The 57,671-nt window shown below is 34.8% G+C and carries 53 protein-coding genes, 3 tRNA genes and 3 pseudogenes (2 of these 59 cut by a window edge); 40 read left to right on the forward strand and 19 right to left on the reverse strand.

Features of this window, described 5'->3' with window-relative positions:
• The 7 genes from cydB to ABWU72_RS07920 form a co-directional block, all read left to right on the forward strand.
• Nucleotides 1-365, forward strand: the final stretch of a protein-coding gene (gene cydB, locus ABWU72_RS07890; RefSeq protein ID WP_010962802.1) for a cytochrome d ubiquinol oxidase subunit II. 658 nt of this gene lie to the left of the window's left edge; 365 of the gene's 1,023 nt are visible here — the last part of the coding sequence; its start codon lies off the left edge, out of view; it ends in the stop codon at nucleotides 363-365.
• Between the two features lie 250 nt (nucleotides 366-615).
• Entirely contained in the window at nucleotides 616-1,500 is an 885-nt protein-coding gene (gene era, locus ABWU72_RS07895; protein ID WP_155969004.1) for a GTPase Era, read from the forward strand.
• The gene (locus ABWU72_RS07900; RefSeq protein WP_051955838.1) at nucleotides 1,493-2,341 is read left to right on the forward strand and encodes a 3'-5' exonuclease; all 849 of its coding nucleotides are present in this window, start codon (nucleotides 1,493-1,495) and stop codon (nucleotides 2,339-2,341) included. Before era ends, ABWU72_RS07900 begins: the two co-directional genes overlap by 8 nt.
• Nucleotides 2,342-2,520: 179 nt before the next feature.
• Nucleotides 2,521-4,512, forward strand: coding sequence for a porin (locus ABWU72_RS07905; RefSeq protein WP_353284038.1), 1,992 nt, complete (start codon nucleotides 2,521-2,523; stop codon nucleotides 4,510-4,512).
• A gap of 100 nt (nucleotides 4,513-4,612) precedes the next feature.
• Nucleotides 4,613-4,825, forward strand: a complete 213-nt coding sequence (locus ABWU72_RS07910) for a hypothetical protein (protein ID WP_353284039.1) — start codon at nucleotides 4,613-4,615, stop codon at nucleotides 4,823-4,825.
• A gap of 259 nt (nucleotides 4,826-5,084) precedes the next feature.
• Nucleotides 5,085-5,891: a DUF2163 domain-containing protein gene (locus ABWU72_RS07915; RefSeq protein WP_353284040.1), complete on the forward strand. Its 807-nt coding sequence runs from the start codon at nucleotides 5,085-5,087 to the stop codon at nucleotides 5,889-5,891.
• 31 nt (nucleotides 5,892-5,922) lie between these two features.
• Nucleotides 5,923-6,009 (forward strand) — tRNA-Ser (locus tag ABWU72_RS07920).
• A 106-nt stretch (nucleotides 6,010-6,115) separates the two neighbouring features.
• On the opposite strand, the gene ABWU72_RS07925 is transcribed toward ABWU72_RS07920, so the two are convergent.
• The 3 genes from ABWU72_RS07925 to ABWU72_RS07935 form a co-directional block, all read right to left on the reverse strand.
• Nucleotides 6,116-6,388, reverse strand: a complete 273-nt coding sequence (locus tag ABWU72_RS07925) for a hypothetical protein (RefSeq protein ID WP_227738602.1) — start codon at nucleotides 6,386-6,388, stop codon at nucleotides 6,116-6,118.
• Complete coding sequence (locus ABWU72_RS07930; protein ID WP_285520262.1) at nucleotides 6,337-6,486, reverse strand: hypothetical protein; 150 nt, start codon at nucleotides 6,484-6,486, stop codon at nucleotides 6,337-6,339. The genes ABWU72_RS07925 and ABWU72_RS07930 overlap by 52 nt, the downstream gene beginning before the upstream one ends.
• Before the next feature lie 262 nt (nucleotides 6,487-6,748).
• Nucleotides 6,749-7,042, reverse strand: a complete 294-nt coding sequence (locus tag ABWU72_RS07935) for a transposase (protein WP_080717625.1) — start codon at nucleotides 7,040-7,042, stop codon at nucleotides 6,749-6,751.
• A gap of 357 nt (nucleotides 7,043-7,399) precedes the next feature.
• Here ABWU72_RS07935 and ABWU72_RS07940 point away from each other — a divergent pair, with 357 nt between their 5' ends.
• The 3 genes from ABWU72_RS07940 to ABWU72_RS07950 are packed head-to-tail and all read left to right on the forward strand — an operon-like array spanning nucleotide 7,400 to nucleotide 10,813.
• On the forward strand, nucleotides 7,400-8,509 hold the full coding sequence (locus ABWU72_RS07940; protein WP_155969055.1) for a PQQ-binding-like beta-propeller repeat protein: 1,110 nt from the start codon (nucleotides 7,400-7,402) through the stop codon (nucleotides 8,507-8,509).
• A complete protein-coding gene (gene lpdA / locus ABWU72_RS07945) occupies nucleotides 8,502-9,881 on the forward strand; it encodes a dihydrolipoyl dehydrogenase (RefSeq protein ID WP_353284041.1) in 1,380 nt (459 codons plus the stop codon). Before ABWU72_RS07940 ends, lpdA begins: the two co-directional genes overlap by 8 nt.
• A 2-nt stretch (nucleotides 9,882-9,883) precedes the next feature.
• Complete coding sequence (locus ABWU72_RS07950) at nucleotides 9,884-10,813, forward strand: tyrosine recombinase XerC (RefSeq protein WP_155969059.1); 930 nt, start codon at nucleotides 9,884-9,886, stop codon at nucleotides 10,811-10,813.
• Here the strand turns inward: ABWU72_RS07950 and ABWU72_RS07955 are convergent.
• The 5 genes from ABWU72_RS07955 to grxC form a co-directional block, all read right to left on the reverse strand.
• Nucleotides 10,810-12,723 carry an ankyrin repeat domain-containing protein gene (locus ABWU72_RS07955; RefSeq protein ID WP_265024446.1) on the reverse strand — a complete coding sequence of 638 codons (1,914 nt, stop codon included), beginning with the start codon at nucleotides 12,721-12,723 and terminating at the stop codon, nucleotides 10,810-10,812. The genes ABWU72_RS07950 and ABWU72_RS07955 overlap by 4 nt on opposite strands.
• Nucleotides 12,724-12,930: 207 nt before the next feature.
• Nucleotides 12,931-13,869, reverse strand: coding sequence for a thioredoxin-disulfide reductase (trxB, locus tag ABWU72_RS07960; RefSeq protein WP_155969061.1), 939 nt, complete (start codon nucleotides 13,867-13,869; stop codon nucleotides 12,931-12,933).
• Nucleotides 13,856-14,455: a peroxiredoxin gene (locus ABWU72_RS07965; protein WP_155969063.1), complete on the reverse strand. Its 600-nt coding sequence runs from the start codon at nucleotides 14,453-14,455 to the stop codon at nucleotides 13,856-13,858. The genes trxB and ABWU72_RS07965 overlap by 14 nt, the downstream gene beginning before the upstream one ends.
• A 968-nt stretch (nucleotides 14,456-15,423) precedes the next feature.
• On the reverse strand, nucleotides 15,424-16,296 hold the full coding sequence (locus ABWU72_RS07970) for a hypothetical protein (RefSeq protein WP_353284042.1): 873 nt from the start codon (nucleotides 16,294-16,296) through the stop codon (nucleotides 15,424-15,426).
• Between the two features lie 115 nt (nucleotides 16,297-16,411).
• On the reverse strand, nucleotides 16,412-16,750 hold the full coding sequence (gene grxC / locus ABWU72_RS07975) for a glutaredoxin 3 (protein ID WP_007550037.1): 339 nt from the start codon (nucleotides 16,748-16,750) through the stop codon (nucleotides 16,412-16,414).
• Nucleotides 16,751-16,818: 68 nt separating this feature from the next.
• On the opposite strand from grxC, the gene ribF reads away from it, so the two are divergent.
• From ribF to ABWU72_RS07995, 4 genes are read left to right on the forward strand one after another with little or no spacing between them, the layout of a single operon-like run.
• Entirely contained in the window at nucleotides 16,819-17,751 is a 933-nt protein-coding gene (ribF, locus tag ABWU72_RS07980; RefSeq protein WP_353284043.1) for a riboflavin biosynthesis protein RibF, read from the forward strand.
• Nucleotides 17,748-18,224 (forward strand): signal peptidase II, encoded by a 477-nt coding sequence (gene lspA, locus ABWU72_RS07985; RefSeq protein WP_006279329.1) that lies wholly within the window; start codon nucleotides 17,748-17,750, stop codon nucleotides 18,222-18,224. Before ribF ends, lspA begins: the two co-directional genes overlap by 4 nt.
• A gap of 29 nt (nucleotides 18,225-18,253) precedes the next feature.
• Nucleotides 18,254-19,594, forward strand: a complete 1,341-nt coding sequence (locus tag ABWU72_RS07990; protein WP_353284044.1) for a M16 family metallopeptidase — start codon at nucleotides 18,254-18,256, stop codon at nucleotides 19,592-19,594.
• On the forward strand, nucleotides 19,581-20,900 hold the full coding sequence (locus ABWU72_RS07995) for a M16 family metallopeptidase (protein WP_353284045.1): 1,320 nt from the start codon (nucleotides 19,581-19,583) through the stop codon (nucleotides 20,898-20,900). The genes ABWU72_RS07990 and ABWU72_RS07995 overlap by 14 nt, the downstream gene beginning before the upstream one ends.
• A gap of 9 nt (nucleotides 20,901-20,909) precedes the next feature.
• Here the strand turns inward: ABWU72_RS07995 and purN are convergent, their stop codons facing one another.
• Nucleotides 20,910-21,470, reverse strand: a complete 561-nt coding sequence (gene purN, locus ABWU72_RS08000; protein WP_010082490.1) for a phosphoribosylglycinamide formyltransferase — start codon at nucleotides 21,468-21,470, stop codon at nucleotides 20,910-20,912.
• A gap of 304 nt (nucleotides 21,471-21,774) precedes the next feature.
• Here purN and ABWU72_RS08005 point away from each other — a divergent pair, with 304 nt between their 5' ends.
• Nucleotides 21,775-22,191, forward strand: coding sequence for a hypothetical protein (locus tag ABWU72_RS08005; RefSeq protein WP_010082489.1), 417 nt, complete (start codon nucleotides 21,775-21,777; stop codon nucleotides 22,189-22,191).
• Here ABWU72_RS08005 and ABWU72_RS08010 read toward each other — a convergent pair.
• On the reverse strand, nucleotides 22,184-22,714 hold the full coding sequence (locus ABWU72_RS08010; RefSeq protein WP_155969067.1) for a Na+/H+ antiporter subunit E: 531 nt from the start codon (nucleotides 22,712-22,714) through the stop codon (nucleotides 22,184-22,186). The two genes, ABWU72_RS08005 and ABWU72_RS08010, sit on opposite strands and share 8 nt — an antisense overlap.
• A 68-nt stretch (nucleotides 22,715-22,782) precedes the next feature.
• On the opposite strand from ABWU72_RS08010, the gene ABWU72_RS08015 reads away from it, so the two are divergent.
• The 6 genes from ABWU72_RS08015 (at nucleotide 22,783) to ABWU72_RS08040 (ending at nucleotide 29,448) form a co-directional block, all read left to right on the forward strand.
• Complete coding sequence (locus ABWU72_RS08015; protein WP_353284046.1) at nucleotides 22,783-24,630, forward strand: ankyrin repeat domain-containing protein; 1,848 nt, start codon at nucleotides 22,783-22,785, stop codon at nucleotides 24,628-24,630.
• A gap of 120 nt (nucleotides 24,631-24,750) precedes the next feature.
• The gene (gene smpB / locus ABWU72_RS08020; protein WP_007548863.1) at nucleotides 24,751-25,200 is read left to right on the forward strand and encodes an SsrA-binding protein SmpB; all 450 of its coding nucleotides are present in this window, start codon (nucleotides 24,751-24,753) and stop codon (nucleotides 25,198-25,200) included.
• 6 nt (nucleotides 25,201-25,206) lie between these two features.
• Nucleotides 25,207-25,998, forward strand: coding sequence for a prolipoprotein diacylglyceryl transferase (lgt, locus tag ABWU72_RS08025; protein WP_155969071.1), 792 nt, complete (start codon nucleotides 25,207-25,209; stop codon nucleotides 25,996-25,998).
• A gap of 690 nt (nucleotides 25,999-26,688) precedes the next feature.
• Nucleotides 26,689-28,434 carry a type I secretion system permease/ATPase gene (locus ABWU72_RS08030; RefSeq protein WP_015589192.1) on the forward strand — a complete coding sequence of 582 codons (1,746 nt, stop codon included), beginning with the start codon at nucleotides 26,689-26,691 and terminating at the stop codon, nucleotides 28,432-28,434.
• A 155-nt stretch (nucleotides 28,435-28,589) separates the two neighbouring features.
• Entirely contained in the window at nucleotides 28,590-28,937 is a 348-nt protein-coding gene (locus ABWU72_RS08035) for an IS630 transposase-related protein (protein ID WP_353284047.1), read from the forward strand.
• Between the two features lie 28 nt (nucleotides 28,938-28,965).
• Nucleotides 28,966-29,448 carry an IS630 family transposase gene (locus ABWU72_RS08040; RefSeq protein ID WP_231115908.1) on the forward strand — a complete coding sequence of 161 codons (483 nt, stop codon included), beginning with the start codon at nucleotides 28,966-28,968 and terminating at the stop codon, nucleotides 29,446-29,448.
• A gap of 36 nt (nucleotides 29,449-29,484) precedes the next feature.
• Here the strand turns inward: ABWU72_RS08040 and ABWU72_RS08045 are convergent.
• Nucleotides 29,485-30,317, reverse strand: a protein-coding gene (locus ABWU72_RS08045) for an IS5-like element ISWpi1 family transposase (RefSeq protein ID WP_094189578.1) whose coding sequence is annotated in 2 segments (ribosomal slippage) — nucleotides 29,485-29,948 and nucleotides 29,948-30,317 — 834 coding nt in all. Because the reading frame shifts where the segments join, the coding sequence is not laid out codon by codon here.
• Between the two features lie 86 nt (nucleotides 30,318-30,403).
• Nucleotides 30,404-31,236, reverse strand: a protein-coding gene (locus ABWU72_RS08050) for an IS5-like element ISWpi1 family transposase (protein WP_094189578.1) whose coding sequence is annotated in 2 segments (ribosomal slippage) — nucleotides 30,404-30,867 and nucleotides 30,867-31,236 — 834 coding nt in all. Because the reading frame shifts where the segments join, the coding sequence is not laid out codon by codon here.
• Nucleotides 31,237-31,554: 318 nt separating this feature from the next.
• Between ABWU72_RS08050 and ABWU72_RS08055 the strand changes: the two genes are divergently transcribed.
• The 6 genes from ABWU72_RS08055 (at nucleotide 31,555) to dapA (ending at nucleotide 35,955) form a co-directional block, all read left to right on the forward strand.
• Nucleotides 31,555-32,994, forward strand: a complete 1,440-nt coding sequence (locus ABWU72_RS08055) for a hypothetical protein (RefSeq protein WP_353284048.1) — start codon at nucleotides 31,555-31,557, stop codon at nucleotides 32,992-32,994.
• A gap of 4 nt (nucleotides 32,995-32,998) precedes the next feature.
• Entirely contained in the window at nucleotides 32,999-33,607 is a 609-nt protein-coding gene (locus ABWU72_RS08060) for a hypothetical protein (RefSeq protein WP_015589194.1), read from the forward strand.
• A gap of 4 nt (nucleotides 33,608-33,611) precedes the next feature.
• Nucleotides 33,612-34,427 (forward strand): hypothetical protein, encoded by an 816-nt coding sequence (locus tag ABWU72_RS08065; RefSeq protein ID WP_010082449.1) that lies wholly within the window; start codon nucleotides 33,612-33,614, stop codon nucleotides 34,425-34,427.
• A gap of 13 nt (nucleotides 34,428-34,440) precedes the next feature.
• A tRNA-Arg gene (locus tag ABWU72_RS08070) sits at nucleotides 34,441-34,514 on the forward strand.
• 67 nt (nucleotides 34,515-34,581) lie between these two features.
• The gene (gene ssb / locus ABWU72_RS08075) at nucleotides 34,582-35,064 is read left to right on the forward strand and encodes a single-stranded DNA-binding protein (protein ID WP_155969077.1); all 483 of its coding nucleotides are present in this window, start codon (nucleotides 34,582-34,584) and stop codon (nucleotides 35,062-35,064) included.
• Nucleotides 35,065-35,073: 9 nt separating this feature from the next.
• Nucleotides 35,074-35,955, forward strand: a complete 882-nt coding sequence (dapA, locus tag ABWU72_RS08080) for a 4-hydroxy-tetrahydrodipicolinate synthase (RefSeq protein ID WP_155969079.1) — start codon at nucleotides 35,074-35,076, stop codon at nucleotides 35,953-35,955.
• Between the two features lie 38 nt (nucleotides 35,956-35,993).
• Here the strand turns inward: dapA and ligA are convergent, their stop codons facing one another.
• Complete coding sequence (ligA, locus tag ABWU72_RS08085) at nucleotides 35,994-37,982, reverse strand: NAD-dependent DNA ligase LigA (RefSeq protein ID WP_155969081.1); 1,989 nt, start codon at nucleotides 37,980-37,982, stop codon at nucleotides 35,994-35,996.
• A gap of 206 nt (nucleotides 37,983-38,188) precedes the next feature.
• Here ligA and gltX point away from each other — a divergent pair, with 206 nt between their 5' ends.
• From gltX to ABWU72_RS08135, 10 genes are all read left to right on the forward strand, one after another.
• Complete coding sequence (gene gltX / locus ABWU72_RS08090) at nucleotides 38,189-39,511, forward strand: glutamate--tRNA ligase (RefSeq protein WP_155969083.1); 1,323 nt, start codon at nucleotides 38,189-38,191, stop codon at nucleotides 39,509-39,511.
• A 20-nt stretch (nucleotides 39,512-39,531) separates the two neighbouring features.
• Nucleotides 39,532-39,687 (forward strand): hypothetical protein, encoded by a 156-nt coding sequence (locus ABWU72_RS08095; RefSeq protein ID WP_265041105.1) that lies wholly within the window; start codon nucleotides 39,532-39,534, stop codon nucleotides 39,685-39,687.
• 112 nt (nucleotides 39,688-39,799) lie between these two features.
• The gene (locus ABWU72_RS08100; protein ID WP_155968519.1) at nucleotides 39,800-39,976 is read left to right on the forward strand and encodes a hypothetical protein; all 177 of its coding nucleotides are present in this window, start codon (nucleotides 39,800-39,802) and stop codon (nucleotides 39,974-39,976) included.
• Nucleotides 39,977-40,340: 364 nt separating this feature from the next.
• Nucleotides 40,341-43,670 carry a DNA polymerase III subunit alpha gene (dnaE, locus tag ABWU72_RS08105; RefSeq protein ID WP_155969603.1) on the forward strand — a complete coding sequence of 1,110 codons (3,330 nt, stop codon included), beginning with the start codon at nucleotides 40,341-40,343 and terminating at the stop codon, nucleotides 43,668-43,670.
• Between the two features lie 48 nt (nucleotides 43,671-43,718).
• The gene (locus ABWU72_RS08110) at nucleotides 43,719-44,492 is read left to right on the forward strand and encodes a 30S ribosomal protein S6 (RefSeq protein WP_155969085.1); all 774 of its coding nucleotides are present in this window, start codon (nucleotides 43,719-43,721) and stop codon (nucleotides 44,490-44,492) included.
• Nucleotides 44,492-44,767, forward strand: coding sequence for a 30S ribosomal protein S18 (rpsR, locus tag ABWU72_RS08115; RefSeq protein WP_007548890.1), 276 nt, complete (start codon nucleotides 44,492-44,494; stop codon nucleotides 44,765-44,767). Before ABWU72_RS08110 ends, rpsR begins: the two co-directional genes overlap by 1 nt.
• Before the next feature lie 7 nt (nucleotides 44,768-44,774).
• Nucleotides 44,775-45,329 (forward strand): 50S ribosomal protein L9, encoded by a 555-nt coding sequence (rplI, locus tag ABWU72_RS08120; RefSeq protein ID WP_007548891.1) that lies wholly within the window; start codon nucleotides 44,775-44,777, stop codon nucleotides 45,327-45,329.
• A gap of 32 nt (nucleotides 45,330-45,361) precedes the next feature.
• Nucleotides 45,362-45,559 carry a hypothetical protein gene (locus ABWU72_RS08125; RefSeq protein WP_246484351.1) on the forward strand — a complete coding sequence of 66 codons (198 nt, stop codon included), beginning with the start codon at nucleotides 45,362-45,364 and terminating at the stop codon, nucleotides 45,557-45,559.
• The gene (gene purB, locus ABWU72_RS08130) at nucleotides 45,556-46,848 is read left to right on the forward strand and encodes an adenylosuccinate lyase (RefSeq protein ID WP_155969087.1); all 1,293 of its coding nucleotides are present in this window, start codon (nucleotides 45,556-45,558) and stop codon (nucleotides 46,846-46,848) included. The genes ABWU72_RS08125 and purB overlap by 4 nt, the downstream gene beginning before the upstream one ends.
• A tRNA-Met gene (locus ABWU72_RS08135) sits at nucleotides 46,848-46,920 on the forward strand. Before purB ends, ABWU72_RS08135 begins: the two co-directional genes overlap by 1 nt.
• A 170-nt stretch (nucleotides 46,921-47,090) precedes the next feature.
• On the opposite strand, the gene ABWU72_RS08140 is transcribed toward ABWU72_RS08135, so the two are convergent.
• Nucleotides 47,091-48,347 (reverse strand): iron-containing alcohol dehydrogenase, encoded by a 1,257-nt coding sequence (locus ABWU72_RS08140; RefSeq protein ID WP_155969089.1) that lies wholly within the window; start codon nucleotides 48,345-48,347, stop codon nucleotides 47,091-47,093.
• A 42-nt stretch (nucleotides 48,348-48,389) separates the two neighbouring features.
• Between ABWU72_RS08140 and dapE the strand changes: the two genes are divergently transcribed.
• Nucleotides 48,390-49,586, forward strand: coding sequence for a succinyl-diaminopimelate desuccinylase (gene dapE / locus ABWU72_RS08145; RefSeq protein ID WP_155969091.1), 1,197 nt, complete (start codon nucleotides 48,390-48,392; stop codon nucleotides 49,584-49,586).
• Between the two features lie 265 nt (nucleotides 49,587-49,851).
• Nucleotides 49,852-50,655, forward strand: a pseudogene (locus tag ABWU72_RS08150) (IS110 family transposase); the annotation flags it as partial.
• 21 nt (nucleotides 50,656-50,676) lie between these two features.
• On the opposite strand, the gene ABWU72_RS08155 reads toward ABWU72_RS08150, so the two are convergent.
• Nucleotides 50,677-52,722: a recombinase family protein gene (locus ABWU72_RS08155; RefSeq protein ID WP_236514263.1), complete on the reverse strand. Its 2,046-nt coding sequence runs from the start codon at nucleotides 52,720-52,722 to the stop codon at nucleotides 50,677-50,679.
• A 373-nt stretch (nucleotides 52,723-53,095) separates the two neighbouring features.
• Between ABWU72_RS08155 and ABWU72_RS08160 the strand changes: the two are divergent.
• A pseudogene (locus tag ABWU72_RS08160) lies at nucleotides 53,096-53,308 on the forward strand (IS110 family transposase); the annotation flags it as partial.
• Between the two features lie 45 nt (nucleotides 53,309-53,353).
• Here ABWU72_RS08160 and ABWU72_RS08165 read toward each other — a convergent pair.
• The 4 genes and pseudogenes from ABWU72_RS08165 to icd all read right to left on the reverse strand — a co-directional run.
• On the reverse strand, nucleotides 53,354-54,283 hold the full coding sequence (locus ABWU72_RS08165; protein WP_264735396.1) for a patatin-like phospholipase family protein: 930 nt from the start codon (nucleotides 54,281-54,283) through the stop codon (nucleotides 53,354-53,356).
• Nucleotides 54,284-54,693: 410 nt separating this feature from the next.
• Entirely contained in the window at nucleotides 54,694-55,332 is a 639-nt protein-coding gene (gene nth, locus ABWU72_RS08170; protein WP_006279797.1) for an endonuclease III, read from the reverse strand.
• A 39-nt stretch (nucleotides 55,333-55,371) separates the two neighbouring features.
• Complete coding sequence (locus ABWU72_RS08175) at nucleotides 55,372-56,703, reverse strand: DnaJ domain-containing protein (RefSeq protein WP_353283753.1); 1,332 nt, start codon at nucleotides 56,701-56,703, stop codon at nucleotides 55,372-55,374.
• 83 nt (nucleotides 56,704-56,786) lie between these two features.
• Nucleotides 56,787-57,671, reverse strand: a pseudogene (icd, locus tag ABWU72_RS08180) (isocitrate dehydrogenase); its annotated part runs 354 nt beyond the window's last position; the annotation flags it as partial.

Consider the following 57,671-nt stretch of genomic DNA (forward strand, 5'->3'; position numbering starts at 1 on the left):
TTTTAAATGAACGTATTAAAAACTTTTGGTTTAGCATGCCAAATTTTTATTATTTATTTTCTATTCCATTACTCACATCTTGGCTATTTTTCATGCTGTGGTTTGATCTTCAGAATACTAAACGGGAGTACCGTCCATTCTTTCTCAGTATTGCTATTTTTTTTATGGGATATTTAGGTTTAGGAATTAGTATCTACCCATGGATTATACCTTTTCAATATACCATTCTGGATGCAGCCGCTTCTGGGCCAAGTTTATCTTTAATGCTCATTGTTATAATACCGCTTTTACCAATCATTTTAACTTACACTGGTTATTGCTATTATGTCTTTCGTGGAAAATCAAATTATGAACACACATATTAAGGAGTTAGTGACCTTATGGTTAAAACGTTACCCTTAAATCAAGCAGTCGTTCAGGCAATGGCGTCAACTCAAGAACCTTCATTAGCAAACCCTCCTATGGATTTTCTGAAAAGTTTTTGAGTATATTGTATTTTTAATTTGTAGAATAAGTTTTTTTCCTTTTTGCATGCTAACCAAAAAGGGTTCTGTCATCCTTCTTGTCATATAAGTAGCTTGACGCGGGCATTCAGTTTTCTTTATAATTTTCTTTGTGAAAGAACAAAAATGCTTATTTGTAACCATAGCTGGCTTACCAAATGCTGGGAAGTCTACATTAATTAACAGCATCATAGGCAAGAAAATTGCAATTGTCACCCCTAAAGTGCAAACAACAAGGACGCAAATAAGGGGTGTTGCAACATGCAACAACACACAAATTGTCTTTACTGACTCCCCAGGAATTTTCTCAGCAGAAACAAAACTTGAAAAAGCTTTAGTCAAATCTGCATGGTCGGCAGTTAAGGATAGTGACATCACTTTGTTGCTTGTTGATGTAAGCAATTATTTGAAAAATATAGAAAGAATTAAGACTATATTTATGCGGCTGCAGCGCACAAAAGGCAGATGCATTTTGGTTATCAATAAAACTGATTTGGTAAAAAGGCCTGAATTAAAGATGGCGCATGAGCATCTGAATTTGCTTTATAAATTTGAAAAGGTTTTTATGATATCAGCATTAAAGAATGATGGACTTTCTGATTTGATGAATTACTTGTCTGAAGTTGCATCGGTGAGCCCCTGGTTTTATGAAGAAGATCAAATAACCGATTCCTCGACAAATTTTTTATCAGCAGAAATTACGAGAGAAAAATTATTCTTGAACTTGCGTGAAGAATTGCCATACTCTACAGCTATTATAACTGAACAATTTGAGGAAAAAAAAGATAAGAGTTTAGTCATCAAACAGATCATATTTGTGTTGAAAGATAGTCATAAAAAAATAGTGCTAGGGAAAGATGGCAGTAATATTAAAAAAATTAATATCGAAGCGCGTGCTGAACTAGAAAAATTATTTGAGTGCAAGGTACACCTCTTTTTATTTGTGAAAGTGCGACCTTGGATCGACCGTCCGGAGGAGTATATAGGCAATGCTTAATTCTTTATTGGTATTTGATATTGAAACTATACCAGATGTAAATTCCTGCAAAAATTTACTCAATATTAGTGATGATAGTAGTGTAGAAGAGAAGAGGGATGCATTAACAAAATATCATCTCGAAATAACAAATGGGCAAAACTCTTTTCTGCGTCAGCCTTTTCACCTTGTTGTAGTTATTAGTTTTTTACTTTGCAATATAAGCTACCAGAGTGGTTATGAGGTGTTCACACTGCAAGAAATAAGATCTGGAGGCACACTAAATTCCAGTGAAAAGGAGCTAGTGAAAGGATTTTTTAACTACATATCAGAGAAAAAGCCAAGATTAGTTTCGTTCAACGGACGCACTTTTGATATACCAGTGCTGAAGTATCGTGCTATGGTCCATGGCATTCAAGCAGAATATTTTCATAAAGCTGGCGATAAGTGGAATAGTTACAATCAGAGATATAGCAGTGATTGGCATTGTGATTTGCTTGAATCCCTCTCTGATTTTGGAGCTTCTGCGAGAGTAAAAATGAACGAAGTTTGTGCAGCATTTAATCTTCCTGGTAAGATTGGAGTTGATGGGTCACAAGTTATGGACTTATACGATAGCGGCAAGATACAAGAGATTCGAGATTATTGTGAAACAGATGTAATTAACACTTATTTGATTTACTTAAGGTTCATGCATCATCAGGGAAGGATTACTACTGAAAGCTACAACAAAAGTGTGGAAGAGCTGCTTTTAGAGTGCGAAAAAAAAGAATACCTAAAGAAATTTAAAGAAGAATGGCAAATAACTTGTGGTGGAAAATTTTACTTCCATAGAATAAATAGTCGAGTTATAATGCACTAACAAGCGAACCTCTGTACTAAATTTTGGTTAATATACACGTTGAGCATATTAAGAAAGTTGCTTTTAAGGTATTGCATTTTACTTTTATTTTCGTTATAAGGTTGCTTTAAGTTGAATTTTCAACATTTTTATACTATTTACATTTAAGATATGATTTCGAAATTTTTTGGGGGCACTTCATGAAAAAGTCTATGTATACTAGAACTGCTCTAGTTTCTTTATTAACTTTATGTTCTTTCAGCAGTTTTGCAGCTGACTTTCCTGATGAGAGTATGAAGGAAATAAAAAAGCAAGAGAGCACAAAAACTTCTGGAAAAGTGGAAGTTATGAAAACATCAAATAAAAAACTGAAAGAAAAGATGGACAGAATATGTAATGCTGATCCAAGAAAAAAAGCTGAAGAGCTTAAGAAAAAAGAGGAGCTAAGATTAGCAGCCGAGCAGAAGAAAAAAGAGGAGATCAGGCTAGCAAATGAGAAAAAAGCAAAGCTTATAGAGGATTCAAAAGCGAAAGCTCTAAACGCTAAGAATTCTAATATAGAAAAAGGTAAAGTTTCAAAAACTAAGCGTTCTAAAACTAAGAATGCTAAAGTTGAAGCTAAAGATGTAAAGAAGGATATAAAAGTTGTTAACAAAAATACAGAGGAAAAAGGTAAGGCAAGTCCTGTTGTTTCAGTTGGTGGAGTTGATATTATCGATACCAATCAAGGGCAAAGTAATTTAAGAATAACTTTTGGTGGTGTTGTTGATGCTCAAGGTTATGGCAAAGCTGGACCAAGTGGCGCAGATTATAAACGTTATAACGTTATGCCAAACAGATCTACAGAGTATTATAATGCCACTCCAGATATAACAAAAGGAGCAAATCCAATATTCTATGAAGGAATAGGAAATATTGGTGATTACAGCAACGATATGGGTATGATTGCTGATGCAATATTGCACCTCAGAGCAGAAAATAAGAATGAAGATTTAGGTCTTCTTTATGGTGCTGACGTGCAGTTTCATGTCCCAGTGACCGAAGGTAAGGGAGCTTCACAGGGTGTTTATGCTGCAAAAGGCAGAAGTGCGCATGTGTTTGTTAACTCAAAATATGGTGACGTGAAGCTTGGTTACCAATTTGGTCCTGAGGCTCTGATGAGGCTTGATGCAACAAGAATTGCGACTGTTGACGGAGCTGCAGATAGTGACTGGTTCAGAAAAGTGAACTTAGAAGGAAGCGCTGCTAGCTTTCCATTTTATGTAACACCACGTCTTTACACTGAAAGTTTTTCGAGTGAAAGTGAAAAATTCTCTTTCCGTATGGCAGGGAAATATAACAAAGGCGTTATGACTACACTGCCATTTAGAGTTGCTTACTACTCACCAAATTATATGGGCGCAAGATTTGGTATCAGCTACTCACCTCGTTATGATAGTAGTTTGTTTATTGTAAAAGAAACAGTTCCTTTTAAGGAGACTATAAGTGGTGCCGAGGTGATAAAGCATAAAGAAGAGATAAAGCATGTCGGTCCAGACTATGAGCACATAGTAAGCGCTGGCGTATCATATGAATATGACTTTGATAAACATAAGGTGAAAGTTAAAACTTCTGCAGTTGGTGAGTATGGTCAAGCGAAAAAACTAAGTAAAGATAAGCATCTTTATAAGGAATTTGTAGAGTATAATGACCTGATGGGTGTTAATTTGGGTGTAAGCGCTGATTATAAGATTAATGAAGATCAAGGCGTAAAATTTGCCGCTTCTTTTGCATACTTGGGCAAATCTGGTCAACCGAAGGGTATTAAAAAATTAATTGGTGATACCTATACGGAAATTGATAGTAAAGATGCTACTGATGGCAAAAGAGTGGAAGGGCTGAAAGCTCAATTTGGTAAAGATAGTATAGATACCATGTATTGGACTGTAGGAGCTGGGTATCAACATGAGAATATCTACACAAGTTTGACGTATTTTGGCAGCAGAATGAATGACAAAGATATGCTTCATGATGGTGCACTTGGCGTTCAATATGATCTGTCTCCTGCATGCAGTAAGAACAAATTTGTTCCTTACGCAGCTCTCCATTATTTTATGACTAACAAAACAGGTAAGCTGAAAGATGAGTCTGATGCTGATGTACCTTCTAACCAAGGAATTCTCCTTCTTACTGGTGTGAAGTTTTCTTTCTAACCAGCCAGTACACACCACAGTTAACTGTGGTGTATTCTTGTCTGTTAGTGTTTATTTGTCGATCAAATAAACATATGGTGTCCTCTCTCCTGTCATCCCAGTGCGTGACACACAACTGTACGAACATTGTGATTTGAGGACACTCCACCAAGAAAGCTGGATCCCAGTGCCCAGACACTGGGATCCAGCTTTCCATGCAACTTCATCAAAAGCGTTTATTCAGCATAAGATCAGCCACTTTTTATGCTCACCAAATCAGTTTGCTTACTTACAAGCAAAATTTCCTGGATTCCAGTGTCAAGCACTGGAATGACACCCTATGGTCACCGGAATAACGCTTTATGGCTACTTATACCAATTCTCATTATTAGTGAATCAAATAAGCGATATTGTAGAGTTATTTAATTGTGGAGTGAGAAAGAAAGGCAATAGTATGGCTTTTTTTCCATTGTTATCTATCCGTTTATTGTGCAGTGGGAATTGGTATTAGATGATGAGAAAAGAACACACTGCCCTTATTCTACTGGCCGTATAGCTACTTTCAAATTTAATCAATTAAGCAGGAGGCCCCTATGCAAACCACACTAAAAAATCATTTAGCTGGAGAATTACTTACCACTGCTACGTGCTGGAAATTAAAGCTCGCAGGTGGAGAAGTAATGGGATTCACTGACTATGATAAAGATTTAAATATTGATAATATACTCTATAAATCTTCAAGTGGATTTACAGCCAGTAGTATAATATTAAACAGCGATTTAAAAACTGATAATCTAGAAATTGAAGGGATATTAAATAGTGCTGATATTAAAGAAGAAGATGTTTTATCAGGAAAGTACGACTTTGCAAATATTGAAATATTTCTTGTGAATTATAAAGACTTGACCCAGGGAACAATGAATCTACATTCAGGAATTTTTGGTAAAGTGACATTAAGTAGTGGAAGATTTATTGTTGAAATTAGAGGGCTTTCAGCAAAGCTTGAGAGAAGCATAGCAGAATTATACTCTCCTGCATGCAGAGCACAATTTTGCGATGATAAATGTAAAGCCGATACTAAAAAATTTAGTAAAATAAGTACAATCACTAAAGTAATAGACGAAAGAAGATTTGAAGACACGAATTTAACTGAGAGTGATGAATATTATAAGCACGGAGTAGTAAAATTCTTTGGCTCAATAGCGTTTGAAGGTGTAGTAAAAGAATATAAAAATAAAGTAGTTACGTTGTTTACTTCGCCTCCATACCAAATTTTTGCTGGAGATAAATATTCAATACTCGCAGGTTGCGATAAAACATTTCCAACTTGCAGAAGCAAGTTTAACAATACTGTGAATTTTCGTGGTGAACCCTATATACCAGGTTTTTATATTGTTTAGCAGTACAATTTTCAATATTATGAATAAGCATGGAAAGGTGGCTGAGTGGTCTAAAGCACACGCTTGGAAAGCGTGCACATATGAAAATATGTCGGGGGTTCGAATCCCCCCTTTTCCGTATGTTACTTCTAGAATAGTATAAAACCCCCGGTCGCGCACACAACTGTACGAACATTGTAATATGGTACAATGTTACAACTATGCGGTGGTAATTTACGATAAATTCATGTAGCCATTTCAAATTTAGCCATACCAATGTCAGTAAATTGATTAAGCAAATAACACTTGAGTAGCAGTTCCTTCCCACGATTAATTTCAGATTTGTTCCGAAAATTAAACCCGAATGTTTGTTTCAGTCGCGAGAAAAAACTTTCTACATAAGATCTTTTTCCGTAGTTTGTTTGCCTTTTCCACCTCTTCATTCCATCTTCGCTGTATGACTTTATTAGTCTAATTGCAGCATTTCTCTCTGCCATACTTTGGATGCTCTGCTGCATTGTTTTTTTGGAGGAATTTTTGTCTTTATGCCGCATTCATCACACAATTTATAGAGTTTATGTCTGTCATATGCTCTGTCTGCATATAGTGCTTTTATGGCATGCTGAAAATTAACTCCTTTAAGTAAATCGCAAGCTCCATAGTGATCAGACCGTTACTGTATTTTGCAGCTATGGCTTTTTTGCTGTTTATATTCAACATTACATGCAATTTTCTTGTCTGTTCATAGCCACGATATTTTCTATCAGCGCTATTTTCCTTGCTGTGTGTTGTTATAAATGCTGATGCTTGTGCTATCTATGGCAATTTCGATATCTTCCATATTATTTTTATCAATTCTGCAATCATTGATCTTAATATTAAGTTTTTTTTGAAGCTTGCGAATAGCTGATAACTGCCAAATCTCTTCCTATTTGTTGCAAATATCCTTTTATAAACCCGACTGTTTGTCTTAAGCCAATTCTAAAAAGATTAACGATTATATGCACTAAAATCACAACTTTATCACTATAAATATAGTTGCCGCCCTGCATTTTTGGACTATTTTCATACCAATTTTCGATAGCTTTATCGATGTAACGAAAAATATTTCCTCTTTTTTCTAGAAATTTGTTATATTCATGGCAGTTACTAACTCTCATTTTTTGTGGCATATTTTTTCTTCAACAGTTAAATAGCTATTTATAATGAATTTTGTCAGTAGCCACCAGATTTTTTCAGTTGCTATGCAACAAAGCTATCCCAGTGTCAAGCACTGGGATGACAGGAAAAGAGGCTATTTGGATGACATCTTTCTTCTTGTTATAAATTATTTTATATCTCAATGTTCATACAGCTATGCACGTTGCTGCATAGTGGATGAGGTGTACTACCTCTAAGAATATACATTATCTCACATAATAATATAATATTTCGTTCATAAATCAACGTTTTTAACATGCAGCAAGAACATTTCCGTTGTAATTAAGGTTCTTAAGATGTATATTAATGAATCTTGTTTTCAATAAATAATGAAAGTAATAATTGTCATGATAATGTTATTGTGTAGCAGTTACACAATGGCAAGCGAGAGAATAAGTCTAGTGGATAAAAAACTATCTCAAGGATATGTAGCTCCAGTGCTTATAGAAAATAGCGTTATTTTATCAGACAAGCACGGCGCTTTATATTCCTTTGATATTGATAACTCAAAGGCTATGAATTGGAAATTACACCTCTCACATAGGAAAAAAATTGGTAACATGAGCCTATCACATTATGAAAAAAATGTTTTCTTTATAGTGGATAACACTTTACACGCAATAGGCGCAAAAACTGGCAAGATTGAGTGGGAAAAAGAATTGAGAGCTCCAGTAAGAGGAAAAGCAGCAGTAATAAATAATAAATTGGTAGTATTGACTATTGATAATTATCTGTACGTGTTTGATATAAAAGATGGCAGCTCCGCTTGGGCTTATCAAAACGGTATCAATGAGGTTCGAGGTTTGTATTCCATATCGCCAACAATTTCTAACGATAAAATAATAGCACCATTTTCAAATGGTGAGTTAATAGCTTTTAATGAAGATGGTAAAAAATTGTGGAGCCAAAAATTGGCTACAAACCTTTTGGATACACAGCTCACAGATGTAACTACTACACCGAGAGTGCTTGGCGATACTTTAATAGCTACAAATAATTCTTATATTTATGGTATTGACGTAAAATCAGGAAATATTTTATGGTCAAAGTCACTGCAAGTAAAAAGTGTATCAGACATTGAGTCATATTATAGTCCTCTTATTCCTGCAGAGAAACAAAAAGAAGGCGGCAGAATTTTTATAGTTACTAAAGACGATAAAATAATTGGCCTGGATATAAAAAATGGAGAAACAGTCTGGGCATCTGATTTAATAGAAAATACGCAATTGTTTGCTCCAATTATGCATGCCCATACACTGTGGGTGACAAGCAATAAAGGTTCAATGTTTGCTTTTCCGGGATCTGAAAGTGCAGGAAAGGTAGTCAAAGTACCTGGTAATGTGTTTCACACTCCAGTGTTTACTCGCAATAAGATATATGTAACAACTGAGGGAAAAGGTGTTTATTCTTTAGAAAATAGGTTTGTTTTTTATGACTGATTATGATTTAATTGTTATAGGTGGTGGCCCAGGAGGCTATAAGTGTGCTATCGCTGCTGCAAAACTTGGATTGAAAGTTGCCTGCATAGATAAAAATAGCATTTTTGGTGGTACGTGCCTGCGGGTTGGGTGCATACCCTCCAAAGCATTGCTCCATTCTTCCTATCAGTATGCTCACACGAAAAATGATCTGTCGAAGCTTGGCATAAAAATTAAGGACGCAAGTTTCGATTTAAAAGAAATGCTAGGCTATAAGGACGCCAGAGTTCAGGAACTTGGAAAAGGTATAGAATATCTGTTTAACCTTCACAAAATCACTAAAATCAATGGGCTTGCTTCTTTTGACCAAGGTAATCTTGAAGTTTCAGTTGAAGGTAAGGTGCTGAAGACAAAAAATATAGTAATTGCAACCGGTTCTGACGTTATTTCTTTGCCAGGAATTAATATCGATGAGAAAGACATTATTTCTTCCACCGGTGCACTATCTTTAACTGAAGTACCAAAAAAACTTGTCGTAATCGGAGCTGGGGCAATAGGGCTTGAAATGTCTTCTGTATGGAGGAGGCTAGGGTCTGAAGTCACTGTAGTAGAATTTTTTGATAGAATCGCTGCAGCAATGGATGGAGAATTAAGTAAGTCTCTACTTTCTAGTCTACAAAAACAAGGAATAAAATTTTTACTTAGCACTAAAGTTGAGGAGATAAAACAAAGTAGTAATTCTTTGAGTGTGAAAGTTTGCTCTGTAAAAGATAATCAAACAAACACTATAGAGGCGGATAAGGTATTGGTGGCAGCAGGACGCAAACCATGCACTGAGAATCTTGGTATTGATGAAAAAGTAGAAAAAGATAATCGCGGTTTCGTTCAAGTTAACAACAGATATGAAACTAATGTGAAAGGAATATTTGCTATTGGTGATGTGATTGGTGGAGCAATGCTTGCTCATAAAGCAGAGGAAGAAGGAGTGGCAGTTGCAGAGATAATAGCAGGACAGTCACCTCACGTTGATTATGGAATCATACCATCTGTCATTTACACTCACCCTGCGGTTTCTTCGATTGGTAAAACCGAAGAGGAACTCAAAAATGCTGGCCGTAAGTACAAAGTTGGTAAATGTCAATTTGCTGCAAACGGCAGAGCAAAAATCACTGATGATGCTGAAGGATTCGTGAAAGTGCTGACTTGTAGCAGAGCAGATACAATACTAGGTGTGCATATCATAGGAGCATACGCTGATACGCTAATCAACGAAGCAGCGGTTGCAATGGCATATGGTGCAGCAGCAGAGGATATATACAGAATTTGTCACTCTCATCCTGATATAAATGAAGCCTTTCGAGATGCGTGCATCGATGCTTTCTTTAAAAAATAATTGTGGACCTCGGTTCAATCATTGAAAAATGGTATGAGTGGCTGAGGTGCAACAGATCTTATTCACCAAACACTTTAGAGTCATACATGAGGGACTTGAAGGATCTTATAAGTTTCCTAAATACTCACATTGGTGGAGAAGTAAATGTCGGCACTTTGGAAAAATTGAGCGTACCTGAGTTAAGAAGTTGGCTTACCTCTCGTTACGCAAGAGGTGTAAACGCAAGATCCAACACTCGAGCACTCTCAGTAATCAGAAATTTCTTCAAGTACATAAAAAATAACCACAATATAGACAATGAAGCTGTATTTTCCTTATCAAGGCCAATTCAGAGAAGAACTCTGCCCAAAGCATTATCAATACCTAATATAAAAACTTTATTGAAAGAAATGAAACTATCCGATCTGGGCGAATCTTGGGTGGTAAAAAGAGAAATTGCGATTATCGTCCTGCTATATAGTACAGGCTTAAGAATCAGTGAAGCGTTGAACCTTAGGGTTAGTGATATTAACAATGAAAGTTTAATAGTAACAGGTAAGGGAGATAAACAAAGGCAGGTATTCATTCTTCCGGTAGTAAAAAAATGTATACAGGAATATGTAAAAGCCTGTCCTTATCTTGGCATTAATGATGAAGCACAATATCTTTTTTTGGGAGTAAGAGGAAAAAAATTGGGAAGAACTTATGTGGCCAATCGTTTGCAAAAAATAAGGAGAATGTTAAATTTACCAGAAATTTTATCTCCACATGCATTTCGCCATAGTTTTGCTACTCATTTGCTTCAGGAAGATATTGACATAAGATCAATACAACAACTGCTTGGTCACTCAAGCCTGGAAACTACTCAAATTTACACTCACCTCAATTATCAAGATGTTTTTAACATGTACAAAAATTTTCAGCAGGGCCTGGAGAAGAAATCAAAACTTTAACTTCGTTCTAAACCACCAAGCTGAGTGCTTTCAACATCACTAAGTATTGTGTTTGCTTTATATAAATTACAACATCCTAATAAAAAAAAAGCCAGTGCAACTGCTGTAAAGAAAGCACTTATTATCCCTGGATAATCTTCTATTACTAAACATGCAACAACAGTATATACTCCAAGCAATATAAAACATGCAGAAGCGTAGTTGCTTAGTTTTCTACCAGAAGAAATTGCTTGCGAGGATTTTTCGTTTTTATTACTACGGAGCAGTCTATTTTCTGATAAAAGCCTATCTCTTTCTTCCCTTACTTGTTTCAAATCTCTTTTTAATCGTGAAATTTCGACAGTGTCGCTTGCTCTTCCACACACAATTCTATTAAGTCGAGTTACTTCACTATTTAGATCATTGATTTTTGTTTTTTGAGCCGATTTTTCCTGCCTTAAATCTTCTTCTAACTGTGAAATTTTGTCAATGCCTCTCGTTCTTTCGCGTACGACCCTATCCAGCTCTCGTTCTTTTTCTATGAGTTGAGCTTTCGTTCTTTCAAGTTCACCTTTAAGTTCTTGTATAACTTGCTCAGAACCTACCGGTATATCATTCGTACTTGCCAAAGGTTGTAATGTATTTGCAGGAAATTTTTCATTTAGATAATTTACAATAGACTCGATTGGATTATTAACATTTCTCCATGCAGCAATAATAATTGCATAATTCATGAAGTCATTATCTTCTACTAATTTTTTTACATCATCTAAATCTTTTTTATTAATAGTACCGGTTAATCGCTCTGTAATAGCTTGTTCAATTGTTTGCTTTAATTGTGCATACTGCTCGTAACTAAAATCTAGGTCTTTATGTTTTAAAAGTTTTGTCAATACTTCTTTTTCATCTTCTGTTATCGTTCGTAAACATAATCGAATAATTAAGCTAAGTGGTGTTTTTATTCTTCCATCTTGGGTTCTTCTCCAGCAATTAGGATGAAGCTCTTGATTCAATAGTGTTTTCGCTTGGCAAATATTTCCGCTAGAAAGAGCAGCTAATAATTCTTTTCCTTTCTGTGCTTTTTGTATTTCTATTATCAAATGCCCAGCACGATTTTGTCTAGCACATTCCTCAGGATTTTGATGGTTTTTATTGGTTAGATAAGTGTTTATGTTTGGATGACTTAGTAAGAGTTGTAAAGTTTTCTTTTGTTGAAAGCACATTGCTAGATGCAAAACTGTATTGTTATTATTTTGTTCAGAAATATTAACATCTATGCTCCGGTGCAGTAGGAGCAACCTAATCATATTCTGATATTCTTTTTCTGTTTCAGAGCCTGCAGACAAATTAGTAACTATGGACATCAAAGGTGTCATGCCTTCTTTATCAAACGCATTAACATCCGCACCCTCTGCCAGAGCTTCTTTAAAATCTTCTAGGTTTCCATCATCAATAGCCTTAAATAACAGCAATGTAACCATTTCCTTTAGCACAGGTTGCTGCCTATCATAGACACGGGCCCTAGCAATAATCATTAAAGGTGTCATGCCCTTCTCATCACGTGCATAAACATCCGCACCTTCTTTTATAGCTTGTTTAAAATTTTCTAGGTTTTTATCACCAATAGCTTTAAATAACTGTTTTGTAGTGAGCAATTTAGTCATTTCCTTTAACGTAGTTTTTTGCTTATCACTGCTAACAGCACAGGCACTCTTATTAGATAAAACATTCACTAACTTATCCTTTATAGACTCCAAAGGTCTCATGTTCTTCTCATCACGTGCATAAACATCCGCACCTTCTTCTATAGCCTGTCTAAAATCTTCTAGATTTTCATCATCAATAGCTTTAAATAACTTTTGTGTCGGTGCATCTAGAGTTCTCTGATATCTGTAACCATTAGTATTTGTCCTATTCTCTCCATAAAGCATATTAAACCCATCTAATAATTTACTAACATAATTATGTAAAAAAAAAGGAAAATTGCAAGCAATTTATCTATAGCTAACCCAAGAAAGGTGTCATACCGCCGCGGTATCTCAGCATAGATTCCGCTAACAAGTAGCGGAATGACGAATTTTTGTTTTTAAAATTATCGGTAAACTTAAGTCACTTTAGCTATAAAATCCTAGAATTAACTACGACTCCAAAAACTTTTCTGCATCAAGCGCAGCCATGCATCCTGTTCCTGCTGCAACTACTGCTTGACGATATACCTTATCTTGAACATCACCTGCAGCAAACACTCCTGCCCTACTAGTTAAAGTTGTTCCAGGTTTTGTAATGATGTAACCCTGCTCATCCATTTCAACAAAGCCTTTAAAAATACCCGTATTTGGTGCATGCCCAATTGCAATGAACACTCCATCGACTTTCAATTCTTGAGCTTCCGTTGATTTCACTATAATACCAGTAACTTTCTTCGGATTTTCTTCTCCAAGAATCTGCTCTACGGTATGGTTCCACATTACTTTTATTTTATCATTTTTAAAGAGTCTATCTTGCATTACTTTTTCCGCTCTTAATTTATCACGCCTGTGTATTAATATCACTTCTTTGGCAAATCGAGTTAAAAATATTGCTTCTTCAACAGCAGTGTTTCCACCACCAATCACAGCTACAACTTTATTCCTAAAAAATGCACCATCGCAAGTCGCACAAGCTGAAACCCCATAACCCTGAAATTTCTTTTCACTTTCTAAACCAAGCCACTTCGCTTGCGCACCGGATGCAATTATAATTGCATCTGAATAGTAGTCATTAGTATTACCAGAAGATCTAAATCTATACTCATTAAAATCCTCAAGTTGTTCAACGCTTTTTATCTCATCATCTATTATTTTTGCTCCAACCTTTTCTGCATGCAACCTCATTTGCTCCATTAGTTCTGGACCCTGTATTGAAACAAAACCAGGATAGTTTTCAACATCTGTAGTAATTGTAAGCTGACCACCAGGCTGCATTCCCGTTACTACAATTGGCTCTAAGTTTGCACGTGCTGCATATATAGCGGCAGCATAACCCGCTGCCCCAGATCCAATAATAAGAACTTTTGTACTAAATTTATAATTCTTCACTGTATGAGTTTAGATAATCAGCTACTCCTTCATCGCTTGCCTGCATTGCTGGCTTACCTTTCTTCCACCCTGCTGGACATACTTCACCATGCTCCTCATTATGTTTAATTGCATCAACGATTCTAACGAATTCATCGATATTACGCCCTAAAGGCAAATCATTTATCGATTGATGACGTACAATAAATTTATCATCAATAACGAAAGTTGCTCTCAGCGCAATTGAGTCATCATATAAGACCCCATAGTCTCTTGATATAGACTTTTTGATATCAGACACTAAAGTGTAGCTAATCTCTCCAATACCACCATCATTAACTGGAGTGTTTCGCCATTTATAATGTGAAAATTTTGAATCTACACTTATTCCTATCACTTCAACACCACGCTTTGCAAACTCATTTATTCTATTATTGAGCGATATCAATTCAGTTGGGCAAACAAAAGTAAAATCAAGTGGATAGAAAAAAAGGACAGCATACTTATTTTTTATGCGCTTACTCAGACAGAAATCATCAACAATTTCTCCGCCGGAGAGAACAGCTGGAGCAGTAAAATCGATAGCAGATTTTGTTACAAGATTCATAATTAACCTATTCTTTTAAAATAACTTCAATTTTACATCTTGATAAACTTATATGCAAGTTTTCTTTGGTTTTAGTCCTATAAAAACTTCCTAAAATAGCTCTTCTTTTTTACCGATAAGATACAATCCAGGTTGGAATACTGAGTTGGTGAGTATAAAATTCTACGTCATGCCACCGCGAACCGTCATACCGCCACGGTATCTCAGCCGCTCACAAGTAGCGGGATGACGAGCTTATCGTCATGCCACCGCGAACCGTCATACCGCCACGAACCGTCATACCGCCACGAACCGTCATACCGCGATTCATTCGCGGTATCTCTAGATCCCGCTAACAAGTAGCGGGATGACGGTTGTCGTTTAGCTATAAATGTTAAAAAATTTGCCAAACGAAAAAAAAGGCAAAAGAAGCCCCGTGGTTGGCTAATTACTTACATTATACTTTCAAGTATGGCGTTTTTTTATTCTAAACGTTTAATAACCGCGATTCAGTTGCTTTTAAGCCGCAACTAATCTAAATTATAAACATTAAGAAATTTACTAAACAGAAAAAAAGGCAAAAGAAACCCTAGGGTAGCTAGTTATTCACTATCCATTTTTTAAGTTGGCGTTTTTTTATGTTTTAAATGCTTTATAAGCGCATTTTAGCTTATATTAGGTAAAAACCTAGAAGTTTTATAAAGACATAAGGTGCACATAGTGCAAAAAATTAAACATGAGACGCCAGATACGTGAGTTTTTTTGTCATTTAATCTGTACAGAGAAGATAAATAAATAGCTTCAGTTTCATGATAAGGGGGCTGGCGGAGTTTGTCAAGTAAGTTTTTCGTTTCTATAGCTACTTGAATAACGGCTACAATGTTTGTACAGCTATGTACATAGTGCTGGAACCCAAAAAAAGAACCAAGTAGCCTTGGCTACTTGGATGACAAAAGGTAATACAAGAAGTCTATTGGCTCTCGTATACCTTAGTGAAACTTAACAAGTTTATCTATAGTTTTAGTGATGATTCTTGGAGTATCCGGAGAAACTGCTGAGCTCAGCCTATTTAACCGCTCTATAGCGAACTCGCTATTCTCATTTGCTATGAAATCACATAAAATATTTTCTATATCCTTAGTAACACTTTCATGCTTTCTCAGAGGATGATTATGTGGATACCTACTGATGGTTTTGACACTGGAATACTCAACAAAAGCTTGATCCTTAAAAGCAAGTTGTCTCAATTTCTCTTTGAATTTTCCTTCTTCCTCTTTTGCTAAAAGGCGAGACTTTATCAGTGATTTTATAATCAAATTTATAGCTTGATGTATTTCAGAATGCACTATAACTTTAATGGTATTTTCTTCTACTATACAATCATAAATATTTTTTTCGCTCTGTAACGACTCTATTAATTTCTTGCTACTTTGTGAATTCAATTCCAAATTCTCCTCACTCATAGGAGTTATTATGAAGGTGTTCTTACTCACTCTGATGTTAAATTGTGGAGAGCCTTCAGAAAAGGAAAATGCTACATCCTTAAATTCAAGTGCATGATTGTATGCAGCAAAAAGGGTGTGTGCTATAACACTGCTGGGCACCTTCATTCCATGTTTACTCAGGTGGTTCAATACATTTTCAACCTCATGATATGTAAAGTCTGTATCTTTTAGCAATTCAACAACTTCTATGCCGTTGTGTTGTTTATACTCTATTCTCACTTCTTCTGTAAAAAGTGTTTTAGCTGCTATATGTTTATCAAGCACTGTGAAAATCTTGATGAAATTCTCTAAATCTTGTTTGTTAACTAATTCGATACTAATTAAGTTTCTGCTAATAATTGAAATATTTTTTGTCATTTTTTCCCACTAAAAAAACTCACTGAATGAATTGTATTTTTAATTCATTAAGAATTGTTTAAAGTGAGCATACTAGTTTTCATTTACGTATTACACGACAAAACAAGATAAAAAGTTACATAAAATCATCATGTGGTATAACACACTCTCCACATTCATCATTGCTGTTTGTGTAGGTTGTGACATCAGTGTGATTGTCATTATTATTTAGCATATCATCCAACTTTCCTTCTTTTTCAAGATCCATCAATTTGTCACACCCCCCAATGTGCTTATCGTTGATAAAAATCTGTGGAACTGTTCTAACGTTATACTTTGATTTTATGTCGTTAAATAGATCTGAGTTTTTGAGCACATCAATTTCTTCATACTTCACACCTTTTTTATCTAGTAAATCCTTTGCCCTTATGCAGTATGGACAGCCCTTCTTTACATATATCACAACATTTTTCACAATTTATCTCCGTAGCTTACTAAAATATAGTTATTATATATAAGAAACATGTAAAAACATCAAATTGTATGAAAATTATTTATAATTGTGAGCAAGGAATAGAAAATAATATAGCACTAACCTTCGGAAATTTCGATGGCACTCATTTAGGACACGAGTTTGCAATTTCTACTCTAAAGAAGGTAGCACAAGAAAGAGGATTACCCTCTGCAGTTTTAACTTTTGAGCCTCACCCATCAACTGTTTTATTTGGTAGAAACAATTTTAGGTTAATAGACCAAGAACAAAAAAAGGAACTAATCAGCAGCTATGGTATAGATTACTTATATATTATTAATTTTAATAGAGGTTTTTCTGAGGTTAGCTGCGATGACTTTATCAGTGAGATTTTAATAGATAAATATGGCGCTAAACACATAATTGTCGGAGAAAATTGCACTTTTGGTCATAAACGATTGGGTAATATATTAACTCTAGAGAAATATTCTGAAATATATGGATACTCTTTGACTAAATTAGAGCCATTAACAATTGACGGCAAAATTTGCTCTTCTTCTTCAATAAGGGAGTATGTACAAAGGGGCGAAATAGAAATTGCTAATAAATTGCTCGGCAGGCCTTATCAAGTTTCTGGTGTTGTGACAAAAGGTGCATGTAGAGGTAGAGAAATAGGATTTCCAACCATAAATATTCCTATAGAAGATTGCATGATAAAACCTAAGTTTGGCACATATTACGCTAGAGTGACTTTTCCTGATAGTAATCCAAATTGGTTATATGGAGTAGTCAATATTGGTATGAGACCTACTTTTAAGGATCTGAAAAAGCCTATAATAGAAATGCACATATTCGATTTTGATGAAGACGTATATAGTCATAAAGTCAATATACAACTTTTAAAATTCATAAGGTCAGAAAAAAAATTCCATAGTATTGAGGAGTTAACAAAACAGATAAATTATGATATACTTAAAGTTTATAGGTTAAAGGCAAATTTATGAAAAAGTTATGCTTAGTTGTTATATTAATTATAGTATTGATTGACCAAACGAGCAAATTGTACATAAACTCATTGATTGATGAAGGAGAATCAATTGAGATCGCTAGTTTTATAAAACTAGTTGAAGTTTGGAATTCAGGTATTAGTTTTGGAATGTGTAGCGCTTTACCACATGGCGGTTTCTTTTTTTCAGCATTTTCAATACTAATAATTGGTATACTTGCATATTTGATATACAAGTCTGACGATCAGTCAACTTACCTTGGTTTTTCTCTGATGATTGGTGGAGCAATCGGAAACGTAGTTGATAGGATCTATTGGGGAGCTGTATATGATTTCATATATTTTCATATTGATGATTGGTATTGGCCAGCCTTTAATTTAGCAGATTTATCTATAGTTTGTGGAATGTTTACATTGTTATATAAGTGGTATATATACGATATGCTTATTTCTAAACAAAATGAGGAATAAAATAATTGTTTTTATATTAGGTCGAAATAATGCTTCACAAGTTTTTTAGTTTTCTTATACTACCTGTACTTTTTTTTACTTGCTCAATTTCTTTGAAGGCTTTGAGCATAGAGCACAACATAAAATATGCTAAACTCAGTAACGGACTAGATGTTTATGTTGTTCCTAATCATCGGATTCCATCTGTTTTACATGCAGTAATATACAAAGTTGGGGGAATGGATGATCCAATCGGCAAAGCAGGATTGGCTCACTACTTTGAACACTTAATGTTTAAAACTACAGGAAAGTTTAAAGACATAGAAGCCACTATGAGTAGCATTGGGGCTAAATTTAACGCGCTTACCACTAAAGAATATACCTGTTATTATGAGTTGGTCCCCAAAAAAGATTTACCACTGGCAATGGAAGTTGAAGCAGATAGAATGGGAAACTTTAATGTTACTCAAGATAAAATAGATAGAGAAAAAAACATTGTACTGGAAGAAAGAAAAATGAGATTTGATAACCAACCTCATAACTTGTTGTGGGAAGAAATGGATAGTGCATTTTACCGTAATGGCTATGGTAGATCTGTTATTGGCTGGGAGAGCGATATCAAAACTTACAATCAGGATGACATAGTGAGGTTTCACGATAGTTATTATCACCCTGGTAATGCAATATTGCTGATTGTGGATGATGTGGAGTTTGATGAAGTAGTGAAATTAGCAGAAGAAAAATATGGCGAAATTAAAGCTAAGCCTGTAATGAGACATTACCCAAATCAGGATCCAGTGCATAATGCAGGTCTATCGGTGACCTTAGAGAGCACTGAAGTAAAAGAATCAGTTTTATATTTTCGTTATCGTGTTCCCTTATTTGATCACATAAATGAAGCCTCTGCTGCTCATTTAGCGGTTGACATTTTAGGTGGCGGCAAATCCAGCAAACTGTATAAAGATTTGGTTTTAGATAAAGATGTGGCAGTATCAGTGTTTGCTTATTATAATAGCCTAGCTTTTAGTGATGGCTACATTGATATTATGATAATTCCAAAAAGTGGCGCTAATTTAGATATTGTTGAAAGAGAGTTAGATAATGCTATTAATGGCTTCGTATCTAAAGGGGTGACGAGCGAGGAATTACAAAGCTCAAAATATAGGTATAAGGCAGCACAGTTTGATAATCTATCTGACTTAACTCATATAGCGATGTTCTATGTGCCACACCTTGCACTTGGTATTCCACTTGATGAAATAGATATTTCATATAGCAAGATTAATGATGTCAATCTAGAGGATGTAAATAATAAAATCCGTGCTATTTTTTCTGCTAATAAGTTAATTGGTCGTTTATTACCAAAAGGAGATAATAATGAGAATAAGTAAAATTATATTTCTATTTTTTTTCTGTCTAGGCTTTAATTTACAAGCAAGTGGTAACCTAAATATAGAGGAGGTCACTACCCGTAAAGGATTTAAGTTTTTATTTGTAGAAAATCATGATTTGCCAAAAGTTTCACTAAATATATCGTTCAAGGATGCAGGTTATGTGTATGAGAATAAGGAAAAACAGGGGCTTGCTTGGTTTACTTCTCTTGTAATCCAAGAAGGGGCAGGAAAAAATGATGCCAAAGATTTTGCGAAAAAGCTTGAAGATAAAGGGATTAGTTTAAATTTTATTGCTGATTTAGAAGCATTTAGGGTTTCATTAAATACTTTGTCTGACAATCTAGAGGAAGCAATTTCATTACTGAGCGATACTATAATGCGTCCTAAAGTTGACCCTGAAGGGTTGAATAGAGTTTTCGAGAAAGCCAAAGTTGATTTTAATAATCTTGAAAAAAATCCTTATTTTGTTGCTGGAAAAGAATTAGATACGTTATTGTTTAAAAAACATCCTTACTCAAAAAGTGTGTACGGTACTCTTGATACTATAATGAGCATTACTAGAGACGATGTTTTAACATACATAAAGCGTAATTTTGCTAAAGATAACATAGTTATCAGTGTTGCTGGTTGTACAAAAAAAGAAGAAATTATTACGCTATTAGATAAATATTTATCTAAATTGCCGTCAAAAAGATCAAAAGTTAGAAAAATACCTGTAAAAAATAATTTTGGTTCTGCAGAAAATAAGAATATTTTTATGGATATACCACAGAGTGTGATACTTTTTGCTCAAAAAGGTATAGCTTATGAAGATCCTAATTATTATAACGCTGGTGTCTTAATTGATGCACTTGGTGGCATGAGGCTGAATTCAATATTAATGACAGAACTGAGGCAAAACTTGGGTATTACTTATGGTGTTTATGCAAGTATTATTTCCAATAAACATGGAAATATTATATCTGGATTTATAAGTACTGATAGTTCTACTGCTGGCAAAGCTATATCAGCAGTAAAAGATACATTTAGCAGAATAAAAAAGCAAGGAATTGACGAACAATTGTTCAAGGATGCAAAAATTGGCTTGGTAAATAATCTTGTCCTTTTCCTGTCCAATAACACAAATACAGCAACGCTGCTAGATAATATGCAGATAAATGATCGTGATGTTAACCGTATAAATAATTATGCGAATATCATTAATGATGTTAAATTAGAGGAAGTAAACGAACTGACAAGTTCTTTACTGGAACCTGAAAATTTATTTTTTGTTGAAGTTGGAAAAAACGCTCAAGGTCAATAATTATTACAGTCATATATCTTCTGCTATTGACCTTACTGCTTCTACATAACACTTATGCTCCTCAGCTAGAATGCGTTCTGAGAGGCTTTGAATATCATCAGCTGGTAACACTGGTACAACAACTTGAGCAATTATGGCTCCAGCATCAACTTCAGGAGTGACATAATGTACAGTACAACCTGTAATTTTTACACCTGCTTTTAGAGCTTGCTCTTGAGCGTTTAGGCCTTTAAAAGACGGAAGTAAAGAGGGATGAATATTTATCACCTTGTTATGCCATTTACTCAGAAAATCAGCTTTGAGAATTCTCATAAACCCTGCAAGGCAAATTAAATCAACCTTATGTTGAACAAGTATTTCGTGAATTTTACCAGCATCAAGCGGTTTATCTTTAACAATAAACGCTGAGATTCCTGCTTGCTCTGCTATTTTCAGACCAGCAGCTTCGCTATTATTTGTGATAACACATGCAACTTCTGCGGAAAAATTCTGATCTTGACATGCTTCTATTAAGGCCTGCATATTCGACCCCCTACCTGAAATTAGTATTCCGAGTTTTATCTTTTTCATTATAGCACAGTTAGTTTAGAATTTAGTTAATACTAACAAAACAGCTCAAAAGGAAAACTTATTTTATAGCAAAGAAGGCAGACTAAACTCTTTATATAAGTGGACCTCTAATTTTGGACCTCACTGGACAACACAAAATAACGAATAGCCCCATGTACCCAGCTAAAACTAGCTTTAATGCTTAGATATTGTGCTATTTTTGTATAATATACTACTATAAGTATATATTTTTGTAATCGCGTTATTATTTATTTAACAAAGTATTAGTATAATTTATTACACTGGATTAAATGGAGAAAGTTCAATGAGTAAATTACCGAACAATGCAAAAATAGGTAAATCTCAGGTTACTCAGTGGGAGGTAATAAAAAATTGTGAATATGCTGATAATTGCTTGTCAAAAATAGTAACTTTGTACGTTATTAGAATAACTCAGCTATCAGATTTTTATACGAGTGACGAACCTGAAATTAACACTGTTTTAGCAAGAATAAGCGTGACAAGTGAAAATGTATTTTTAAACAAGGCTACTACTATTGAAGTTATGGAAGGTATTTTTCCGTATAAATTCAACAGCAAGAAGAGAAATAACGTATTAAGGTTAGAAGATTTGTATAATTATTTATGTTCTATTGTTAACAATAGCCTTCCAAAAGAAATGCTTGAAAGTCTTGTAAGGGAATATAAGGATGCTGTTAACTTATTTAAAGCAATTACTTAACTGAACGTAGTATTTTTAAGATTTTATTTTCTATTTCAGAAATGCCGCTTTCAAGATCTTTATCTATCAAATACATGGTAGAGAAATATGTTTTCTGCTTACTTTCAACATTGATAGTTAAAGTTCCGGGAGTGATTGTGACTGAATTGGCAAATAACGCAATGCTTTCGTCATTATGCCCTTTGCATTTTCTTAGGATAATAATCGGTTCAAGCTTAGATTTGAGTTGTAGCACCTTTTTTGTTACATAAACACTTGATAAAATGATTTGGTATATTAACCATGGTATATAACTTACTAACTTATAAAACGACAGTCTACTCGTACTATTTAAAATCTGGCTAAGAGCTCTTTCAGCGTTTATCAACCTTCTAAAGATAAACGATGTGAATATACAGGAAAACACTCCACAAAAAATAAAAAACGGCTCAAAATAACCAGACAATACAGTCCATAGAACAAATAAAATTATAAATGACAGAGAAAAAAACTTGATTTCCTTCCTAAAGTTGAGGTTTTTCATAGTCTGTAATATAACTAAAATGACTCTTTAAGGAAAGATAATAACGAATATTTAGGTTCTTGACTTCTATGTTAAAAGATATAACAACTAAGTTATGTATTTTAAGTGAGGAAGTTATGGAATATGATAAATTTATGGAAATATTAAAAAAAATAAATGACCTTTCAGATTTGAGCAAGGACAATATAGTTGAAAAAATAAAAGCTAAGTTACAAGAAGAAGATCCAGATTTATGTCAAGAGTGGGAAAAGAGTAAACCTGACAATGATAGTGGATCTGGCATAAATTACATATTTACTATATCTCGTGGTCAAAATTCTAAGGAAGTCAAATTGTTACATCTTGCTTCTTATTGGAACTGTGCAAATGTAGCAAAAGCTCTGATTGAAAACGGGGCAGATATTAATGCAGAACATGATAATAAAATTACTCCTTTACATATTGCTGCTCACTATGGCCACGAAGATGTAGTAACCATTCTAACTGGAAAAGGAGTAATTGTTGATGCAAAAAATGGTGATGGATGGACTTCTTTACATTTTGCTGTTGAAAAGAACCACGAAAATGTAGTAAACACTCTAATTGGAAAAGGAGCAAATGTTAATGCAGAAAATGATAAAGGATGGGCTCCTTTACATCTTGCTATTACAAATGGCCACAAAGAGATAGTACAAGTTCTATCAAAAGCAGAAGGAATCAACGTTGATGCAAAAAATAGTGATGGGTGGACTCCTTTACATCTTGCTGCTGCAAATGGCCGCGAAGATATAGTAGAAACTCTAATTGAAAAAGGAGCAGATGTTAATGCGAAAGATCATTATAAATGGACTCCTTTAACATTTGCTTCTCAAAAAGTCCATGAAGTGGTAAAAGGAGCTCTATTAAAGGCACAAGAGAACATCAAAGCTTTGCATTCAGCTGTTAAACATAATAATGAGGAGGAGGTGAAAAACCTATTAAATAAAGGAGTAAACGTTAATGCAAAAGATGATGATGGATGTACTCCTTTACATCTTGCTGCCAGAGAGGGCTGCGAAGATGTAGTAAAAACTCTCATTGCAAAAGGAGCAAATGTTAATGCAGAAGGTATTGTGGACGAGACTCCTTTACATCTTGCAGCCAGAGAGGGCCATAAAGATGTAGTAGACATTCTAATCAAAAAAGGAGCAAAGGTTAATGCAGAAAATGATGATAGATGTACTGCTTTAGATCTTGCTGCTGAAAATAACCACATAGAGGTAGTAAAAATTCTAGTTGAGAAAGCAGATGTTAATATAAAGGATGCTGATAGATGGACTCCTTTGCATGTTGCTGCTGAAAATGGCCACGAAGATATAGTAAAAACTCTAATCGCAAAAGGAGCAAAGGTTAATGCAAAAAATGGTGATAGACGTACTCCTTTACATCTTGCTGCTGAAAATGGCAAAATAAAAGTGGTGGAAGTTCTGCTACACACTGAAGCAGACCCTTCATTAAAAGATGTTGATGGAAAAACGCCAAGAGACCTTACTAAATATCAAGGTATAATTCAGCTTTTAGAGGAAGCGGAAAAAAAGCAAACGTTAAAAAATGAGAATAAAAAAACGCCAAAGGATCTTACTGAAAATAAAGATGTAATGCAGCTTCCAGAGAAAAAGGAAGAAAAACAAATTGGAAAAAATGCAATTGTGAAAGAAAAAGAACAATCTGCAAAAAATGCAATTGTAAAAGGTGTTATTGTGTGTTTTGTAACTGCAGTGATAGTTGGTGTTGCACTTGCATTTGCTACTGCCCTATCTGTACCAGCAATAATTGGACTAGCTGCAGGATCTGCGCTCATAGTTGGTGCTGGTCAATATATAATGTCAAAGCCTAAAACTGAAATGAAAGAAGTAAAGGAACTTGTGCCTAGAGAGACAGAAAAAGCACTTACTTGATTTTTGTTATCCTGTTGCTATCAGACTAGCCTGGCACCTTATATTTATTGGGATAACTGTTTTATTATGAATTAAGTCAAAAACTCTGTAATATATTGAAGCTTAAAGATATCTTTAGATATGGAAGTTATTGCAGAAAATAGGAAAGCAAGGTTTGAATATTTCATCTTAGAAGAATTTGAAGCGGGTATGGTCTTATTAAGCAGTGAAGTTAAATCGCTAAGAGAAAGAAAAGTAAATATTTCCGACGCCTACGTTGTTGAAAAGAATAGCGAAGTATGGCTGCACAATATGCATATTGCAGAATATAAAGCTGCGAACCGAAAAAATCATAAACCAAAAAGGGAACGTAAATTACTCTTGCATAAAAAGGAGATAAATAAACTAATTGGTCAAATCAAGACTGCTGGGATAACTGTTGTGCCGCTTTCGGTCTATTTTAACGATAAAGGATTTGCAAAAACTAAAATTGCCATTGTAAAAGGAAAAAAACTCTACGATAAGAGAGCAACCATAAAACAGAGAGAGTGGGATCGTGAAAAAAGTAGATTGTCTAAGAATAATTTATAGCAAAATATGTCTTTAAATCCAGTAATTTTCAGCATCGGTCCTGTTTCTATATATTGGTATTCCTTAGCCTACGTTTTGGGTATAGTGTTTGCATATTGGTATTTACATAAGCTAGATGACCAAAAAATATTTACTAAGAATTTTTACGATTCGTTATTAACAGCCACTATTGTAGGTATTATCCTTGGAGGTAGACTTGGCTACGTATTGATATATGATCCAGTTCTTTATATAAGCAACCCTATTGAGATATTGAAGACCTGGGAAGGAGGGATGTCATTTCATGGTGGTGCTATAGGAGTTTTGCTTGCAGTAATAATCTCCTGCAGAAGACATAACATTCCTATATTTTATGCACTGGACCTAGTTTCTTGCGGAGTTCCCATAGGTTTATTTTTAGGTCGCATAGGCAATTTTATAAACGGAGAGTTATTTGGCAGAGTTACAACTATGCCATGGGGTATGGTATTTCCAGAGAGTGGTGATAATTTGCTGCGTCATCCAAGCCAGCTTTATGAGGCACTTTTTGAAGGACTGCTACTTTTTGCAGTTGCAAATTCACTGTTTTTCTTAACTAGAATAAGACTGTATCACGGTGCGTTAACTGGTATTGCAGTTATGTGGTATGGAATAGCACGTTTTTTCGTTGAGTTTTTTCGCGAACCAGACTATCAAATTGGCTATTTGTGGCTTGATTTAACTATGGGGCAGTTGCTTTCTATACCTATGGTTTTGCTAGGAATGCTTGTATATCTAGGCGCATTAAATTTAAAATTTAATACGAAATCTGTCACATAGAGAAAAGGTGAGTTCAATAGAAAAATGTAGCCAGAAGCCCCATATTATGCACAATTGTACGAATTTTCTGCGTTGCAGTAGAATGAATCGGTGGGCTTTGTTGCATCGCTAGCTATGATGGATTAAAGATAAAAAAGGTGGAGAATATCAGTAGCTTATTATTCTGGTATTTACAACAAGAACGGTCAGTGAATACCTAAATTTGAGTAAAAGAAATTTCACTACCACTCACTAATCCGGCTAAAATTCAAGAATTTCAATGCTTTAGCTATTTTCAATAGAATTAAATTTATTAATATAAATAACAAATTACTATTCTTAAATTTGATCAGATTGATTGCAAAAAAACAAGATTTTCAATAAGTTGCTTATAATCCTAATTATAGTTAGCCTTTCATAAGTAGCGATGCAACAAAGCCATCCCAGTGTCAGCTACTTTCATGACACCATTTGCTGTGCAGTTTACCTTCAAAAATGAATGTTCGTACAGCTATGGAATGAATCGCGGTATGACGTAGCTTCGCTATAGGCAATGAAGGAAATATTAACTATACTTCTTTTTACCATTGTTTATATTTCCTATTCACATATATTAATATTTTACTCACTTAAAGTAAGCTAACTACCGTTATTAATATTTTTGTAATAAAAATTGTATATGGTGCATGTAATCAAATTAAGAGGAAGATTGTGGAAATTACGCCATCAATAAAAAAAGAATTGAAGCAAAGTACTCTATATGTTTGCCTAGAAAAATGCAAAAGTGCATTTTGGTTTATCTTTTGGTTTAGTGCGGGAATCAATTTATTAATGTTATTCCTACCACTTTATACCTCTCAAGTGCTTGATCGGGTGATATCGAGCGAAAGTGTATCAACACTAACTATGCTGACAATTATCACTTTATCTGCATTTGCATGTTCTGCAATGCTTGAAACTTGTCGATATTTAGCCATGGCAAAAATAGGTGATTGGATCGATAAAACTGCAACACCAGATCTGATAGTAAGGTCAATCAGGCTAACGTCAGTGCAGAGCTCAACTTCAAGTGGTGAAGCAATACGAGATCTCGGAGTGATAAAAAATTTCATTACAGGAAATGGTATATTCTCACTGTTTGATACTCCATGGTCGTTAATTTACCTTGTTGTGATTTTCATGATACATACCTCCACGGGGTTTATAGCTATTACTGGAATTATTATATTAGTCTCTATGGCAATATGGAATGAACTTGCCACTAAACGAATATTACAAGAAACCAACGAAGAAACTATACGGAATATCAATGCTATAGATGTTGCAACAAGAAATGCAGAAGTGGTTGAAGCTATGGGCATGTCAGAATTCATAGTCTCTGATTGGTGTAAACGAAATGATCAGAATCGAGCAATGCAAATTAAAGCACAAAATCGCTCTAATGTAATTACTGGAATCACTAAATTTTTGCGCTCAACTCTGCAAATATCAGTGATTGGAACAGGTGCATTACTTGCAATCACAGCTCATAAGACTGCCGGTAGCATCATCGCTGCTTCAATTTTAATGGGTAGAGTATTAGCACCATTTGATGCTGCGGTTCATACTTGGAAGTTTTTAAATCAGGCTAGAATGTCATATGGAAGGCTACAAAGACTTATATTAACATCGCCAAAAAGAGAGCAAACGATGGCTCTACCAGAACCTGAAGGAAAATTGGAATTTGATAGAGTATTTTTTACTCCTTATGGAAGCAATAAGCCGACAGTAAAAGGAATATCATTCATTATAGATCCTGGAGATGTAGTTGGTGTTATTGGTGCAAGTGCTTCTGGTAAATCCACTATCGCAAAATTAACTGTTGGTGTATGGAAGCCAATATCTGGTGTAGTCAGACTAGATGGCGCTGATGTATATACTTGGAATCGAGAAAATTTTGGTAATTATGTTGGCTACTTACCTCAGGATATTGAGTTATTTAACACTAGTGTCAAAGCTAATATTGCTCGCATGAGGCCAGATCCAAATCCTGAAGAAATAATCAAAGCAGCAAAAATTGCAGGAATACATGAACTAATACTAAGCTTACCAAATGGATATGATACAACAATAGGAGGTCCTGGAGGAGTAACGCTCTCTGGCGGCCAAAAACAGCTTCTTGGACTTGCCAGAGCTTTTTATGGTCACACAAAACTTTTAGTACTTGATGAACCAAACGCTAACTTAGATAGCAATGGAGAGGCATGCTTAATTAATGCAATTGGCATTGCAAGAAAACAAAATACTACTACTGTTATCATCACTCACAAGCTACCGTTATTGTCCGTAGTTGATAAGGTGATCCTCATGTCAGATGGTGTCATTTACGCTATGGGACCAAAAGATGAGATTTTGAGCAAATTAGTTGCTCCATCATCAAGTACCACAGAAGATGAGCGCTCTTCAGCAAATGGTTAGTTTACTTACAATAAATTCTGTATCTGAAATAACAACTGTTCCAGAAAAATATATATTTCTTTACCATTAGAAATAATATTACAAGAATAGTAAATAGATTAATATAGTACTTCCCAAAGTAAATGATAAAGGTATAATAAGCTATTTGAGTTATAATGGCGTATAGTGTGGATTTAAGGGAAAGGGCAGTATCGATGATAGAAAAAGGGAAGTCAAAGGTTGAGTTGGCAGAGCTTTTGGAGATAGGAATAGCAACTCTGTACCGCTGGTTAAGAAAGAAAGCCGCTGGTGAAAGCCTAAGGCCATCGAAAAACGGCAGCTTTATTCGAAAAATAGACCCAAAAATACTCGAAGAATATGTTAAAAAGAATCCAGATCATACGCTGGCAGAGATGAAACAAAATCTTGGATTTGGAATAAATTCAATTTGGTATAGGCTGAAACAGCTAAGAATTACTTTAAAAAAAAGTTACACTATATCAAGAGCGCAATCAAGAAGATAGGCAGCGATTTACCGATAAAATCTCAAAAATAGACCATTCCAGCATCTTATATATAGATGAAGCAGGAGTTGATAATAGGTTATACCGAGAGTATGGACGTGCTCCAATAGGAAAGAAAATTTATGCAGATATTCCAGGAAGAAAACGAGAGAGAATCAGTATAATAGGCGGGTGGATTGGAAAGAGATTTATTGCACCAATGACTTTCAAAGGTGGGTGTGACAAAGAGGTATTCAATACATGGTTAGAGAAGATGTTATTACCTAAATTGCCACATGGTACTACAATAGTTATGGACAATGCCACATTCCATAAAACTCCCAAAACAAAGGAGTTAATAGATAATGCTAGATGCCGTTTGCTCTATCTACCAACATATTCACCAGATTTGAACCCTATAGAGCATTGTTGGAATACCATCAAAAGCCGCCTCAGACCTTTAATGCATAAATATACAGACTTACAACTTTTGGTTGGTAATACCATAATGGAAATTTATCATTCATTTTAGAAAATACTATAAGAGGTTGTCCGGAAACTAGTAAATTCAAGCATATTCCCTCTTTAACATAACCCTACTCATAGCTAGGTATATGAAATTCTCAGTGGATGTTGTGAGTAAATCATACTCCTTCGATAGCCTTCTATTCCTATTAACCCAAGCAAAAGTCCTTTCTACAACCCATCTTCTTGGCTGTACTTTAAACCCTTGTTCTCTTGTTGGTAGTAGCTCAGGTGGCGTATCTTTGTGCACCCAAAATCTACATGGAGGCCTTTTAACAATTTCAATATCTATGTCATATTCTTCCTTTATGTGATTCTTTAAATTTCTTCCTTGGTATCCCATGTCAGCCCACATTTTTTTAACTTTAGTATATTTTGTTCTCATATTGTTTAATGCTATTTTAATACCATCTCTATCATTTTCGTTAGCAGCGCCTACGTAACAACCTAGTATAAAACCCTGAGTGTCTGTAATTATATGCCTTTTTCTACCCTTTACTTTTTTACTTCCATCATAGCCTTTGATCCCCCCTTTTCTGTAGTCTTTACAGATTGACTATCTACTATACAGGCACTCGGCTGCTCATTCCTTCCTATTTTTCTTCTACTATATTTTGTAATTTCATAATTCATTTTCTCAAAAATTCCCTGCTTCTTCCATTGCCTGAACTGCTCATACACAGTCTTCCATAGCGGAAAATCATTTGGTAAATACCGCCATTGACACCCTGTACGCAATACATAGAAAATTGCTTCTAATATTTCTCTTTTGCTATACTTTGGCGGCCTTCCTCCTTTCTTGTATGATACTCTGAAGTGTTTTTCTATTCTTGCCCATTCCCTTTCGCTTAGATCTGTTGGATACTTTTTTCTCATCTTTACCCCGTACTAAAATTTCAGATATTATAGCCTTTTACTTGTTTCCGGACAACCTCTAAGAGGTTGTCCGGAAACTAGTAAATTCAAGCATATTCCCTCTTTAACATAACCCTACTCATAGCTAGGTATATGAAATTCTCAGTGGATGTTGTGAGTAAATCATACTCCTTCGATAGCCTTCTATTCCTATTAACCCAAGCAAAAGTCCTTTCTACAACCCATCTTCTTGGCTGTACTTTAAACCCTTGTTCTCTTGTTGGTAGTAGCTCAGGTGGCGTATCTTTGTGCACCCAAAATCTACATGGAGGCCTTTTAACAATTTCAATATCTATGTCATATTCTTCCTTTATGTGATTCTTTAAATTTCTTCCTTGGTATCCCATGTCAGCCCACATTTTTTTAACTTTAGTATATTTTGTTCTCATATTGTTTAATGCTATTTTAATACCATCTCTATCATTTTCGTTAGCAGCGCCTACGTAACAACCTAGTATAAAACCCTGAGTGTCTGTAATTATATGCCTTTTTCTACCCTTTACTTTTTTACTTCCATCATAGCCTTTGATCCCCCCTTTTCTGTAGTCTTTACAGATTGACTATCTACTATACAGGCACTCGGCTGCTCATTCCTTCCTATTTTTCTTCTACTATATTTTGTAATTTCATAATTCATTTTCTCAAAAATTCCCTGCTTCTTCCATTGCCTGAACTGCTCATACACAGTCTTCCATAGCGGAAAATCATTTGGTAAATACCGCCATTGACACCCTGTACGCAATACATAGAAAATTGCTTCTAATATTTCTCTTTTGCTATACTTTGGCGGCCTTCCTCCTTTCTTGTATGATACTCTGAAGTGTTTTTCTATTCTTGCCCATTCCCTTTCGCTTAGATCTGTTGGATACTTTTTTCTCATCTTTACCCCGTACTAAAATTTCAGATATTATAGCCTTTTACTTGTTTCCGGACAACCTCTAACTCTTATTAATTAAAGTCAATCGGCAGATATAGCTAAAGTGGCTTAGGTTTACCTACAATTTGAAAAACAACAAATTCGTCTTAATGAATTTTCTTAATTTGTTATCTAAATAACTTAATATCAGTGGTAATTTTATAAAAAAATTATAATATAAATAATGTTGCTGCGAAAATTTATAACAATATTTCCCTCTAACGTTTAATGAATTTCAATAAATTGCCTTTTTAATTCTAGATAAGTATATGCTTTGTTAATATGTTTAGTTCAAAATCCAAAAGTAAGTTTATGCTTTCTATTGGAGAAGAAGGCATAATGTTACTATATTTTAAAAATAATACTTTAAATAAAAGGTATTTTGTTAAGGGCAAAAACGATAAAGCAGTTTCCGATTTAATTTCATGTCTTTCGTCAGATAAAAAAGCACCTTTATACCTGGTGCTTAATCATGCAGATCAAAATTACTCGCTACAGTTTATTACAAGGGCAAACAAGATTAGTGCCTATCTATCAGCAAAAACAAAGATGGAGCATTTTTCTCGTAATAATGACATAAGTTCAGTTTTTTTGGTTGAGAAGCCAAACAAATTCAATCAAAACTGGTGCTATCTTCTTGTTTCATCAAAAGCAAAGCATTTAGTAGAATATTGGTTGAATGTGTTTATTGAGATAGGCTCCAACTTTAAGGGAATATTAATGTTTCCTATAGAAATAAGTAATATAACAAAAAAGATTCTACATAAAGATCCTAATAATTGGAAAATTATAGTTGCTGCAACTAAAACGGGAGGCTATAGACAAGTGGTTCTTAAAGAGAATAAAATGGTATTTACGCGCTTAACACCATTTACTAATGATAATTTACCAGGAATTATCGCTGGTGGAATATATCAGGAAGTGCAAGATACTATTCGATCCTTAACTAAGTTTGGGTTTGAAAAAAATAACCCTATCGACCTTTGTATCATAGTGTCAGAAGATATCAAAGCTAGTTTATCAGTCATAAATTTTTCAGAGAACAGTGTGAACATATTAACTCCATATGAGTTAGGCAAACTATTAGGAGCAGAACTAGCTATAAGTGAAAAAGATAACTTTTGCGATACCATAATTTTGTTTCATAGCTTTAAGAATAAATTAGCAGCTATTTTTAATACAAAGGAAACTAAAGAATTTTATCTATTCAATTACCTTTATTTAAACTCTCCTCGAATTTTTCTATACTTCGCCCTGGTTTTAGTTATAACAAACACCCTTTGTTTGCTAAATTTGTATTCAAATTTCAATGTCGCTGATAATTTATCAGCAAAGCAGAACACCTTAAATAACCAATTAACAAAACTTAGCCAAAGCTATAATGTAAAAAAAATAGATGAAATTTATGATTTTATTAATATCAATAATATTTTATCAAAAATAGAATACTCTCCTCTTACACAAGTTAAGTATGTAGAAAAGTTAAAAATACCAGGTATAGAGCTTCGATCATTTGAATGGAATTATAATGAGGCAAAAAGTTATATTACCACAACTTTAAAGTTTAATTTTCAATCCGGTAAAAATATTTCTCATCAATACGAGAAACTACGAAAAAATTTAAACGATAATTTTCGTACCTATGACATTAATATTTCTAGCTTACCTGCTGCTAAAGAGCAAAATCTATCTATTGATGTTGAAATAGGAGAGGCAATGTAGATTAATGACTATCTCTCAATTAAAAAGAAAAGCTACAATTCAGTTTATATCGTATTTGTTATTATCTGTTGGATTAATAGGGTTATTAACATATGTTGTTATCTATAACGAAAAGATTTATAATAAAAACCAAATTGCGATTGATAAAATACGTTCTATTAATTTACAGATTACTGGAATTCAAAAAAAGGAAGTTGTTCTAAATAAAAACCTAGATTTATGGAAAAAAATTTCTTCTTCAAATTTACATAGTAGCAGATACATTGCAAATTTAAATTTCGAGCTTAGCAAGTTATATAAAAAGCACTATATATTAGAACCTGAAATATCAATTTCTATACCCGAAGAAGTTGAGCTCCACAACAAAAGTGAACGCACAAAAGTAATAAAAAGTGAAGTGGTCCTAAATTTAAGCTCAATCAGCGATAAGCATATTTTTTTATTTCTACAGTCTATTCCAAATCTGCCCGGTTATGTTATGATCAAATCTCTTATTTTAAATAAGCAGAGAAATATTGATGCTGCAACTATGAATCAGATTTTGAATGGTAATATGATAGAGATAGTGAGAGCTAATATAGTCTTTGATTGGTATACTATATTAAGTAGATAAGGTGATGAACATAAAGCTGTTTTTTATTTTTACGCTACTCATTTCCAATGTTAATGCATATTGCAGTTGTGAAGATATCATAGAAAGCATAGAAATTTGTAAGGAGTATTCTTGCCGACAATATATTGGCAATGAAGATTTTATTGAGCATAAAATATTAGGATTAAATAGTGGAAATTTATGCGTATATATAGAAAAACAAGGTAATGATGAAATGGTTTGTCATCATTCTCAGTATGGAATGATGATAGAAAAAAGATATTTTGAAAGTATTCTTAAAGTTGGCAATCAAGAAATCGACGATTTTATTGATATAGCAAATTTGCGTGCAAAAGAGTGTTTCTTTATCAACAATCAAAAACTAAGCTATACAGATCGGGACGATATAATAAGAGAAGCAGTGGAAAGTGACTTTGACGTTTTGTCACAATATAGTAACGTAAAAAGCATTTTTTTTGATGAAGAGCCAGTTAATAGAATGGTCAATGAAATGGAAAAGTTCAATTTACGATCTTCAAGAGCTGCAAAAGAGGAGGTATCAGATAATTTCAACGGTAAGGTAGTGAGTTTAGACTCAATTTTATATCTTTCTCCCGATACATGGAAAATATGGGTAAATGGAAAACTGTTTATAAATACCAAGGATTTAAAAGTGCACTCAGTCACTGAAAATTATGTAACTTTTGTATGGACCGTAGATCAAAAAGCAATAAAAAAGCATGCGAATGATTCTCAAAATGTATATTTTGGATATGGGAGTATTATGTTTACGCTTTATCCAAAACAAAAATTTGACTTGGATGGCTTATCTATTAAATAACTTAAATATATATGCGCTTGTAGCTCAGTTGGATAGAGCGTTGCCCTCCGGAGGCAAAGGCCGTGGGTTCGAATCCCTCCAAGCGCACTTTTAATTAAATTTGACAATAGTATTTTCACATAAGATAATAAAAGGATTTATTTAGAGCATAATTATGTCTGGTGGTACCATAAACAAAGTCATACTAGTTGGTAATTTAGGAAAAGATCCTGAAATTAGGACTACACAAAATGGAAAAGAAATGGCAAGTTTTTCAATAGCCACGTCTGAAAGTTGGACTGACAAACTTTCCGGTATGCGCTCTGAAAAGACAGAGTGGCATAATATCGTAATTTTTAGTGAAGGATTAGTAAAAATCGTCAAAGATTTTGCACGCAAAGGCAGTAAAGTTTATGTTGAAGGTTCTTTGAGAACTAGAAAATGGACTGACCAAAACGGTGGTGAAAGATACACAACAGAGGTGGTTCTATATAATTTTAATAGCGCTCTTACTCTCTTGGATTCACGAAATAGTGCGCCAAATCCTGATTACAAGCCAAGTGAATACAAACAAGGTGAAACAGGACAAAAAGATAAACACGAAAGTTTTGACAACGATATAAAAGATGAACTACTCGATGATGAAATACCATTTTAACAATTTAAATTGAAATCTACATTTTTATGGACTGCTTGTATTACTCCTTTTAATTGCAATGGAGATAGCATAGATTATAGCAGTTTGCAGCGTTTACTGACAATGCAAGTTAAAGCTGAAAATGGCGTAGTGTTGCTAGGTAGCACAGGTGAGAGCCTATCGCTTACTGATTCTGAAAAGCGTACATTAGTTGAATTCGTATGTAAGCTAAAATTAAATACGAAAATTATAATTGGCGTACCAGGAGTGAATCTATATCAGACTCTTGAATGGCTTGATTTTTGCAAGGGTATGCCTATTCATGGCTATCTAATGACAACTCCCATTTATGCAAAGCCCGGAATTATGGGGCAGACTTTATGGTTTGAAAAGCTACTTGAAAAAGCACATGTGCCGGCTATGTTTTACAATATTCCATCGAGAGCAGGAGTGAGTCTTCATGCTGAAACTGTACGCAACTTATCCAGTCACGAAAAATTTTGGGCTATCAAAGATTCAAGTGGCACTGTTGATACTTTAACTCAGTATAAGAAAGTTGCACCAAATATTGAGGTCTTTTGCGGAGATGATAATATGATATCTGATATGGCCGCTTATGGTGCGGCTGGCCTGGTTTCCGTTGCTGCCAATGTTTGGCCACGCATAGCGCATGAATATGTTAAGAAGTGCCTCAATGGCAGGAACCCTCAGGCAGATATCTGGCAACAGGCTTGCGAAGCGTTATTTATTGCCAGCAACCCAATACCCACTAAAGCACTTTTGCATGATATTGGGCTCATAGAACATCAAACTGTCCGCCTACCACTCAGCACAGAAGACTTGCCTTCTGTTGAAAAATTGAGGCAAGTCAATAAAATGATTCTTGGATGGAAAGAATTGGCTACTCTCTAAATAGTCTTGCAACTTTGATTTAATATACAATCCAAGTTTCATTTGAACACTCCCAAACTTATCACTTTATGCCACTGGTCTTCATCTAAAATTTCTACACCTAATTCCACTGCCTTTTTATATTTGGATCCTGGTTTTTCTCCTGCAATTAGGTAGTCAGTTTTAGCAGAAAGATGTGAGCTGACCTTTGCTCCTAGAGTTTTGGCTCTTACTTTTGCCTCTCCTCTACTCATAGCAAGTAGCTTACCAGTAAACACTATAATTTTATTATTTAAAACAGAGTTACTAGAGTTGGAGCTCACAGGAAGAATTTGAAGACAAGCAGTAAGATCATTTAACATTTTGATGTTATGTTCCTTAGAAAAAAATGATTCCAAAGATTCAGCCACTTTTTTTCCTATGCCGTCTATACTGACTAGCTCAGTATTATCTGATGACAGTTCAATCATCGAATTATACCAGTTATTATAAGAAACATAATAATCTGCAAGCAATTCTGCTGCAACTTGACCAATAAATCTAATACCTAAAGAAAATATAAACCTATCTAGAGTTATTACCCTTCTGCTTTGTATAGCATTTAATAAATGAGCTATTGATTTCTTGCCCCAACCAGACTGTTCTTCCAGATTAAATTCATCCAATCTTTCTTCTAAAGTAAAAATATCGGGAATTTGTTTTATCAGACCAAGGTCGTAAAAAAACTCTATCTGCTTATCACCAAGGCCAACAATGTCAAATGCATCTTTCGATACAAAATGCTTTAGTTTTTCTATTATTTGAGCTTTACAGGCAAATTCCTCAGGACATCTTACTGCAGCCTCTCCCTCAACCTGACGTACTTTACTACCACATTCAGGGCATACTTCAGGAAACACAAATTCAGGTGTATTTGGAAGACGAGAATCTCTGCTTACTTCAACGATCTGGGGAATTACATCCCCTGCCCTTTTGATTGTTACAATATCTCCCTCTCTTATGTCTTTACGTTTTATCTCATCTTGGTTATGCAGACTTGCTCTACTAACTAGCACCCCACCAACATTGACTGGCACTAAATCTGCAACTGGAGTTAAAACCCCTGTTCTGCCCACCTGTATAAATATCTTGTTTAACTTTGTTTTTGCATAAACCGCAGAAAACTTGTATGCAAGTGCTGAGCGCGGTGCTTTGTGAGTATTCCCTAGACGATTTTGTAGTACCAAATCATTTACTTTATAGACTATTCCATCAATATCATAATCCAAGTTATAGCGACAGTTATAGACTTCATTATAGAACTTCAGCATTCCATCTAAACTACTCGTTAAGGACTGATGCTCATTTACGCAAAAACCAAGTGCCTCAAGCTTATTTAGTACCTCACTTTGACTTTTCTCTGCTCCACCAATCAAAGAATAAGCAAAATATCTAAGAGGTCTGCTTGCTGTAATGTTTGCATCCAATTGCTTTAGAGAACCAGCGGCTGCATTTCGAGGATTGGCAAATTCATCGTTTTCATTTAACTTTAAAAAGTCGCTGTTACTGATGTATATTTCACCTCTTACTTCTAGTCTTCCTTGCACACCTTGCAAAAACTTAGGAAAGCCTTTTATTGTTGCAACATTGTGAGTGACATCTTCTCCTACAAAACCGTCACCTCGAGTTGCAGCTTTAACAAATCTTCCATCCTCATAAATTGCAGAAAACGACAACCCATCAATTTTTGGTTCACATAATATCTCTATTTTGTCCTCAATTAAAAACCTCTTTATTTTAGACAAAAATTTCTCTACACCTTGTTCATCATAAGCATTCTCAAGGGAAAGCATAGGTTCTTGATGTTCCACCTTAGAAAACCTCTCATCAGGTGGAGCACCAACACTATCTTGTGTTGCATAAATTTCTGGCTCTATTTCAGCTAACTTTTTCTTCAGTTCATCATATTCAGCATCACTTATTTCTGGCTTATTTTTTTGGTGATACAAAACATTATGATAATTTATTTGATCTTGCAGTTTTTCTCTCATCTTTTCTAAGTTAGTCATGATACCAATATAATGCTACATTAGCCTTTGTCGTCAAGCCATGAATTTTCTTGAATTCATCATATGGTCTCAAACATCAAAGGTGCCACAATGCTATAGCCATACTTATTCTTCTTCTGCTCAATTGTATTAGCAGATCTCGCTTGCTTTAGCCGTACATTTATATAAAATTAAAATAAATTAGAGTAAACAATATTGCTGTTTAAATGCTAACAAGATTCGCTCCAAGCCCAACTGGCTACCTCCACGTAGGAAACGTACGAACTGCCTTGGTTTGTTGGATGTACACACGCAATCAAAATGGAAAATTTTTACTCCGTTTTGATGATACTGACCTTCAGCGTTCAGATGTCAAATATATAAATGATATCATACAAGATTTGAAATGGATTGGTATCAATTGGGATGCAAATTTCAAGCAATCAGAGCGCTTTGAGCGTTACAATGAGGTGTTTTTGCAGTTAATAAAAGAAGGGCATATTTATGCATGCTATGAAACAAGAGAAGAGTTAGACATTAAACGAAAATTGCAGTTAAAACAAGGACTTCCCCCTGTATATGACAGAAGCGCGTTACTTCTAACTGAGCAAGAGAAAATTAGTTATGAGCAAGAAGGAAGAAGACCACATTTTAGATTTAAGTTGGATAGAAATGAAGTTGTTAAATGGAATGATGAAGTTAAAGGTGAAATAAATATTGCAACAAGTCACATCAGCGATCCTGTGGTAAAAAGAGAAGATGGAATTTACACATACATGTTACCTTCTGTTACTGATGATGTTGACTTTAATGTAACTCATATTGTACGCGGGGAAGATCATGTAACTAATACCGCAGTGCAAATCCAAATGATTAAAGCATTAAAAGCGAAAATCCCTACATTTGCTCACCTTTCTCTGCTACATTTTGATGATAGCAAAATATCCAAGCGAACCGGCGTGCTGGACATTAAATCTATAAAAGAAGATGAAATTGAACCGATGGCACTAGTTAGTTATTTAGTGAAGCTTGGAACATCCAATCCAATTGAAGCTTGCGCCTGTATGCAATCTTTGATTGATTCATTTGACATTAAAAAATTTAGCTCAGCATGTACGCAATTTAGCTTGAGTGAAGCATACAAGCTAAATAGCAAAGTGCTGCAACAAATGCCATTTGAAATTATACAAGAACGTTTAAATCAAATTGGAGTGGACTCCTCAGAGTTTTGGTATTTTATAAAGAACAATATAGAAAGGTTTTCTGAGGTGGCCAAGTGGTGGAAAATATGCAAATCCGATATAGAGCCTGTGATTCTTGATAAGGAGCTTATAAAAATTGCGTTCAATGCATTGCCCCAAGGTGATTGTAATGAAAACACGTTGTCAGAATGGGTCAAAACTATTCGACAAACAGTGGATATAAAGGCAAAAAACCTATTTACGCAGTTGCGTTCAGCTTTAACAGGAACAGAAACAGGACCAGAGCTCGCTAAATTATTAATTTTTATCGGCAAAGAAAATATCATTGCAAGGTTAAAAGAAAAGTGAAAACTAAAGAATTATAGCTAATGCAATCCCTACGTCATACCGCGATTCATTCGCGGTATCTCTTAGCCGCTAACAAGCAGCGGGATGACGATTGTCAGGGTGTCATCCAAGTAGCCTCTTTCTTGTCATCCCAGTGTCTGGGCACTGGGATGACAAAAAAAGGAGCACTGGAATGACAGCAATCTACGTCATACCGCGATTCATTCGCGGTATCTCAGCCGCTAACAAGAGATCCCGCTAGCGGGATGACGGTTGTCGTTTAGCCATAAACATTAAGAAATTTACCAAATGAAAAAAAAGGCAAAAGAAGCCCCGTGGTTATTATCCGCTTTAAAATATTGGCGTTTTTTATGTTTTAAACGCTTGACAAGCGAGATTCAGCCGCTTTTAATTGCAACTAACTTACGCTGCAAATGTTTAAGAAATTTACTAAGCAGAAAAAAAGACAAAGAATCCCCGAGTTAGCTAGTCTTTTACTATCTCTGTCGAGTATTGGCATTTTTTGATGTCTTGTAACGCTTTATAAGCGCGTTCAGCTTATTTAGATAAAAATCTAGATGTAGATGAAGTTTTGTAAAGACATACAGTATCTATATACTGCAAAAAATTGAACATAAGACGCCGATACATTAAGTAATCCTTACCTTTTAATCTGCAGATTGGCGAAAGCAAATACAATAGCTTCACTATCATGATAAGGGAGCTGGCGGAGTTTGTCAAGTAAGTTTTTGTATTTTAATTTTAGAATTTTATAGGCTTTTGTTCTCATGAAAATTATGTTCTCATGAGTAAATTAATGTTATCCTTTTTTGTTGATCTAAAGTTTCTTATGTTCATACACTTACGTGTTCATAGTGTTTATTCGCTGCTTGAAAGCTCGGTTAAAATTGAGGAGCTGATCGGCCTTTGTTTGCGAAATAAAATGCCAGCGGTTGCAATTACTGATTCAGGTAACTTGTTTGGTTCACTTGAGTTTGCAGAATATGCAGCAAGTAGAGGAATACAGCTAATAATAGGATGCAATATTATAGTTAAACATTCAGAACAAAATTTACCTATATTATTGCTTGCAAAAAATGAGCAAGGGTACACTAATTTAGTCACTTTGGTGAGTGAGTCTTTTAGAAAGCGCAAGAATAATAGCGATATTCCTTACGTTGATTTTGATGAGCTATTAAATTTAAGTGTAGGTCTGATCGCTTTAACCGGTGGATGTTTGGCTCAACTATTGTTGGGGCAAGATAAAGAAACGGTTGAAAAACTGCTTTCAGCATTTAATGGTCATTTATATGTTGAATTGCAGCGTCATGGGCTGAATAAAGAGCTAGAGCTTGAAGAAGCTTTGATAGACTTTGCTTATCAGCGCAATATACCACTAGTTGCAACGAACGATGTGTTTTTTCCAAATAGGTCTGACTATGAGGCTTATGATATATTAACGTGTATATCGGAGGGGAGTTATGCCCTGGAGAATAACAGAAAGAAGTTAACTACCGAGCATTACTTCAAGTCTGTGGCAGAAATGGAGGAGCTGTTCAGCGACATTCCCGAAGCAATTCATAACACTTTAGTGATAGCTAAGCGGTGCTCTTACATGCCAAGAAGCAGGCAGCCTATTTTGCCTAAATTTCCTTGTCGAGAAAATAAAACTGAGAATGAAGAACTGAGGGAGCAGGCAGTTGCAGGATTAGAATTCCGTATTGCGAATGAGACAGACATAGACCTTAAACAATACTACGATCGGCTGAATTACGAACTGAGTGTGATAACTTCGATGAACTACGCTGGCTACTTTTTGATAGTTTCTGATTTCATTCGTTGGAGCAAAGCAAATGGCATTCCAGTTGGTCCAGGAAGAGGCTCTGGTGCAGGCTCAATTGTTGCTTGGGGCTTACAGATTACAGACCTTGATCCAATAAAGTTTGGCCTAATATTTGAAAGATTTTTGAATCCTGATCGTATATCGATGCCTGACTTTGATATTGATTTTTGCCAGGAAAAAAGAGACCTGGTTATTGATTATGTTCAGAAAAAGTACGGTTATGTTGCTCAAATAATCACTTTTGGAAAATTGCAGGCAAGGGCAGTATTGCGTGATGTTGGGAGGGTATTACAAATGCCTTACTCTCAAGTGGATAAAATATCTAAAATGGTTCCATTTAATCCAGTAAATCCTGTAACTTTATCGCAAGCGATAGAGTTTGATCAAAATCTGCAGAAAGAACGGGATAGTGATGAGGTAATTGCAAAGCTTCTTGATATATCTCTTAAGCTTGAAGGAATATATCGTCACGTTTCAACCCATGCTGCTGGAATTGTAATATGTGATCAAAAGTTGGAAAATTTTGTTCCTGTGTATTATGATCCAAATTCAGCTTTGCCAATCACTCAATACAGCATGAAATATGTGGAGAAAGCTGGGCTAATAAAATTTGATTTTCTTGGGCTTGGTACGCTAACGCTAATAGATCATGTGTGTCGTTTAATTAATCGTGATAGACAAAAGATCGATATTTCTTCAGTTCCTTTAGATGACCAAAAAACCTATGAGATGCTCTCAAGCGGTGATTCAATTGGAGTGTTCCAGCTTGAAAGTTCGGGAATGAGAGAAGCTTTAATTAAACTAAAACCGGACTGCATTGAGGACATCATCGCTTTAATCTCTCTTTATCGTCCAGGACCTATGGATAACATTCCAACTTATGTTGCAAGAAAACATGGACTTGAAAAGCCAGATTATATTCATCCATTACTTGAGGGAATATTAAAAGAAACGTTTGGGGTAATAATCTACCAAGAACAGGTGATGGAAATAGCGCGTATTCTCTCTGGATATAGTCTCGCAGAAGCAGATTTGCTAAGACGTGCCATGGGTAAGAAAATCAAGGAAGAGATGGATAAACAACGTGAACTTTTCATCCAAGGGGCAACGAAGAATGGCGTTGATTATGACAGGGCAAGTTATATTTTTGACCTTGTTGCAAAATTTGCTGGTTATGGGTTCAATAAATCTCATGCTGCAGCATATGCGGTTATATCTTATCAAACGGCTTACCTTAAAGCTAATTATCCATTAGAATTTTTTACAGCACTAATGAATCTGAATATTGATGATAGAGATAAACTGAATTTATTTTATCATGCAGCAAAGTTTAGTGGCGTTACCGTTCTTTCACCTGATATAAACAAGTCTCAAGCTGAATTCTCAATAGAGGATGAACGCATACGTTATGGTATTGCTGCCTTGAGGAATGTTGGTTTTTCTATAGCGGAAGGAATAGTGAACGTACGTTCAAGCGCTTGTAAGGACATATGGGAATTCATTCAAAATTCAGGTCATATAATAAATAAGAGAGCGCTAGAAAGCCTGATTAAATCCGGAGCATTCGATAGCGTGCATAAGAACAGAAAGCAGCTATATGAGTCAATGGACATGCTGATTTACTTTGCAAATAAAAACAAACAGGATAGAGAATCAAGTCAAGCTGCTTTGTTTGGTAGTCTTGATGTCCTCAAACCGAAACTTGAGAATGTGGAAGATTTTGATGAGGAGGAAAAATTAGAACATGAGTTATTTTCACTAGGATTTTATTTAACTAATCATCCACTTGAAAAATTTAGAACTCTTCTGGAAAAGTTAAATATTGGGTTTATCGGAGAAAATAGAACAGCAAAAACTGCTGGGGTAATATTAAATGCACGTATGAGAACTTCAGAGCGTGGAAGGTTTGTTATCCTTACACTTTCTGATCCCCATAACGTTTCTGAAATAGCATTCTATAATAATGAAATAATAGAAGAAAAAAGAGATTTATTTTCACCAGGAACATTTGTGATAATTGATCTTGAAGCTTCGGAAAATACGACAAGATTAGCAGGCAAGGATATATCTGAGTTTACAAAAAGAGTCACTTCTATAATAAAAGAATTAGTTCTCACCACTGAGTGCACGGATTCGCAAAAAGCCGCTATGGAATTAAACACAATATTGAAAGATGAAGGCAGAACCAAAATAATGCTAAAACTTCTTCTCGAAAAACATAAAGTGAGCATCTTATTACCAGGTGCATACTCAATTGCTCCTCAAGTTATTTATGAAATATCTAACTTAAGCTGGATTAAAGGCGTAGAAATTAATACAAATAACTTGCTTATATAAAAAAGCTTTATATAATGAAATATTTAATCGGTATTAAAGGAAGATATAGTGAATCTTTATGAATTTACTTTTATAGCACAACAAGGATTGTTACAGCAAGAAGTAGAGGAGATGGTCCAAGAGCTAGCTGTTTCATTGAAAAATATTAAAGCAGATGTTATGTTCCAGCAAATCAGGGATATTCTGAAAAAAGGAAATGACAAGCTTACAACACAAGAGTTAGAAGTGCGTGCTGAAAACATTAAAGAAGGTCTAGTTGCTTACTCTGATTTCTTGGAAGATCTTACAAAAATTTTATGGGTTGAATTGGAAGAAGATCTTTCAAATTTGAAAGAAGTGAAGTCAAAAATCGATAAAGAGTTGAAAGATGACCTAAAAGATTTAGGAATAATGCAAGATTTTACAAAATTTCTAGGAGGCAGTACTAAAAGTGCGTTTATCCATAACGCAGTAAATGCTTTGAAGAGAAATATTTCAGAACATCTAATAAAGATTTTTCAAGATATTTTGAAAGATTTTAGAATAAACGGTCCAACTCAATCGAGCAAAGCGTTGGAAATGCTTTTGAAAAACATTGAAGCATCAGGATTAATCAAGTATGAACATTGGGGTCTTTTGGATTTTGCATATCACAAAAATAAAATGAAGAGCGGTCATTATTGTATAATGTGCATAAGTTCTACTGCAAGCATTCTGGATGAATTTATGCGTAGAATGAAACTTAATGAGAACGTTATTCGCCACTTTCCTGTGCAGGTTGATAAAATTTTTGAAGGTAAATCTCATATGATGAATAAACAAATTGAGGAGCAAAGCGCATAATGATGAAAAGACGAAATAGTTTTAATAATTCTTACGTATCTGTAAATAATAGGACTGGCTTTAGGCGTTCTAAAGTTTGCCCTCTTGCTGCGTCTAAAGATGAAGACATAGATTATAAGAATATAGATTTATTATCCAAGTTTACCTCTGACTATGGTAGGATATTACCTAGAAGATTAACAGGCGTATGTGCAAAAAAACAAAGGAAGTTACGCTTAGCGATTATAAGGGCACGTTTTTTAGCTCTTATTCCTTACTGTACTAAAAAAGTTTAGGTAATTTATGTTGATAATTTTAAAGGAAAATATAAGGACTTTAGGTAAGCTTGGTGAAGTTGTCAAAGTTAAACCAGGTTATGCACGTAATTTTCTTTTTCCACAAAGAAAAGCGGTGAAAGCTACCAAGGAAAATTTAACAAAGCTAGAGGAGCAACGTTTATTACTGGAAGAAGAGAATATAAAAAGATTAAATGTAGCAAAAGAGCTTGCGTTGTCACTACATGATAAGTTTGTGGTATTAATAAAGCAAGCTTCAGAGGATGGTAAAATTTTTGGTTCTGTAACAACACGTGAAATTGCGAAAATTTTACTACAAGAAGGACATGTGATAGATCACCGTAGTTTATCTTTTGGTGGAATAAGCATCAAAAACTTGGGTGAATACCAAGTAAACGTAGAATTACATAGTGAAGTAGTAGTACCAATTACTATATACGTCGTGAAATCCGAAACAGATGCAAATGAGCTAAGGCAAGTAAAATTGCAAAATCAGAAATCTGAGCAACAAGAGGCAGAGCAAGATGCGAATAAAGAAGCTGCTGATGGTGATGATAGCTGATCCCTTGTTATAGCCGAAAAGAAATGTCTGCCATGGCTAAGCTGGTGTCATCCCAGTGCTCCCCTCCTGTCATCCCAGTGCGTGACACTGGGATCCAGTTTATTTCATCATGGACATTATTTTATGCTTCTAGAATCCGTTGTCCATTGAATAATTTGCAAATACTTTTATATCTGGATTCCAGTGTCACGCACTGGAATGACACCATTATTGGAATAAATCAAAAATGATTCCCCGCTATAGCAGAAAAGAAATGTCTTCCATTTGGGAGGAAAATAATAAATTTAATATATGGCTTAAAATAGAAAAATTAGCGTGTGAAGCTCAAGCAAAGTTAGGAGTGATTCCGAATAATATTGCTGAGAACCTCTCTGGTGCTATTGAATTTGATGTTGAATGTATCAACGAAATTGAATCCATTGTAAAACATGATGTTATAGCTTTTCTGACATATGTTGCTGAAAAAGCGGGAGTTGATGTTCGTTATCTCCACTATGGAATGACAAGTTCTGATGTTTTGGATACATGCCTTGCGGTGCAACTGAAAGAGTCCTGTGATATTTTGCTCGAGAATCTAAAAAATTTACTTGCAGCATTGAAAAAAAAAGCTGAGGACTATAAAGATATTGTTTGTGTTGGACGCAGTCACGGAATGCATGCAGAACCAACAACTCTTGGAATAAAATTTGCCAGATTTTATGCTGAATTTAAACGCAATTATCAGAGATTAATTAGCGCGCAAAAAGAAATCTCAATTTGTAAAATATCAGGTGCGGTAGGCAATTTTGCAAATGTTGATCCGTTTGTTGAAGAGTATGTAGCGAAAGAAATGGGACTCATACCTGAAACCATATCATCTCAAATCATTCCTCGTGATAGACATGCCATGTTCTTTTCAGTTTTGGGAGTGATTGCAAGCTCAATGGAAAATATTGCAATTGAAATTCGTCATTTGCAAAGAACTGAAATCGGCGAAATTTCTGAGCATTTTTCCACTGGGCAAAAGGGGAGTTCTGCTATGCCGCATAAGTGTAATCCTATTTTAAGTGAAAATTTAACTGGGCTCTCACGTTTAATACGCAGCTATGTGTTTCCTGCGTTAGAAAATGTTGCATTGTGGCACGAACGTGATATATCACACTCGTCTGTGGAAAGATGCATTGCTCCTGATGCTTGTATAACAATGGATTTTGCTTTAGTGCGATTAACAGATTTGATAGATAAATTGGTGATCAATAAGGAAAACATTGAAAAGAACTTAAATTCTTCAAAAGGTTTAGTTTTCTCACAGCGTGTATTGCTTGAGTTAGTAAATAGTGGTTTGGCGAGGGAAGAGGCGTATAAAATTGTTCAGAGCAATGCAATGAAAGTGAAACAAAACAACAGTGATTTTCTGGCCGAATTGAAACAAGATAAACTCTTACTTAAGGTTATTAACTCGGAAAAACTTGAATCTTTGTTTGATTTGAAATACTATACAAAACATGTAGGTCACATGTATAGCAAGGTTTTCAATTAGGCTGAGTAGCTCAGTTGGTAGAGCAGGAGGATCATAATCTCTTGGTCGGGGGTTCGAGTCCCTCCTCAGCCACTCGCACTAAACTATGTTTAGCAAGATAGTGCTATTGGTGAAACCCAGTGTCAACTACTTGGAGTGAGTTGTGTATCCACTCAGGTGAAGAGACAATGGATAAGAAATTGTGAAAAGGGTTTAGCTTTTGGCCTATGATCTCTTTAAATGACAGAATTTCACTACAAAACTTAACTTTCTTCTATGCAGTTAGCTAAGTCAAGAAAGGTGAATCTATCTCTTGTTGTAAACGCAAGATCGACCACTTTACAATATTGTTCTTTATTCCAACTGAGGTGCTCTGGTAAGTGTGGAATTGATAGATCTTCAAATATTTTTTGCAGGTGTTTTGCAGGTAGTAAATTTTGCTTAATTAAACTGGAAATATTATGCCATTCTTTACAAATAATCTCTTGGATTTTTTGCTGCATAATTTGCTTCTGTTCAAAAGTTCTTACAAATTCGATATTATCAAAGCACTGAGTTATATGTTTTACATCTAAAGTGGTCGGTTTGATAATCGGGTTTTGTATTGATAATATCTTTTCCTGCAAATTAGCCATGGTAATCGTCGTAACAGCAATTTTTTCGCCATGTAGTAAGGAATGATCTCTTGTTACCATTTCCATTGCGTGAGCTATCATATGCTCTCCTTGGCTTGCAGAATAGCTGCCTTTTGATATTACCATTCCAAGTCCTGAAATTAGTAGAACTTCCATAAGTAATAGGACCACTTTTCTACTTCTTTTAGTAAGCGCCGTATACTCTCTTAGCAAAATTTGCTCCAAATCGCGAACAAGTGTAAAAGGTAATTCATTGTATTCTGTGCCAAGCAACAAATGAGATAGTAGCCAGTCAGCCTGAACTGTTGAACGACAAATGAAATCTGCAAATCCGCTTAATGTGAGACGCAGTGGTGCATTGGCAAGTATGTCTATATCTATATATACTGCTCTTGGAAGATGTGCTTTGAACGATTTTTTATATCCATTTACTAATATTGAAGCATTTGCAGAGGTATATCCATTCATAGAAGCGGCTGTTGGGAACGATATATAATCTTTTTTCTCGAGGTAGCTTGCATATTTGCAGATATCGTTAACAGTGCCGCTACCAAATGCAACTATTAAGTCACTGTCTTTTGCTTTGTTTCTAACTAGATTTACGGTTTCAAGAGAGGCAGCTCTGCTTGGTGTCATTTCTCCACCTGGTGTCATTCCAGCGCGTGACACTGGAATGACAGGTGGGGCTGGAATAATTAAATGAGAAATTTTATTAAATACGTTTTTGTTTAAAAGTTTTGCTGTATTTTCATCTGCAACTAGAAAGATGTCATTTCCGTGTCGTGTGCATATTTCATAGATATCATCAGCAAGGTGGTAATCTGTTATTACTTCCCTTAGAAAAGTTTGTTCGGCTTGATGTAATATTTGTTTTAAATAGTGCATAGAGTGTTTACAATATAGCAATATAAGTATTTTAAGATTGACATGAAAATTGACCCTGTAGAGCTAACTAAGAAATTGATCTCTTTTGAGAGTATAACACCAAGGGACGGCGGGGCAATAGAGTATATAGCAACAATCTTCAAGAAGAGTGGCTTTGATTGTGAAATTTTAGAGTTTGGTGATAAAGTTAAAAATCTTTATGCGAAATATATAAATGGAGTACCAAATTTGTGCTTTGCTGGGCATGTTGATGTTGTACCACCGGGTCAGTTAAAAGATTGGGCATTTGGTCCATTTAATCCAGAAGTGAGGGATGGTATATTATATGGAAGAGGGGCGGCTGATATGAAAAGCGGAGTAGCTGCGTTTATTGCTGCTATGGTAAATTTGATTGCAGAGAAGTTTCAATTTAATGGTTCGATAAGTGCATTGATTACCAGTGCTGAAGAAAGCACGGAAGAATATGGAACAAAGGCAGTTTTGGAATGGATGAAAAGTAAGCAAAAAAAGGTGGATTTCTGTGTGGTTGCTGAACCAACCAGTAGTGAGAAATTAGGTGATACCATAAAAATAGGCAGAAGAGGTTCTGTAACATTTGAATTAATTTGCCATGGAAAACAAGGGCACGTTGCCTATCCAGACCTAGCAGATAATCCAATATATAAGGTAATATCGATATTGAGTAAGGTAAAAAATACTACTTTTGATCATGGTAATAAATATTTTCAGCCTTCACATTGCGAAGTTACTACTATCGATGTTGGAAATAATACTAGCAATCTAATACCTGGTTCAGCAACTACACGTTTTAACATTCGATATAACAATGAACAAACACCGGGTGGCTTATATAAGCTGATTGATGAAATATGCTCCAGTGTAACTAACGATTATAAACTTTCTGTGCATAGCAGCAGGGACGTTTTCCTCTCTACTCCCGATAGAAATACTGATATTATGCTTGATGCGATAAATAAAGTTACCAGTATTGATGCTGCGCTGAGCACAAGTGGTGGCACATCTGACGCTGCGTTTATCAAAGATGTTTGTCCAGTGATTGAATTTGGTATAATCAACAAAACCGCACATCAGATAAACGAATGCGTATTAGTAAACGATATACACAAGTTAACAGCTATATATAAGGAATTTATAGAAAATTATTTCAATCCCACTAATAAAATATTAAATCAGGTCAACGTGATTAGTAATATATCTAGTGGTCCATTGTTAGCTTAGATGTAATCAGATCTCTTGCATAACTGTTGTTTGAATAATAACTTATATCTTGTAAAAAGCATCTAGTGTTTTAAGCTTAAGCATTAGGTGGAGAAGGGAAGAACTCTGAATCGTAACTTAGATATAAAATCTGTTTACAAGATAAGAGCCCCCTTCTCAAAAGTTTAGGCTGGACGGTATCATAGAAAGACCTCAATGGTTCTAATTCTGTATTCATAAGGTAACCCTTACTTTTCATTTTAAATAGTAACGTATGGAGTTATATATGATCAACAACTTTCTTGGTATAGATGTTTCAAAAGAACGCTTTGATGTTTTTCTTTCGTTTATAAGTAAAAAAGGAAAACGTGAAGCTAGGAAAAGGAAATTTAAAAATGATGATACTGGATTTCAAGGTCTGCTGGACTTTCTACAAAAACATAACGTAGAAAAAGTAAAAGCTTGCATGGAATCCACCGGTTGTTATAGTGAAGCTTTAGCTGAATTCCTTTACAAGGCTGGATATTTTGTTAGTGTTGTAAACCCAGCTCGCATAAATTTTTATGCAAAAAGTAAGCTCGCACGGCAAAAGAATGACCAGTCTGATGCAGAGATTATTGCTGATTATTGTCAAAGACAAGAACCTACTCGTTGGACACCACCTTCTCCTGAAATGAAAAAATTAAAACATCTTTATCGTTGCTCGGTTGCGTTAAAAGACGAGTTAACATTAGTAAATAACCACTTAGAAAAAAAAGAGAGACTGCCTGAAGAAGTTGCAAATGCTTGGGAAGACCTTGCAATGAATATAACTCAAAAAATAGAAACAATAAAAAACTCCGTACGTGAACTATTAAATCAACACAAAGAATTGTTGGAAAATTTTCAACTTCTATTGACTATTCCAGGCATAGGAGAAGAATCAGCAATAGCTATTTTAGCTGAAGTTTCTGACATAGAGGCTTTTAGAGATGCCAGGCAATTGGCGGCGTATGCAGGTGTTATACCACGAAATATGACGTCAGGTTCCTCTGTATATGCCAAGCCTAAGCTAAGTAAGTCAGGTTCACGGACATTGCGTAAGGCTCTTTGACTATGCATGTTGATACTCCTATAAAAAATTTATATTGTTGAATTTGCCATTTTTAAAATCCATCAGAATTTTAATAGTTTCTGGTTTATCCTCAAATAAGTATTTGCCCTTGGCTTTACTATCATCTTTTCGTATTTTAATTTGACCACTATTGATTTTATGGTAAAGCCAATTCCTAGAAACTTTGAGGATCTTTGCAACTTGTGTAACAGTAAGGTAGCCAGGTGCAAGGAGACGTGGTTGATGTCTTTTTCGAAAAATATCATTTTTTAATCGAATACTTTCGACTGTACTTCTTAAAACAACATTTTTCTTTGGAGAGCGATATCCTTGTTTTTCTAAGTACTTGGCGATTTCTATATCTGATTTACCCTCCTTACTTAACTTTATTATAAGCTGTTCCATTTCTGTTGCTGTGGTTAATTCATAAAAGGATTTTACTGGAATAGGGACATGAAAAGTAGTAGTTTCTCCACCATGCCATACAATACGTATTTGTAAGCAATCGCGTTTGATCCGGTGTGCTACTACCTTATCAATTATGCAACGAAGAAAGGATTTTTGCTGCTGACTTGACAGAACTGACTTATGCCAAATTTCAGGTAATTTCCTACCCACATCTAAAAATACTGTTTTCAGCTCTTCAGATAATTGAAGATTAGGTTTCTTTGGATGTTGACGTTCGAATGTAATTTCTGCTTGCTTGAGTTCGTTCAATGCTTGTTCCCAACGTTTTTCAAGTTCTGCAGCTACAAGACGATTATCAGGATCAACTTGATTAAATTGTCGTTCTGCCAACTTAGCTTGATATCTCAGACGTTCTAATTGTTGCAAATGTACTTTATTAAGGGCTTGTTCAGATTGTGACTGTGAATCAATAGCATTAGTATAAGCATCTAGTTCAATTTGACTAAGTGCTGCAAAAAATTTAGAAACCACTGCACAATCGATAATATCAGTTAGTAAACGCTGACATACAGGTTCATGATACTTTCGTTGCAGGTAATTACACATATAATAGTTTCTTTCTTTATATCGCATTGTCATTTTGTATCCACATTCTCCACAATAGATTATTCCCTGCAATAATGCTTCTCCTGATCTAGCTATGCCACGCGTGCTATTGTATTCATACTTTGCATAATTGTCTTTTAGTGTCATCTGAATTTTTATAAAGCTTTCCCAATCTATATAAGCTGGATATTTATCTTTTATTAAAATTTTCCATTCTTCCATTGGCATGCTTTTTGTTGTTTTTTCAGCAGAGGATATTTTATGACTTCTAGTACGACCATAAACAAATGCTCCAGCATAAGCTGGATTTTTAAGTATCGAGAGAATTTTTCCACGTGTCGGTTTTTTCCATTGCAACTCTTTAAACTTATCATACCTAGGAATAGTAAGTTGATGGTCATTAAAATGCTTTAGAACTTTTGATGCTGCTCGTTTCTCTAGAAAAGTTTCAAAAATAAGCTTAATACGATGCTGAACTTCAAGATTATGATCCTTATGTACTGAACCATCGGTATGACGAATAAGACCAACTGGAAGAGATAAGGCTAAATCACCTCGTGCTGCTTTATTCAATAATCCAGCATTTAGTCTAGCTCTTATAGTAGATAACTCCATTTCAGCAAGTTGCCCTTTTAGACCCAGTAATAATCGACCATTAATGGTACCAGGATCATAGATACCATCACGATCAGCTATTAAACACTGTTTATAGCCACATATATCTAGTAACGGATACCAGTCAGAACAATTGCGTGATAAACGGGTTACATCATAGGAAAGTATGATCCCTACCTTCGCTAAAGTGACTTTAGTAACAAGTTCTTTAAATCCTTCACGCTTTTCAGCACTAGCACCAGTTATACCAAGATCAGTGTCAATTATAATAATACTATCAGCTTTCCAGCCAAGATCAATTGCCTTTTGTTTCAGCGCATACTGCAACTCTAGACTTTCTTGATTGCTTAATATTTGATGATGTGTTGATTGTCTGATGTAAATTATCGCTTCGCGTGCTAAATGTTGTGCTGTGATTAGCTCTGATGTACTCATGGATAACCTCTTTGGATACTAATAATATATTTTCTAAAACTTCTGACTTAAAACGTTGTGGCATTTTCTGCCACACTTGACATGATTTACATGGCATAATTTATACTCCTTTGCTAGAGAAACAAACTCGTATAATGAAGTCCATGTTAACTTGCTGGTGAGAAAATCTTGCTTACTAGCTAAGTTAGTAGAAAAAAATGGAATATGTAGAGTGATGTCATCACGATAAATAACAGATACATTACCACCTTTGTAGGCTGTTGAACTGAAAGATGATACGGGAAAAGTTCTGCCAAATAGTGGATGTGTTGGATCTGTAACTGTAATTTCTTTGGCTACTTGATTGTTGAAGGGGGTATTAAGGTGACTGATCGTTTATTTTCCTGCTATAGTAGCTAAAAATCACAACTCTATTATTAAGACTTACTGCGAAAGATTAAAGGAAAAAGGCAAGCATAATATGGCCGTTGTGGGAGCTGCAATGCGTAAATTACTCCATATAGTTTTTGGTGTTTTAAGTTCAAGGAAGGCTTTTAATCCAGATCATATCAAGAACTATAGAGTTAGGAGGTTTACTGAAGCTTAAAAGGAAACGTTCAAAAATGCGAGTTCTAGATTAAAAGGTTAAAGTTTATGATACTACTGTACAGAATTTATCTATTGCTTTTTGATTACATTCAATCATCGTTTGTGCTTCTTTTTTTAAACACTTGATATTTTCGTATGTTGTATTGTCCATCTCCGTTGATGCTACTTTTAGCTGCGATTGAATTCTGATATAGCTATTGTTAATAATCTGGTCTAACTGATAATTTACACAATCTAGTCCAGAGGCAAACATTACGTTTATCAATGGCTTAATCCAGGATATTTTGCCAAATCTTTTCGATCTGAGGTATTTAATGGAATGAGACGATCTGCCAGTACCGATGGAAAGAAGTACTACATCATCGTTAGGAAATAGCTTTCTGCTGCTTGCATAGCTACATGCTGCTGGATTATTGGCAAAAACTCCTCCATCTATTAATACCATTTCCTTTTGGTTGACTTTTAAATATTTAGGTGCAAAGTAAGTAGGTGCTGCAGTTGCTGCTCTCAATACATCCCTTAATTTAATAAAATTTCTATCCTCTTTCCAGCTTTTGAAGAAAAATGGGCAGTTATTGTGAATATCGTAACTCGTAATCAACACATTACTTAAAGTGTTTTTAAGGATATCATCGCCAAAATATTTATGAAGTACATACTCAATATTTTTACTGGGGTATTGTGCACCGTTAATCCAAGAAAATATTGATCTTCTTAGAAATGAAGACTTAAAAATATAAGGTCCGTACTCCTGATAAAGATTAACCAAGTCATCAGCTGAATATTGTAGCTTTCCTTTGCTATCTTTTTTACATAGTCCTGCTACAATAGTAGCACCAGTTGAAGTACCCACCAATAAATCAAAAATTTGAGAAATAGGTTTACCCGTTTTTTGCTCTATTCTGGATAATATCATTGCTGGAATAATTCCTCTTATTCCACCACCATCAATTGAGAGAATATATTTTGTCATTTGTACTAAACTTTAGATGTTTTTGAGTATCTTTATTACCTGGTTACTCAAAATTGCTGCTTGTTTTATAAGAGATAGATTCGCTGAACGTATAACTGATGCACTGCCTCTCACATTGACTTTAACAGAGTTGCTTAGTAACTTTGTAAAACAATTCTCATAAAATAAGAAGGCACAGTAAAAAATTGGTGTAACTGTGTATAAGTACGCCACACAAACTGAAAGTACTTATACACAGTTACACTAATTTATAGAAGGTATCAGCCTAAATTAAAACTTTTTGTTATTTTTTATTCTTTTTAGCTAAATAATTTGTTGACAATAAAAACGGTATCTTGTATCATTCCAGCAAAATGTGTCAAGTAAGTTTTTTCGTTTCTATAGCTACTTGGATGACAAAAGAAGAAATACTAGACTTTATACCTTTTGCACTCAAATTCACATAAATCATGAATTATGCACGTTTCACACGAAGGTTTCTGTGCTTTGCAAACATATCTACCATGCAAAACTAGCCAATGATGAGCATAAAGCAGGTATTTTTTGGGAACCACATTTAAAAGAGATTGCTCTGTTTTAAACACATCTTTTTCTTTCACAAGCCCAATTCTATTGCTCACTCTAAAAACGTGAGTATCAACTGCCAATGTTGGAATGCCAAGCCCTGAATTTAAGAACACATTAGCGCTCTTTCTCCCCACTCCAGGCAAAGACACCAAATCATCAAAATTAGTAGGTACTTTGCTGTTGTATCGTTCTACCAATATTTTACTAAGCCCGATTATATTTTTTGCTTTGGAATTATATAAACCAATACTGCTTATGCATTTTTTCAGCTCACTCTGCCCAAAGCTCAGCATTTTTTCTGGCGTATCAGCGATATTAAATAGTTCTCTTGTAATTTTATTAACGCTTACATCAGTTGTCCGCGCTGATAAAACTATCGCAACCAGTAACGTAAAATGATTGGTATAATTTAGCTCTATTTTTGGCGCAGGATTTGATTGTTGAAACTTTTCAAATATTAGTTCTACTTTTTTTGAGTCCATGCATAGAGCTAAAAGTTTATACTATACCGTAATATTCTACTATGCAAATTCAACCGCTTGAGGTCTAGGTGGCTGTTCAGTGTTAACATCAGACATATTAGTGTTCACTTCATCGAAATTCCTCTCAGCAAATTCGCTTGCCACCTCTGTAAAACACTTTCTAACAAGAGGCATAATTATTGGCATTAATAGCCTTCGTGGATCATACCGTCCTAACAGATCAGTTTCCTTTTGCACTCTATCTCTTAGATCTTCCTCAAGTAAATCTTTCATGTGTTTTTCAGTGTATATTTCACAAGCCTTTGAAAATGTAGGACTAAATATCTCAGTAGCTAGCAGTACTAACAATGACAAAGTACCAAATATTGTCACATCAACATAAAAACTGCCAGAGATAAAACCCTCTATCATTAAAGAAGTAAAAAAGACAGGCAAAGGGTAAAAAACAAAAAGCTTATAGCATAAGTAAATACAATTTATTCTATTTACATATTGATCAGTAGAAATTTCAGAGTTTTTGTATTTTTTTTCGTAATGTTGTGTTAAAGCAGATAAAATCTCTGTCATAATAAGATTTAATGCTACTAGTGGCAAGCATAAACACATCAAGGTATCACTGGCAATTAACCAAGTAGGCAAGAAACAATAGCAATAAATTGCTTCAGCAAAAGCTAAAAAAAGTAAATACTTTACTTTTTTCTTTAAAGTACTAGATAGCAAATCGTCTCTACGCTTTATAAACTTTTGCATTAGCGCTTGTTTGTCTTCCCTTATTAAACTTCCATTCTTTGTTAAAGGGGCGATATAACTAAATAATTGTATGTTAGGTTTAAGCAAGTGTTCGTCAAGCTCATTTCTCAGCTCTTTGACTTTATCATCGAAAAGTGAGCTATATCTTGGCCAAGAATTTATATAATGGATTAATTTATTTTGGTGTTGCAGATCCTGTATTAGCGAGCTGCTTTTTTTTTCAAGTATAGAAGCAAGCTCAGCAAAATTCCTTCCTCTAACTTCCTCTTCAGTGATATTCAATTTTTCAAATAATTTCTTCCTATAATGGAATTCACGCGCTGTTAAATGCCCATCACTTTCAGCATCAACGCTAATTTTAACACAAGGGTCCCCTGACTTTAAAGGTTCAATATATGCATTTAATTCTTTATAAGCTTTGTCAAGATTTTTAAATCTTTCTTCATTTCCACCTTTATCAGGGTGGTGTACAAGAATCAATTTTCTATATTGTTTTTTTAAAACGCTACTAAGCTCTTGATGATCCTTACCTATAACTTGCTTAGCTTCTATTTCCAATACGTTGAACAGATCAGCATTATCACAAAACTCCTGACCAGTTAACTTAAAATGTTGACCCATTACTACATCTCACATAAATAAATTATATCTCTAGTATAATCTATTTAAATGTTTTATGCAATCATAAGAATGTCAAACGATCATTAAGAGAAAAACCCCTCTTTCCCATCATACAAATACAATTTGTCCATTCTCACCACGTCAAAATTGTGTTCTTCGAGTTTGATTAGCAAGTTATTTACATCACTATTTGTAATAGCTTGCTTTTCATTATTTGCGATAAACCTATAGGTTATTTGGTCACTTGAAGGTTTTGAGTTTCCTGGCCAAATCGCAAGTCCTTTTGAGTATATTGCTATCATTTGCAGATTACTTGATTCAAATAATCCTACTATTTGATCAACATTACTGGATTTGTCCCAAGCGAGAGTTATATCACTACCCACTAGCTTTTTAACTTTGTAATCTTGTTCGTAATTGTCTTGTACTTTATTTATTTTACTATCCAAATTTATTTTACTATCCGAACCACTGCCAATTATAAGCTCAGCAGGTTTCTTTCCTAAATTATCTATAACAGCTTCTGCAAATTCTTTGGTACCAACTTTCTGTTTACTTCTTTTCTCCTTATATAAATCGGCAGTGTGTATTCCATCCTCCAAAGTCTTGAGCCATGCATCGTAGATTAGTTTTGCAGTACCCACTTGACCTATGTAAATTAGCATATGCACTGCAGCATTTAAAAGACCAGAAGGATTGGCTATGTTTTTTCCTGCAATATCAGGGGCAGAACCGTGCACTGCTTCAAACATTGCGTATTCATTCCCGATGTTGCTACTTCCGGCAAGCCCCACAGATCCAGAGGTTTGTGCGACTATATCTGATAATATGTCGCCATATAAGTTCTCGGTTACTATAACATCAAAATTCTCCGGTTCTGTTGCAACACGCGCCATTCCAATATCAACTATATAATGTTCTGCCTTTATATCTGGGTATTCCTTTGCAATGCGATCAAACGCGGCATG

The sequence above is a fragment of the Wolbachia endosymbiont (group A) of Lypha dubia genome, from assembly GCF_964028575.1.
GTDB lineage: Bacteria > Pseudomonadota > Alphaproteobacteria > Rickettsiales > Anaplasmataceae > Wolbachia > Wolbachia pipientis.

Excerpts from the sequence above, each read along its gene's own strand:
- ABWU72_RS07900 (WP_051955838.1), top strand. The coding sequence starts at position 1,493 with ATGCTTAATTCTTTATTGGTATTTGATATTGAAACTATACCAGATGTA.
- ABWU72_RS07905 (WP_353284038.1), top strand. The coding sequence starts at position 2,521 with ATGAAAAAGTCTATGTATACTAGAACTGCTCTAGTTTCTTTATTAACT.
- ABWU72_RS07915 (WP_353284040.1), top strand. The coding sequence starts at position 5,085 with ATGCAAACCACACTAAAAAATCATTTAGCTGGAGAATTACTTACCACT.
- ABWU72_RS07925 (WP_227738602.1), bottom strand. The coding sequence starts at position 6,388 with ATGCAGCAGAGCATCCAAAGTATGGCAGAGAGAAATGCTGCAATTAGA.
- ABWU72_RS07935 (WP_080717625.1), bottom strand. The coding sequence starts at position 7,042 with ATGCCACAAAAAATGAGAGTTAGTAACTGCCATGAATATAACAAATTT.
- ABWU72_RS07940 (WP_155969055.1), top strand. The coding sequence starts at position 7,400 with ATGAAAGTAATAATTGTCATGATAATGTTATTGTGTAGCAGTTACACA.
- lpdA (WP_353284041.1), top strand. The coding sequence starts at position 8,502 with ATGACTGATTATGATTTAATTGTTATAGGTGGTGGCCCAGGAGGCTAT.
- ABWU72_RS07955 (WP_265024446.1), bottom strand. The coding sequence starts at position 12,723 with ATGCTTTATGGAGAGAATAGGACAAATACTAATGGTTACAGATATCAG.
- ABWU72_RS07965 (WP_155969063.1), bottom strand. The coding sequence starts at position 14,455 with ATGAATCTTGTAACAAAATCTGCTATCGATTTTACTGCTCCAGCTGTT.
- ABWU72_RS07970 (WP_353284042.1), bottom strand. The coding sequence starts at position 16,296 with ATGACAAAAAATATTTCAATTATTAGCAGAAACTTAATTAGTATCGAA.
- ribF (WP_353284043.1), top strand. The coding sequence starts at position 16,819 with ATGAAAATTATTTATAATTGTGAGCAAGGAATAGAAAATAATATAGCA.
- lspA (WP_006279329.1), top strand. The coding sequence starts at position 17,748 with ATGAAAAAGTTATGCTTAGTTGTTATATTAATTATAGTATTGATTGAC.
- ABWU72_RS07990 (WP_353284044.1), top strand. The coding sequence starts at position 18,254 with ATGCTTCACAAGTTTTTTAGTTTTCTTATACTACCTGTACTTTTTTTT.
- ABWU72_RS07995 (WP_353284045.1), top strand. The coding sequence starts at position 19,581 with ATGAGAATAAGTAAAATTATATTTCTATTTTTTTTCTGTCTAGGCTTT.
- purN (WP_010082490.1), bottom strand. The coding sequence starts at position 21,470 with ATGAAAAAGATAAAACTCGGAATACTAATTTCAGGTAGGGGGTCGAAT.
- ABWU72_RS08005 (WP_010082489.1), top strand. The coding sequence starts at position 21,775 with ATGAGTAAATTACCGAACAATGCAAAAATAGGTAAATCTCAGGTTACT.
- ABWU72_RS08010 (WP_155969067.1), bottom strand. The coding sequence starts at position 22,714 with ATGAAAAACCTCAACTTTAGGAAGGAAATCAAGTTTTTTTCTCTGTCA.
- ABWU72_RS08015 (WP_353284046.1), top strand. The coding sequence starts at position 22,783 with ATGTTAAAAGATATAACAACTAAGTTATGTATTTTAAGTGAGGAAGTT.
- smpB (WP_007548863.1), top strand. The coding sequence starts at position 24,751 with ATGGAAGTTATTGCAGAAAATAGGAAAGCAAGGTTTGAATATTTCATC.
- lgt (WP_155969071.1), top strand. The coding sequence starts at position 25,207 with ATGTCTTTAAATCCAGTAATTTTCAGCATCGGTCCTGTTTCTATATAT.
- ABWU72_RS08035 (WP_353284047.1), top strand. The coding sequence starts at position 28,590 with ATGGCGTATAGTGTGGATTTAAGGGAAAGGGCAGTATCGATGATAGAA.
- ABWU72_RS08055 (WP_353284048.1), top strand. The coding sequence starts at position 31,555 with ATGTTTAGTTCAAAATCCAAAAGTAAGTTTATGCTTTCTATTGGAGAA.
- ABWU72_RS08060 (WP_015589194.1), top strand. The coding sequence starts at position 32,999 with ATGACTATCTCTCAATTAAAAAGAAAAGCTACAATTCAGTTTATATCG.
- ABWU72_RS08065 (WP_010082449.1), top strand. The coding sequence starts at position 33,612 with ATGAACATAAAGCTGTTTTTTATTTTTACGCTACTCATTTCCAATGTT.
- ssb (WP_155969077.1), top strand. The coding sequence starts at position 34,582 with ATGTCTGGTGGTACCATAAACAAAGTCATACTAGTTGGTAATTTAGGA.
- ligA (WP_155969081.1), bottom strand. The coding sequence starts at position 37,982 with ATGACTAACTTAGAAAAGATGAGAGAAAAACTGCAAGATCAAATAAAT.
- gltX (WP_155969083.1), top strand. The coding sequence starts at position 38,189 with ATGCTAACAAGATTCGCTCCAAGCCCAACTGGCTACCTCCACGTAGGA.
- ABWU72_RS08095 (WP_265041105.1), top strand. The coding sequence starts at position 39,532 with ATGCAATCCCTACGTCATACCGCGATTCATTCGCGGTATCTCTTAGCC.
- ABWU72_RS08100 (WP_155968519.1), top strand. The coding sequence starts at position 39,800 with ATGAAAAAAAAGGCAAAAGAAGCCCCGTGGTTATTATCCGCTTTAAAA.
- dnaE (WP_155969603.1), top strand. The coding sequence starts at position 40,341 with ATGTTCATACACTTACGTGTTCATAGTGTTTATTCGCTGCTTGAAAGC.
- rpsR (WP_007548890.1), top strand. The coding sequence starts at position 44,492 with ATGATGAAAAGACGAAATAGTTTTAATAATTCTTACGTATCTGTAAAT.
- rplI (WP_007548891.1), top strand. The coding sequence starts at position 44,775 with ATGTTGATAATTTTAAAGGAAAATATAAGGACTTTAGGTAAGCTTGGT.
- ABWU72_RS08125 (WP_246484351.1), top strand. The coding sequence starts at position 45,362 with ATGGCTAAGCTGGTGTCATCCCAGTGCTCCCCTCCTGTCATCCCAGTG.
- purB (WP_155969087.1), top strand. The coding sequence starts at position 45,556 with ATGATTCCCCGCTATAGCAGAAAAGAAATGTCTTCCATTTGGGAGGAA.
- ABWU72_RS08140 (WP_155969089.1), bottom strand. The coding sequence starts at position 48,347 with ATGCACTATTTAAAACAAATATTACATCAAGCCGAACAAACTTTTCTA.
- dapE (WP_155969091.1), top strand. The coding sequence starts at position 48,390 with ATGAAAATTGACCCTGTAGAGCTAACTAAGAAATTGATCTCTTTTGAG.
- ABWU72_RS08155 (WP_236514263.1), bottom strand. The coding sequence starts at position 52,722 with ATGAGTACATCAGAGCTAATCACAGCACAACATTTAGCACGCGAAGCG.
- ABWU72_RS08165 (WP_264735396.1), bottom strand. The coding sequence starts at position 54,283 with ATGACAAAATATATTCTCTCAATTGATGGTGGTGGAATAAGAGGAATT.
- nth (WP_006279797.1), bottom strand. The coding sequence starts at position 55,332 with ATGGACTCAAAAAAAGTAGAACTAATATTTGAAAAGTTTCAACAATCA.
- ABWU72_RS08175 (WP_353283753.1), bottom strand. The coding sequence starts at position 56,703 with ATGGGTCAACATTTTAAGTTAACTGGTCAGGAGTTTTGTGATAATGCT.